The organism is Bacillus sp. ATD, assembly GCF_050585765.1.
In the GTDB taxonomy this organism is placed as follows: Bacteria; Bacillota; Bacilli; order Bacillales; family Bacillaceae; genus Bacillus; species Bacillus stercoris.
The window spans coordinates 633895-689863 of record NZ_JBOBQH010000001.1 but is presented as its reverse complement, the minus strand read 5'-3'; the positions used below and the strand labels follow the sequence as shown (position 1 = coordinate 689863).

The 55969-nt window shown below is 45.4% G+C and carries 66 protein-coding genes, 1 pseudogene and 1 riboswitch (2 of these 68 running past the window's edge); of the genes and pseudogenes, 16 read left to right on the top strand and 51 right to left on the bottom strand.

Features of this window, described 5'->3' with window-relative positions; all coding sequences use genetic code 11:
• The 10 genes from ACQXR1_RS03495 to ACQXR1_RS03450 form a co-directional block, all read right to left on the bottom strand.
• A protein-coding gene (locus ACQXR1_RS03495) for a PqqD family peptide modification chaperone (RefSeq protein ID WP_430771732.1) crosses the window boundary here: on the bottom strand, positions 1-995 show its 5' portion. Its footprint begins 130 nt before the window's first position; only the first 995 of its 1125 coding nucleotides appear in the window; its start codon is at positions 993-995; its stop codon lies beyond the left edge, outside the window.
• Positions 996-1109: 114 nt separating this feature from the next.
• A complete protein-coding gene (locus ACQXR1_RS03490; RefSeq protein ID WP_014665267.1) occupies positions 1110-1283 on the bottom strand; it encodes a thiocillin family RiPP in 174 nt (57 codons plus the stop codon).
• Between the two features lie 37 nt (positions 1284-1320).
• Positions 1321-1488 carry a thiocillin family RiPP gene (locus tag ACQXR1_RS03485; RefSeq protein ID WP_014665268.1) on the bottom strand — a complete coding sequence of 56 codons (168 nt, stop codon included), beginning with the start codon at positions 1486-1488 and terminating at the stop codon, positions 1321-1323.
• A gap of 18 nt (positions 1489-1506) precedes the next feature.
• Positions 1507-1674 (bottom strand): thiocillin family RiPP, encoded by a 168-nt coding sequence (locus ACQXR1_RS03480; RefSeq protein WP_014665269.1) that lies wholly within the window; start codon positions 1672-1674, stop codon positions 1507-1509.
• 17 nt (positions 1675-1691) lie between these two features.
• Complete coding sequence (locus ACQXR1_RS03475; protein ID WP_014665270.1) at positions 1692-1850, bottom strand: thiocillin family RiPP; 159 nt, start codon at positions 1848-1850, stop codon at positions 1692-1694.
• A 42-nt stretch (positions 1851-1892) separates the two neighbouring features.
• A complete protein-coding gene (locus ACQXR1_RS03470) occupies positions 1893-2063 on the bottom strand; it encodes a thiocillin family RiPP (protein ID WP_014665271.1) in 171 nt (56 codons plus the stop codon).
• A gap of 40 nt (positions 2064-2103) precedes the next feature.
• Entirely contained in the window at positions 2104-2829 is a 726-nt protein-coding gene (locus tag ACQXR1_RS03465) for a nitroreductase family protein (protein ID WP_430771731.1), read from the bottom strand.
• 5 nt (positions 2830-2834) lie between these two features.
• Positions 2835-4559 carry a nitroreductase family protein gene (locus ACQXR1_RS03460; RefSeq protein ID WP_430771730.1) on the bottom strand — a complete coding sequence of 575 codons (1725 nt, stop codon included), beginning with the start codon at positions 4557-4559 and terminating at the stop codon, positions 2835-2837.
• Positions 4556-5221, bottom strand: a complete 666-nt coding sequence (locus tag ACQXR1_RS03455) for a TOMM precursor leader peptide-binding protein (protein WP_069840284.1) — start codon at positions 5219-5221, stop codon at positions 4556-4558. Before ACQXR1_RS03455 ends, ACQXR1_RS03460 begins: the two co-directional genes overlap by 4 nt.
• Positions 5222-5241: 20 nt before the next feature.
• Positions 5242-6552 carry a YcaO-like family protein gene (locus ACQXR1_RS03450; RefSeq protein ID WP_430771729.1) on the bottom strand — a complete coding sequence of 437 codons (1311 nt, stop codon included), beginning with the start codon at positions 6550-6552 and terminating at the stop codon, positions 5242-5244.
• A 252-nt stretch (positions 6553-6804) separates the two neighbouring features.
• Between ACQXR1_RS03450 and ACQXR1_RS03445 the strand changes: the two genes are divergently transcribed.
• The 4 genes from ACQXR1_RS03445 to ACQXR1_RS03430 all read left to right on the top strand — a co-directional run bounded on the left by ACQXR1_RS03445 (position 6805) and on the right by ACQXR1_RS03430 (position 9246).
• Positions 6805-7107 carry a winged helix-turn-helix domain-containing protein gene (locus ACQXR1_RS03445; protein ID WP_040081914.1) on the top strand — a complete coding sequence of 101 codons (303 nt, stop codon included), beginning with the start codon at positions 6805-6807 and terminating at the stop codon, positions 7105-7107.
• Between the two features lie 17 nt (positions 7108-7124).
• Positions 7125-8066 carry an ABC transporter ATP-binding protein gene (locus ACQXR1_RS03440; RefSeq protein ID WP_069840285.1) on the top strand — a complete coding sequence of 314 codons (942 nt, stop codon included), beginning with the start codon at positions 7125-7127 and terminating at the stop codon, positions 8064-8066.
• Entirely contained in the window at positions 8063-8815 is a 753-nt protein-coding gene (locus ACQXR1_RS03435; RefSeq protein WP_014665278.1) for an ABC transporter permease, read from the top strand. Before ACQXR1_RS03440 ends, ACQXR1_RS03435 begins: the two co-directional genes overlap by 4 nt.
• A gap of 293 nt (positions 8816-9108) precedes the next feature.
• Positions 9109-9246 carry a YjcZ family sporulation protein gene (locus ACQXR1_RS03430; protein WP_069150253.1) on the top strand — a complete coding sequence of 46 codons (138 nt, stop codon included), beginning with the start codon at positions 9109-9111 and terminating at the stop codon, positions 9244-9246.
• A 186-nt stretch (positions 9247-9432) separates the two neighbouring features.
• Here the strand turns inward: ACQXR1_RS03430 and pucE are convergent, their stop codons facing one another.
• The 7 genes from pucE to allC all read right to left on the bottom strand — a co-directional run bounded on the left by pucE (position 9433) and on the right by allC (position 17352).
• Positions 9433-9954 carry a xanthine dehydrogenase subunit E gene (gene pucE / locus ACQXR1_RS03425; protein WP_430771728.1) on the bottom strand — a complete coding sequence of 174 codons (522 nt, stop codon included), beginning with the start codon at positions 9952-9954 and terminating at the stop codon, positions 9433-9435.
• Positions 9945-12182 carry a xanthine dehydrogenase subunit D gene (gene pucD, locus ACQXR1_RS03420; RefSeq protein WP_430771727.1) on the bottom strand — a complete coding sequence of 746 codons (2238 nt, stop codon included), beginning with the start codon at positions 12180-12182 and terminating at the stop codon, positions 9945-9947. The genes pucE and pucD overlap by 10 nt, the downstream gene beginning before the upstream one ends.
• Positions 12183-13016 carry a xanthine dehydrogenase subunit C gene (gene pucC / locus ACQXR1_RS03415; RefSeq protein ID WP_430771726.1) on the bottom strand — a complete coding sequence of 278 codons (834 nt, stop codon included), beginning with the start codon at positions 13014-13016 and terminating at the stop codon, positions 12183-12185. It lies immediately after the preceding gene.
• Complete coding sequence (pucB, locus tag ACQXR1_RS03410; protein ID WP_430771725.1) at positions 13013-13630, bottom strand: xanthine dehydrogenase accessory protein PucB; 618 nt, start codon at positions 13628-13630, stop codon at positions 13013-13015. Before pucB ends, pucC begins: the two co-directional genes overlap by 4 nt.
• A complete protein-coding gene (locus ACQXR1_RS03405; RefSeq protein WP_430771724.1) occupies positions 13627-14619 on the bottom strand; it encodes an XdhC family protein in 993 nt (330 codons plus the stop codon). Before ACQXR1_RS03405 ends, pucB begins: the two co-directional genes overlap by 4 nt.
• Positions 14620-14846: 227 nt before the next feature.
• Positions 14847-16097 carry a (S)-ureidoglycine--glyoxylate transaminase gene (gene pucG, locus ACQXR1_RS03400; protein ID WP_430771723.1) on the bottom strand — a complete coding sequence of 417 codons (1251 nt, stop codon included), beginning with the start codon at positions 16095-16097 and terminating at the stop codon, positions 14847-14849.
• Between the two features lie 16 nt (positions 16098-16113).
• On the bottom strand, positions 16114-17352 hold the full coding sequence (allC, locus tag ACQXR1_RS03395; RefSeq protein ID WP_430771722.1) for an allantoate deiminase: 1239 nt from the start codon (positions 17350-17352) through the stop codon (positions 16114-16116).
• A gap of 234 nt (positions 17353-17586) precedes the next feature.
• Between allC and ACQXR1_RS03390 the strand changes: the two are divergent.
• Positions 17587-17682, top strand: a pseudogene (locus tag ACQXR1_RS03390) (hypothetical protein); the annotation flags it as partial.
• 81 nt (positions 17683-17763) lie between these two features.
• Positions 17764-18630, top strand: coding sequence for an endonuclease I family protein (locus tag ACQXR1_RS03385; RefSeq protein WP_430771721.1), 867 nt, complete (start codon positions 17764-17766; stop codon positions 18628-18630).
• A 32-nt stretch (positions 18631-18662) separates the two neighbouring features.
• Here ACQXR1_RS03385 and ACQXR1_RS03380 read toward each other — a convergent pair whose 3' ends face one another.
• Positions 18663-19766, bottom strand: coding sequence for an ABC transporter ATP-binding protein (locus ACQXR1_RS03380; protein WP_430771720.1), 1104 nt, complete (start codon positions 19764-19766; stop codon positions 18663-18665).
• A gap of 180 nt (positions 19767-19946) precedes the next feature.
• On the opposite strand from ACQXR1_RS03380, the gene frlR reads away from it, so the two are divergent.
• Complete coding sequence (frlR, locus tag ACQXR1_RS03375) at positions 19947-20675, top strand: transcriptional regulator FrlR (protein ID WP_071580836.1); 729 nt, start codon at positions 19947-19949, stop codon at positions 20673-20675.
• A gap of 24 nt (positions 20676-20699) precedes the next feature.
• Here the strand turns inward: frlR and frlD are convergent, their stop codons facing one another.
• From frlD to ACQXR1_RS03340, 7 genes are all read right to left on the bottom strand, one after another.
• Positions 20700-21554 (bottom strand): fructosamine kinase FrlD, encoded by an 855-nt coding sequence (gene frlD, locus ACQXR1_RS03370; protein ID WP_430771719.1) that lies wholly within the window; start codon positions 21552-21554, stop codon positions 20700-20702.
• Positions 21555-21567: 13 nt separating this feature from the next.
• Complete coding sequence (locus ACQXR1_RS03365) at positions 21568-22470, bottom strand: carbohydrate ABC transporter permease (RefSeq protein ID WP_071580838.1); 903 nt, start codon at positions 22468-22470, stop codon at positions 21568-21570.
• 3 nt (positions 22471-22473) lie between these two features.
• On the bottom strand, positions 22474-23352 hold the full coding sequence (locus ACQXR1_RS03360) for a carbohydrate ABC transporter permease (protein ID WP_014665294.1): 879 nt from the start codon (positions 23350-23352) through the stop codon (positions 22474-22476).
• A gap of 57 nt (positions 23353-23409) precedes the next feature.
• Positions 23410-24678: an ABC transporter substrate-binding protein gene (locus ACQXR1_RS03355; RefSeq protein WP_430771718.1), complete on the bottom strand. Its 1269-nt coding sequence runs from the start codon at positions 24676-24678 to the stop codon at positions 23410-23412.
• 80 nt (positions 24679-24758) lie between these two features.
• Positions 24759-25745 (bottom strand): fructosamine deglycase FrlB, encoded by a 987-nt coding sequence (gene frlB / locus ACQXR1_RS03350; RefSeq protein ID WP_014665296.1) that lies wholly within the window; start codon positions 25743-25745, stop codon positions 24759-24761.
• A gap of 205 nt (positions 25746-25950) precedes the next feature.
• On the bottom strand, positions 25951-26325 hold the full coding sequence (locus tag ACQXR1_RS03345) for a nucleotide excision repair endonuclease (RefSeq protein ID WP_069840299.1): 375 nt from the start codon (positions 26323-26325) through the stop codon (positions 25951-25953).
• Positions 26326-26427: 102 nt separating this feature from the next.
• Positions 26428-27546, bottom strand: coding sequence for an NAD(P)/FAD-dependent oxidoreductase (locus ACQXR1_RS03340; protein WP_430771717.1), 1119 nt, complete (start codon positions 27544-27546; stop codon positions 26428-26430).
• Positions 27547-27704: 158 nt separating this feature from the next.
• Here ACQXR1_RS03340 and sspG point away from each other — a divergent pair, with 158 nt between their 5' ends.
• Both sspG and ACQXR1_RS03330 read left to right on the top strand, forming a co-directional pair.
• Positions 27705-27851, top strand: coding sequence for an acid-soluble spore protein SspG (gene sspG / locus ACQXR1_RS03335; RefSeq protein ID WP_040081894.1), 147 nt, complete (start codon positions 27705-27707; stop codon positions 27849-27851).
• Positions 27851-28126 (top strand): hypothetical protein, encoded by a 276-nt coding sequence (locus tag ACQXR1_RS03330; RefSeq protein WP_069150266.1) that lies wholly within the window; start codon positions 27851-27853, stop codon positions 28124-28126. The genes sspG and ACQXR1_RS03330 overlap by 1 nt, the downstream gene beginning before the upstream one ends.
• Before the next feature lie 89 nt (positions 28127-28215).
• Here ACQXR1_RS03330 and sufB read toward each other — a convergent pair whose 3' ends face one another.
• From sufB to ACQXR1_RS03235, 19 genes are all read right to left on the bottom strand, one after another.
• Complete coding sequence (gene sufB, locus ACQXR1_RS03325) at positions 28216-29613, bottom strand: Fe-S cluster assembly protein SufB (protein ID WP_003240854.1); 1398 nt, start codon at positions 29611-29613, stop codon at positions 28216-28218.
• Between the two features lie 20 nt (positions 29614-29633).
• On the bottom strand, positions 29634-30077 hold the full coding sequence (gene sufU / locus ACQXR1_RS03320; protein ID WP_003222809.1) for a Fe-S cluster assembly sulfur transfer protein SufU: 444 nt from the start codon (positions 30075-30077) through the stop codon (positions 29634-29636).
• Positions 30067-31287 carry a cysteine desulfurase SufS gene (gene sufS / locus ACQXR1_RS03315; protein ID WP_069840301.1) on the bottom strand — a complete coding sequence of 407 codons (1221 nt, stop codon included), beginning with the start codon at positions 31285-31287 and terminating at the stop codon, positions 30067-30069. The genes sufU and sufS overlap by 11 nt, the downstream gene beginning before the upstream one ends.
• Complete coding sequence (gene sufD, locus ACQXR1_RS03310) at positions 31287-32600, bottom strand: Fe-S cluster assembly protein SufD (protein ID WP_014665303.1); 1314 nt, start codon at positions 32598-32600, stop codon at positions 31287-31289. Before sufD ends, sufS begins: the two co-directional genes overlap by 1 nt.
• A 17-nt stretch (positions 32601-32617) precedes the next feature.
• Positions 32618-33403, bottom strand: a complete 786-nt coding sequence (sufC, locus tag ACQXR1_RS03305; protein WP_003327022.1) for a Fe-S cluster assembly ATPase SufC — start codon at positions 33401-33403, stop codon at positions 32618-32620.
• Between the two features lie 192 nt (positions 33404-33595).
• On the bottom strand, positions 33596-33733 hold the full coding sequence (locus tag ACQXR1_RS03300; RefSeq protein WP_014665305.1) for a hypothetical protein: 138 nt from the start codon (positions 33731-33733) through the stop codon (positions 33596-33598).
• A 193-nt stretch (positions 33734-33926) separates the two neighbouring features.
• Entirely contained in the window at positions 33927-34304 is a 378-nt protein-coding gene (locus tag ACQXR1_RS03295) for a carboxymuconolactone decarboxylase family protein (protein WP_014477920.1), read from the bottom strand.
• 83 nt (positions 34305-34387) lie between these two features.
• On the bottom strand, positions 34388-35212 hold the full coding sequence (gene metQ, locus ACQXR1_RS03290; RefSeq protein ID WP_014665307.1) for a methionine ABC transporter substrate-binding lipoprotein MetQ: 825 nt from the start codon (positions 35210-35212) through the stop codon (positions 34388-34390).
• Between the two features lie 13 nt (positions 35213-35225).
• Complete coding sequence (gene metP / locus ACQXR1_RS03285) at positions 35226-35894, bottom strand: methionine ABC transporter permease MetP (protein ID WP_003228593.1); 669 nt, start codon at positions 35892-35894, stop codon at positions 35226-35228.
• On the bottom strand, positions 35887-36912 hold the full coding sequence (metN, locus tag ACQXR1_RS03280) for a methionine ABC transporter ATP-binding protein MetN (RefSeq protein WP_430771716.1): 1026 nt from the start codon (positions 36910-36912) through the stop codon (positions 35887-35889). The genes metP and metN overlap by 8 nt, the downstream gene beginning before the upstream one ends.
• Before the next feature lie 105 nt (positions 36913-37017).
• Positions 37018-37124, bottom strand: a riboswitch (SAM riboswitch).
• Between the two features lie 114 nt (positions 37125-37238).
• Positions 37239-37583: an SCP2 sterol-binding domain-containing protein gene (locus ACQXR1_RS03275; protein WP_014665309.1), complete on the bottom strand. Its 345-nt coding sequence runs from the start codon at positions 37581-37583 to the stop codon at positions 37239-37241.
• Positions 37584-37689: 106 nt separating this feature from the next.
• On the bottom strand, positions 37690-38010 hold the full coding sequence (locus ACQXR1_RS03270) for a thioredoxin family protein (protein WP_040081889.1): 321 nt from the start codon (positions 38008-38010) through the stop codon (positions 37690-37692).
• Between the two features lies 1 nt (position 38011).
• On the bottom strand, positions 38012-38374 hold the full coding sequence (locus ACQXR1_RS03265; protein WP_041521423.1) for a toprim domain-containing protein: 363 nt from the start codon (positions 38372-38374) through the stop codon (positions 38012-38014).
• A gap of 72 nt (positions 38375-38446) precedes the next feature.
• The gene (locus ACQXR1_RS03260) at positions 38447-38683 is read right to left on the bottom strand and encodes a YusG family protein (protein ID WP_003228581.1); all 237 of its coding nucleotides are present in this window, start codon (positions 38681-38683) and stop codon (positions 38447-38449) included.
• A 55-nt stretch (positions 38684-38738) separates the two neighbouring features.
• On the bottom strand, positions 38739-39122 hold the full coding sequence (gcvH, locus tag ACQXR1_RS03255) for a glycine cleavage system protein GcvH (RefSeq protein ID WP_014665312.1): 384 nt from the start codon (positions 39120-39122) through the stop codon (positions 38739-38741).
• Positions 39123-39188: 66 nt separating this feature from the next.
• Complete coding sequence (locus ACQXR1_RS03250) at positions 39189-39545, bottom strand: arsenate reductase family protein (protein ID WP_003222779.1); 357 nt, start codon at positions 39543-39545, stop codon at positions 39189-39191.
• A 110-nt stretch (positions 39546-39655) separates the two neighbouring features.
• A complete protein-coding gene (fadE, locus tag ACQXR1_RS03245; RefSeq protein WP_227099380.1) occupies positions 39656-41440 on the bottom strand; it encodes an acyl-CoA dehydrogenase FadE in 1785 nt (594 codons plus the stop codon).
• A 14-nt stretch (positions 41441-41454) separates the two neighbouring features.
• The gene (locus ACQXR1_RS03240; protein WP_069150277.1) at positions 41455-42630 is read right to left on the bottom strand and encodes an acetyl-CoA C-acetyltransferase; all 1176 of its coding nucleotides are present in this window, start codon (positions 42628-42630) and stop codon (positions 41455-41457) included.
• Between the two features lie 10 nt (positions 42631-42640).
• Positions 42641-45010 (bottom strand): 3-hydroxyacyl-CoA dehydrogenase NAD-binding domain-containing protein, encoded by a 2370-nt coding sequence (locus ACQXR1_RS03235; protein ID WP_430771715.1) that lies wholly within the window; start codon positions 45008-45010, stop codon positions 42641-42643.
• Between the two features lie 174 nt (positions 45011-45184).
• Between ACQXR1_RS03235 and ACQXR1_RS03230 the strand changes: the two genes are divergently transcribed.
• Positions 45185-45331 (top strand): YuzL family protein, encoded by a 147-nt coding sequence (locus ACQXR1_RS03230; protein WP_003240817.1) that lies wholly within the window; start codon positions 45185-45187, stop codon positions 45329-45331.
• A 24-nt stretch (positions 45332-45355) separates the two neighbouring features.
• Here ACQXR1_RS03230 and ACQXR1_RS03225 read toward each other — a convergent pair whose 3' ends face one another.
• Positions 45356-46264, bottom strand: a complete 909-nt coding sequence (locus ACQXR1_RS03225; protein ID WP_040081884.1) for a proline dehydrogenase family protein — start codon at positions 46262-46264, stop codon at positions 45356-45358.
• A 94-nt stretch (positions 46265-46358) separates the two neighbouring features.
• Here ACQXR1_RS03225 and ACQXR1_RS03220 point away from each other — a divergent pair, with 94 nt between their 5' ends.
• The 4 genes from ACQXR1_RS03220 to mdtP all read left to right on the top strand — a co-directional run bounded on the left by ACQXR1_RS03220 (position 46359) and on the right by mdtP (position 49197).
• A complete protein-coding gene (locus ACQXR1_RS03220; protein ID WP_003228567.1) occupies positions 46359-46604 on the top strand; it encodes a hypothetical protein in 246 nt (81 codons plus the stop codon).
• A gap of 12 nt (positions 46605-46616) precedes the next feature.
• On the top strand, positions 46617-46949 hold the full coding sequence (locus ACQXR1_RS03215) for a spore coat protein (protein WP_003222766.1): 333 nt from the start codon (positions 46617-46619) through the stop codon (positions 46947-46949).
• Positions 46950-47107: 158 nt separating this feature from the next.
• Positions 47108-47578, top strand: a complete 471-nt coding sequence (mdtR, locus tag ACQXR1_RS03210; RefSeq protein ID WP_014665318.1) for a MarR family transcriptional regulator MdtR — start codon at positions 47108-47110, stop codon at positions 47576-47578.
• Complete coding sequence (mdtP, locus tag ACQXR1_RS03205) at positions 47575-49197, top strand: multidrug efflux MFS transporter MdtP (protein ID WP_080478275.1); 1623 nt, start codon at positions 47575-47577, stop codon at positions 49195-49197. Before mdtR ends, mdtP begins: the two co-directional genes overlap by 4 nt.
• 36 nt (positions 49198-49233) lie before the next feature.
• Here the strand turns inward: mdtP and ACQXR1_RS03200 are convergent, their stop codons facing one another.
• Together ACQXR1_RS03200 and ACQXR1_RS03195 are read right to left on the bottom strand one after the other, a co-directional pair.
• Positions 49234-49617 carry a tautomerase family protein gene (locus ACQXR1_RS03200; protein ID WP_040081881.1) on the bottom strand — a complete coding sequence of 128 codons (384 nt, stop codon included), beginning with the start codon at positions 49615-49617 and terminating at the stop codon, positions 49234-49236.
• Between the two features lie 18 nt (positions 49618-49635).
• Positions 49636-50376, bottom strand: a complete 741-nt coding sequence (locus tag ACQXR1_RS03195) for an SDR family NAD(P)-dependent oxidoreductase (protein WP_251198834.1) — start codon at positions 50374-50376, stop codon at positions 49636-49638.
• A 133-nt stretch (positions 50377-50509) separates the two neighbouring features.
• Between ACQXR1_RS03195 and ACQXR1_RS03190 the strand changes: the two genes are divergently transcribed.
• Complete coding sequence (locus ACQXR1_RS03190; RefSeq protein ID WP_205440348.1) at positions 50510-51397, top strand: LysR family transcriptional regulator; 888 nt, start codon at positions 50510-50512, stop codon at positions 51395-51397.
• A 19-nt stretch (positions 51398-51416) separates the two neighbouring features.
• Here ACQXR1_RS03190 and ACQXR1_RS03185 read toward each other — a convergent pair whose 3' ends face one another.
• The 4 genes from ACQXR1_RS03185 to ACQXR1_RS03170 form a co-directional block, all read right to left on the bottom strand.
• Entirely contained in the window at positions 51417-51704 is a 288-nt protein-coding gene (locus ACQXR1_RS03185; protein ID WP_306289507.1) for a YusU family protein, read from the bottom strand.
• A gap of 25 nt (positions 51705-51729) precedes the next feature.
• Complete coding sequence (locus tag ACQXR1_RS03180; RefSeq protein ID WP_079288351.1) at positions 51730-52557, bottom strand: ABC transporter ATP-binding protein; 828 nt, start codon at positions 52555-52557, stop codon at positions 51730-51732.
• A gap of 217 nt (positions 52558-52774) precedes the next feature.
• Positions 52775-53212 (bottom strand): YusW family protein, encoded by a 438-nt coding sequence (locus tag ACQXR1_RS03175; RefSeq protein ID WP_430771714.1) that lies wholly within the window; start codon positions 53210-53212, stop codon positions 52775-52777.
• Positions 53213-53321: 109 nt separating this feature from the next.
• Entirely contained in the window at positions 53322-55118 is a 1797-nt protein-coding gene (locus ACQXR1_RS03170; RefSeq protein ID WP_430771713.1) for a M3 family oligoendopeptidase, read from the bottom strand.
• 133 nt (positions 55119-55251) lie between these two features.
• Between ACQXR1_RS03170 and ACQXR1_RS03165 the strand changes: the two genes are divergently transcribed.
• A protein-coding gene (locus tag ACQXR1_RS03165; RefSeq protein ID WP_430771712.1) for an oxidoreductase crosses the window boundary here: on the top strand, positions 55252-55969 show its 5' portion. The gene runs 125 nt beyond the window's last position; the window shows 718 of its 843 coding nt (coding positions 1-718); the start codon lies at positions 55252-55254; the stop codon falls past the right edge of the window.

Here is a 55969-nt window from a genome sequence, read left to right as displayed (position 1 = left end):
TAAGCAGGAGGCTTTCTAAACGTGCTTACATGCAGCAAATATGTTAAGGCTCTTTTTCTCAGTGATAACTCCCCTGCAGCAGCCTCTACCGCGTGATATCCATCAGTAGGAAGCAGTAAATTTAAATTACTAAGAACAAAAAGGATTTGCAAAAATGAAATAAGGTGCGCTGTCTCGCTTATAGTGCCTTGAGGAGCCAACATTGAGACGGCTGCCCACAAACCGCAAGCTAACAAATCTGAATACGGCCCGGCTAGCGCGATATGAATTCTGCTTTTCTTGCTTTTGAGCCGGTAGGTGTCTGTCCGGTCAACGTACGCAACTGGAATAAAATAATAGAGTAGCGCGACACCCGCTTCCCGTATGGTGATACCGTAAGCTTTCGTTACTAAGGCGTGAGCCATTTCATGAATAATCAAATGAAAAGCAATGACACAAACCAAAAAAATCCAATTAATGGAAGACCATTCGATCTGCCATCCTCCTGTCACATTGAGCATAATAAAGGAAGAAACGGCACAAAAAAACAGAATATAAAAGGTTATTTTTTGAAGCATATTGGGAATAGAATGGTAAAGATGAAGCAGTGTTTCTGTTGATTTATTGAGAGACTTCGCCAATGGTAATCGAAGCATCGGTTTATCAGCTGCGCGGCGAATTGCCTGCTTCACCTGATGTTCAGGCAGCGGTTTTATATTTAAGACATTGGCTTTTCTTAAAGATGAAAAAAACATATAGACAATTTCAGGAAAGTTACCGTAATTTGCATAATTTTTTTCTAGTTGATTCACTATATCCTGGCCCGTGTTTGAACCATCCATTAAGTGAAAAATCTCCAAGCCAACTTTTGAAAGCCTGATATATTTCCCATTCTGTTTGTCAAACAACATGGGTTCTTCATTGGCGCCTATTAACAACTCGACTCCTTCACCTAAATAGAGGGGATTGACCAATAGTTCTTCATCGTACTGGTATTGAACTTGACCGTTGTTCATGGCATCATTAAACTCCTTTTATTAACATACAAATACGGTATAATAGATAAAGGAAAGTAAGACATGCGCCTGCTCGCAACAGGCACTTGCCTTACTTGTCTAAATAAGGGCTGATCACCCGTAGCTGCTTGCTGTGCCAGCAGTTGACGCTGTAGTTGCCGGACATGAAGCTGTTGTAAAAGAGGAAGCAGTGCTAGCTGTTCCTGCAACAGTCGCCAAATCCACTTGGGCCGGCAGCTCTTCAGCGTATAATTCCAATGTTTTAATAGTAGTATCCTTTTCAGACATAATGTCACCGCCTCATGTTTTTTAGGTTGATAACATCCTAATTTACCGTTGAAATGGTAGCTATTGTGGAGACAAACGTCGTCCACGATGCATAGGAAGCTCCTGTCGACATCGTCGAGACAATAGACGACATGTCCACTTGGGCCGGCAGCTCCTCTGCAAAGAGTTCCAGTTTTTCTGTTTGCTCGCAGTTAACCTTCAACATACACATCTCCTATTTGAATCATCCGTAGCAGCTGATCGTGCCGGCTGAAGCTGCTGTTGTTCCCGGACATGAAGCCGTACTGACTGATGACGTAGAACTGAAAGATGCCGCAATCGTTGCTAAATCAACTTGCTCCGGCAGTTCTTCTGCAAAAAGCTCCAATTCAAGAGTTTTATCCTTTTCCATTTTTCATTTCCCCCTTATTATCCGCCGTATGATGAGATCGTGCCGGCCGTTGAAGCCGATGAACCCGCACACCCAACTGTACCGAATGTTGCTGATGTAGTGAAACCAGATAATGATTGGATTTCTGTCATTTCTTCAGCATAGAGTTCCAGTTCACACTCTTTTTTCTCTTTCATTAGTAAACCTCCTTTTATTGGATTTAAATAATGAATGTATTATTATCCAGAAAGTGATGATGCCGTTGATGCCGTCCCAGCTGTGCTTCCAGGGCACGAAGCTGAGCCAACAGTTGTGGCTGAAGCCCAAGTCGACAATGGCCCCATTGTAAAATCCATTTGCGTTTCAAGCTCTTCTGCAAATAATTCCAGTTCAACTTTTTTCTCTTCCATCTTTATCACCTCCTTTCAAGTTATGTGCTTTGAAGAAGGTTTATTTTTCAGAAAAAGATAGCGGTTTTCCAAATGAGAACGCGCACAGTTGAGTACGATGCCGGCCGTCAATAGGCGTGTATTCCCTTAGCGGTCTAGGAAGGGCGCCAGCAAAAATCGTTCCCTGAAGTCCAAGTGTTAACGCAGAAAGCCAAGCATTTTGAGCCGCTGCGCCGCCGCGCACCATCAAATGCCTGTAGCCGTGTCCGCCGTACTGCTTTACCGCCTGATTCATTTTCCCATTAATGATGATAATGGCAGGAGCATACACAAATTCTTTTTGGAGAAACCAATCATCCGCTTTTTCTTGTTCCGGTATCTCGCCCATAGGCTTTAAAGAATGCGTTTCGGCGCAATAATCATAGAAGAATGGACACCGCAGATTTTGGACACGCCACGTGATAACAGATACCGTAATATCAATTCCCTGGCCGATCTGGCGCGTCCAATTTCTGTTATCTTCTTCTTTGACCGTCGCTAAAATCGTCCCCAAATCACTCAAATCAATTGCATGCTGATCATAAAATCGAGTGGCGGTACGCTCTTTCAATATGTGAAAAAGTTCTTTGCCTTCAAATTGTTTTTCCGGCAGCAGACATGATTCCCTTGTATTCAAGTTCTCTTGTTGCTGTCCCTCTACGGCACGATCGATTTCGCAGTCAAGATGAAAGGTTTTCGTTTCTTCGATTAATTTGTCTATCAGCTGAAATGGTTCAAAAGAAGCCATTGTCATCACCATCCGTCATCTAATCCGGCTAAAGCTATTACCGGTTCTTTTTTAGGATCGATTCCAAAACAGGATAAAAGCGCTTGCTCATTCCACTGATCAATTGTATTTACTTTTATCCCGAGACCTGCAGATACAGCTTGCATTTGTGATAGAGCGACCCCTCCATCTAAATGAATGACTTTATAAGCAAAACCATTGTATTTGCTGGCAACTCTTTCATAAGCCCCTGTCAAGAGAACAAGCGCCTTTGGAAGATTGTCTTCTTTTAGGCCTGTTATATCAGTTATTTTCTTCTTGATTTCTTCTATTGTTAATGATGGACCGACTTTTGCCAACGAGTGATCCAAGTACTGGTAAAAGTAGCAGTTAGGAGCTAGCCCGTTTACTGACAGGGCAAGAATATAAATTTGGCAAGATCCCAAGTTGCCCCCGGTTGGCGCCCACCTCTGCACTTTTCCAGTTGCCTGGCCGCTGTCTGCGTCTCTTAACCCACCGCTAGTCAAACATAAGCGAGTTAACGCTTCCAGATTCAATTCCTCTCTTCCAAACATAGGCTGTATTCTGTTTTTCAGGAAACCGCCTTTTGGCTGCGGCAAAAGCTCTTCGGTCGGCAGCTCATATAAGGCAGCACTCGGATAGCTTTTTGCTTCATTTGTTAGTAACAAGTTTTTTGGGTTGTAATGGACTTGATGACTTTTAGGGTTAATCAAATGTTTTGATGGAAAGGCAATTGCATTTTCAAACTGCAATACAGGATGAAGCTCATTCTCGGAGTCGCCGGTGCAGCAACTGCCGTCCGGTCTTGGATGGACCTTTTTGCTGGTGCACGTCCAATCATCGAATCGGAATGTGAGATACTCTGTTCCGGTTGCAGAAGGAGCAAGCCTCGTAATGAAATAAACAATTTCAACCGCAGAATAATATTCCCACATTTCAATATGTTCAAGGCTTGGTTTGCCTTGGCCATCTTCTGATTCAACTGTTATTTGATAGTCTCGATAAGTGGCTGTTTCATTTTTTTCAAAATATGGCCCCAGAACACCGACATTTTCTGCTGCTCGTGTGAGTATCCATGGAATATTCTTTTCATGGCAGATATGATCCAATGACCTTAATTGTTTGTGGTTCAAAGGATTGGTGCAGAAGACAATCACAAGGGCGGCATGATCGATGTTCACTTCATCTGAGAGCCGTGCTGTTACAACATTTTCTCCTCCCATATATACAAGTTCCTCATGAAGGATCTTGCCATGCTCTGAATCAGTCAATAGCAGAATCTCAGCAGTTTTCAATTTATGTAATCCTTCTGCCGCACTTCTGTTTACTCTTGTCGAATCAGTACTTCGCTGAAAAAATTGGTAAACATCAGGCTCAAAACAGCTTGTATCTATCCCTTCATCACCTTCCGCATCATCAAGCAAACCGCGCATGAACAATAAAGAAAGAATGTTGCTGATGTCTCTTGGAGAATATTGGTCAAACTCCGCCATAATATCTTTAATGGTATACGAACCATTAAGAAATGGTATTAGATTTGGCAAAAAGCGCGTAACAGCATTTCCTTTCAGCACCTGCAAATGTTCTGTTCCATGAAATAACATAGAATCTTGATCCGGAATCATTTGAAGACTTGCGATTAAGCGCGGCTTTTTAGGCAATCGAAAATTCGGGTCAAAGTAAGCCGCATGGCCAACTTGCTCAGCTGACATGACTGATGCAGGTTTCATTTCGTAAGCACTTCCCCTCTTCTATGACTTAACAATGATTGAAGGTCTTCAGATAACTGTGCCACGCTGCGGTTTTCTTCAGAGCGTTTTAATCCACATCTCGGGCAGCCATGCACTGATATGGTTTGTGAACTGAAGGATTCTCTTGTCAGCATGTTTAATTGCCAAACTCGCCCAGATTGTGATTGCTCATTCTCGTCAATTGATTTTATAATTGTCGAAGCGAAAACGGCTGACCAGCCGGCAAAGCTGCGTAAAAATCCCTTTGGTCCCGCGTCTGGATGGCTATGATAATATGCATCTATTTTTTTGACATACTGAGGAACCGGTGAATGCTGTAAATAACGAGATTCAAAACAATGGTAGCATGTCCCTTCACCAGGTATAACAAGCGGGCCTATTCTGATATACGGATGATCCATAGTAATGGGAATCCACGGTTCATTCCATTTAAAACAAAGCTGGTCGAGCTGTTTTGAAATAAAAGAAGATGATTTCCAAGAGGCAAAGATATGCAATCGAGCAGATGGAAAACGGTCTGACGGCAATAAGTAGAGCGGCTCGTTTAAAGGCGTAATCACAATATGATCGATTTTTTTAGAAAGCTGCTGTGCGACTTCCCTGCCAAAGTCTCCTGTTGTCATGATATGAATGGGTTTCATTTATAAAATCTCCTTCCTTATTAAGCAAACGGCTGAGGCCAAGCATTAATTTCGCTCTCCGTTTTCACCGGATAACCCATCGCTTTTGTTGCTTCATAAAGACGCTGGTGCCCTAAAAAACGGCAGCGGTAACTGAAGGACAAAGGCTGAAGGCCGGGTATAATGACACGAACCACGCGCATATCAGCATGAATGGCTTCATCGGTTGTCAGATCAACTGCAAATGCCTCAAGTCCCTTTTCCTCAAGACGATTTAAAAGAAATTTTAAATTTTCTCCCGCATTTTCTTGCTCAAGGTTTGGTAATTCTGAAAGATTGGATTGATTCGGCGAATGTACTAGAAAATCATAGGCATGCAGCCTTTCAGCTTTCCCCATATAGGTCGCGCCGTGGAACACATTGTAGAAATCATCTATATCTTGCGGCGCAGGGCGCTCTGCCATCATGGCGATGCGTGAAGAAGCGGCTTCCCTCATAACTTTGTTTATTGCTTTATGAGGATTTAAATCAGTCGCACACATAATCAAGGCAGCCAGTTTTTTATTATCGGGTGTCAGCTGCAAGGAATAAATGGTTGGAATGCCTAAGTCCGTTGTACCATCGAACAGATATTGCTTGATATTTCCATTCTCGAATGTTTTATTTAAAAATTCAGTCATTTCTTGATCTGGCTTTTTATCAAAGATGATGTGAGGAAGAGGAAGTTCTTGATACCAAGTTAAAGAGATCGCGTCCCTTTCAATGACTTCACATATCGCATTTACAAGAGCTTGTTCATAAGAGGTATGTGCAGCACAGCCGGTCGAAATCGGAAGCCAAAAGCGCTCACCTTGGCTCATAGCCGGCAAATGCAAATAGGTCATGATGGCTGGAATCCATGTCTCTTCTTGTGTGTGAAGAGACATGCCCTTTACCCACCTCAACGGAGAATCTAATAATGGTTTATTTACCGGGCAGCGGGGATGAGATCGTTCAGTTTCTGAGCAGATGGGAATTTTTTTTAAATCTAAAGCTTTCGACTCTAATTCCTCAGCTGTTGCCCAAATAAACTGTTCCTCACTATACACACAGCTGGAATATCGTTCTAATGCTTCAGCAATCGCTTTAATTCGACTATCTTTTTCGTGAAGTGATCCTCCTGCACCATCCATATCTCCCGTCAACGACTTCCCCGGATTTAAGCTTGATATATGGGACAGAGACTGAGAAATATCTCCCGTAGATGCAACTTGAATTGGGAAATCAGGTTCACCAGGATAGGTCGGGAGGGAAGATACTCTGTTTATAAATCCTCCTAAAGGCTGTACTAGTTTTTCCAACGAATGAGCCATTCACGCACCTCCATTTTTTCAAAAAAACGTAAATTCTATGCTATGAATTTATTATATTAGATATATCAATCTGGATCTATGTCGAAAACCTTAATATACGTTAAGATTAATAATACTTTTTTCCTAATTTTATAAGTTTTGTCATTTTCATCTGAACTGAATTGTCTTTGCTCCCGTATATGCTAATGAAATCATACGTCTCAGTTGTCTTATCTAAAGGAGGAGATTCAGATTAATTACACAAAAAGAGAAATGCTTCTAATTGGCGATTGGTTATTAGACTCTGAACGTGAAATGCTGGTGAATGAAAATTCCACTATTCCCCTTTCCAGAATTCAATTTCGTTTGCTTCATTGTTTAGCTGTCAATAACGGCAGACCAGTATCCAAAGCCAAACTCATAAAATATGCGTGGGGAGAGGAAGGGTTCGCTACAAAGAATGCATTGTATGTATATATTAATCGGCTGAGACGACTAATCGAGAAAGATGTAAAACGTCCCAGGCATATCTTATGCCTGAGAAAAGAAGGCTACATTCTCTATCCAAAACATTAAAGGAGTGTGACAGTTACATGAAGTCCAGCTTACCTATCACCGTGCAAAATCTAAATAAGTCTTACGAGGATCATCAAGTCATAAAGGGAATTTCTTTTGATTTGAGAAAAGGGGAAGTTTTTGGGCTTTTAGGTCCGAACGGAGCGGGGAAAACAACAATCTTAGAATCTATCATCGGATTGCGCAAACCAAGCGGCGGCGAAGTTTCAGTGATGGGTTACAACCCATTGAAACAGCCTGAAAAAATCCGTCCATTTATTGGGGTTCAGCCTCAAGAAACCACTCTATTTCCTTATTTGAAAGTAGGAGAAACTTTGAAATTATTTTCTTCCTTATATAATAAATCAAGATCTCCTAAAGAAATATTAAAGCTGGTAGGTTTAGAAGACATGATGAACAAACCCACTCGCAAACTATCAGGGGGGCAAAGGAAAAGGCTGCTGATCAGCATTGCACTTATATCTGATCCTGATATTTTGTTTTTAGATGAACCGACCGCCTCTTTAGATCCTCATTCACGCCGGCAAATCTGGGATATTATCCAATCCCTTAAGGGAAATGGGAAAAGTGTTTTCTTAACAACACACTCAATGGAAGAGGCCTATACACAATGCGACCGTACTGCTATTTTAAATAACGGGAAGTTTGCCGCCCTCGGAACGCCGGTAGATTTAATACAAACCCATTGTCCTCAGCAGCGCTTGTTCCTAAAGTACACCGATCAGAAAAAAGTGGCTCAATTGAAAAATATTCCCGAAATAAAAAAATCTTCAATAAAAACACTGCCTATTGGCTACGAGCTTGAAATCGTGGCCGAACCCATTACCAAAAATGTAATTTCTTCGATTATCAAACAGATTGACGCAGAGTGGTCCAGCATCCGCATTGAACAGGGAACCTTGGAAGATGTTTTTCTTAAGCTTACGGGAAAGAAAATACGAGAGGGTGTTTTGGTATGATGAATAAACGTGCTTTTTCTGCGCTTCTATTCATGAATATAAAAGAACTGATTCGAAATCCTTTAACCTTTTTTATGGTTCTCGCCTTTCCGTTTCTATTCCTGATTATGTTTGGTGTTCTCTCCAGCTCTACGGGAGTCGGTACAGATTTATTTGAGTTTATCATTCCTGGCATTATTGTGATGGCATTCTTTACGCTTGCTATAAACGGAACTTCCACTCCTATCATACAAATGAGGGACCAGGGAACTTTGCGATTAATTGGTTTAACTGAAGCATCAAAGCTGACCTTTGTGCTTTCTCAAATATGCGCTCGTTTTGTTTTAGCAGCTTTTCAACTTGTTGCGCTGCTTAGTATCGCTTATTTCAATGGAATGTTACAAGCACAGAATATCCCTCAAATCATGCTTGTTTCACTTATCGGGCTTCTCATGCTGTTTGCACTTGGTTATACTGTGGGAAGCATGCGTCTCTCTATTGAAGCTGTAAATGGGCTTTCAGGTGGCATGCTGGCCCCTCTGCTAATCGTGTGCGGATTAATTATGCCGATGAACCTGCTTCCCTCTTGGCTTGAAACAGTATCGAAATTTATCCCTCTCACCTACTTTGGAGAACTTCTGCGTTATTATTTAAATGGAGACAATCCATCTCTTGGCGTGTTATTCAGCTATCTTATTTTAATCGCTTCAACTGCACTTCTGGCTTTTGCAGCTGTCCGTTTGTTTCGTTGGGATAATATCCGCGGATAACATCATACAAAAACAGACCATCTCTTGTCACATTCCCGCAGCCTAATCCCGCCATACTCAGGCCAACAGGGACAAATCCCCTGCTGGTCCTTCTTTATGATTTACTTTTTTTCCAAACAGAACGCAAACATCATCCTCCTGATATGCAGCATCATTTGAGTCTGTTTTAATAGTGTTTAATCTCTCTTACACCTTTAGACAAAAAATTCATTTTTTCTTTTTTAGACTCAAATCTATGTCGAAAATGATCGTTTGGCATATCTTATTCTATCTCCACTAAAGGAGGTGACATTATGGGATTCTACAATTCTGGTGGATACTCTGGCGGAAACTCTGGTTATTCAAGCGGTCTCGGCAGCTCCTTCGCTTTAATCGTAGTGCTATTCATTTTGTTAATCATTGTTGGAGCTTCTTTCTTTAGCGGTTATTAAGTTTGACTTTGCCTATCCTCTGCGGTATCAGCACCTCCCTGTCCGGCAGACGCCATAAGAAGTTTTTATGGCGTCTTTGCTATGTGAAGCTGGAGCTATCAATTCTACGAAATGTACCGTATGTTTTCCCACACGCTGTCTGACCGCTTTTTCATAGTAAAATGTCAGGCTAAAAAAATCCGGCTTTTAAAAGCCGGACTCCCGTCTATCTCCGTTCAACTCTTCTCTAATCCTGCAAGCAGACCGCATAATCCCGCCATACCCGGTACACCGGCACAAATTCCCCGCCAGCCCCTCTTCTATGTCTTCGTCAGCCGGATGCGGGTTTTCCTCAAACAGCGCTTTAAGGGCAATCGTCATGCCCGGGGTGCAGTAGCCGCATTGGAAACCGCCTTCCTCTAAGAAAGCGGTTTGGCAGATATCCAGCTCTTCTTTTTGAAGCCCCTCGATGGTTGTGATGGAGTGGCCGTCTGCTTGATAAGCCATCGTCATACACGCATTGGCCAGCTTTCCGTCGATTAAAACGGAGCATGCTCCGCAGCGGCCGATTCCGCAGGACACCTTTGTCCCGGTCAGCTGAAATTCCTTTCTAAGCAGGTCACTAAGACGTGTCGCAGGAACGGCTGCAACCTCATACTCCTGTCCATTCACGGTCATCCGCAACTGTTCCTTTTTTACAGAAAACGGCCCGGCCTCTTTTACGTCCATTCTTTCATCCCCTTCCTGTCTATCGCGTTAAGAAGTTCTTCTCTTGAAATGGGCAGCTTATTTATCCAGCATCCGACCGCATCATGTATGGCCTTTACAATAGCTGGAGTGATGGCGATCGTTCCGATTTCGCCAACACCGCGCGGTCCATATGCATCACCCTTCATTAAGTCCTCTATTGCGGTCAGCTTCATGTCAGGAACATCTTTGACTCCGGGAATCAAATAGTGATCGAGATTTTCCGCCGCATAACGTCCGTCCGTCATTTTCGCTTCCTCCATCAGCGTATAGCCGAGCGCCATGGCAGCGCCGCCTTCAATTTGACCTCGATAACCCTGCGGACTGACAACCGGACCTGCTGCAATAGCATGCTCACAATCTATCACTTTGACATCGCCTGTTAACAGATCTACCTCCACCTCAACGGCAGCCGCTCCAAATGAGTAAAGAAAATGGCCGCCCACTACAGGATCAGGCGTTGTTGGAAATTCAAATGCCGTTTCCTCTGACAAAGGGCCTTTTTCAGCCAGCTCCTTATACGTCACCACGAGCGCCTTTGTGTTTTTGTCACGCAATCCTGCAGCGCCGGGAATAAGGTTTTCCGCTGAACAGCCGCTCCATTCTGCCGCCCGTTTTTTCAACTGAGCTAGAAACGGCTTCTTCAAACGCTGGATCGCGTGCCACACCATGCTTGTGCCGCGGGATGCTGTGGAGGAGCCTGACTTCGGTACTTTTGCGGTATCCCCAATAACAATGGAAATATCCTCCGCGGCACAACCTAACTCCTCCATGACAATCTGTTCAATCGCTGCTAGAATCCCCTGTCCGCATTCTTCAAATCCAAACGAAGCAGTGATTTTGCCTTCACTCGAAAGGGACAAACGGCCTCCTGCCGCATCCATTCGGCCATACCCCAGCCCTCCGCCGTGCATTGTGATTGCCGCTCCCGTGCCTCTTTGCAGATACCCGCATTTCCGGCTTGTTCTTCCAAGAATGGGAGATTTAGAAATGGTGTCCAACACTTGCGCCGCTCCGTCAGTTGGTGCAATCCGATGCTCAAGCGGCCCCAAGTCATGCGGATTTCTGATATTTTTTCCTCTCAGCTCCAGCGGATCAATGCCGAGCATGCTGCTGAGACGATCTAGATGGGTTTCGAGTGCAAATGTGATTTGGTTGCCGCCAAAACCGCGAAATTCTCCAGCCACCCCGTTGTTCGTAAATACAGATATTCCTTCAGTCCGGATATTCGGAATACGGTACGGCCCCGCCGCGTGCTCGACAGAAAAGTCAAGAACTGCCGGTCCGAGCGTAGCATAAGCGCCTGTGTCCGCCACAATTTTCACGTCATGCGCCAATAGATTTCCTGCATGATCCGCACCCGTTTTTATCGTAATCTTCATCGGATGGCGCTTAATGCCAGAACGTACAGATTCCTTTCGTGTTTGATGAACTTTGACCGGGCGTCTGCTTTTCAAGGCCAAAAGTGCAGCATACGGCTGGATATTCAGTTCATCCTTCCCTCCGAATGAGCCGCCCATCGGACTTGACACAACCCTGATCTTCTCTTCAGGAATGTCAAAAATACGGGCAAGCTGGAACCGGTCTTTATAGCCGTGCTGCGTGCCTGCATACATCGTAAAGCCCCCATTATCCTCCGGAACGGCTACGCCTCCCTCCGTTTCCATATACGTATGCATCTGCCGCGGAAGCTCATAGGTTTCTTCAAGGACTGTGTCAGATGCTCGAAAACCCTCTTCCACATCACCGTTTGAAAAAAACGCGCTGTGCAGGATATTCCCGTCCTCGTGCAGTCTATGCGCGCCCGGCTGAAGCGCTTTTTCAGGTGAATCAATGACCTCCAGTTCTTTATACTCAACGCAAATCAGCTCCAGCGCAGCCTCCGCGATTTCCTCCGTTTCCGCAGCAACTGCGGCGATCGCATCTCCGACATGCCGCACCCTGTCCTCGCATAAAACCGGCTGATCAGGGATGACAATGCCAAATCGGTTTAAGCCGGGAACGTCTTTATGCGTGACGACGGCCCGCACACCTTCCACTTTCTCAGCTTTCAACGTGCAAATCGACACAATCTCTGCATGAGGATAAGCACTTCTCAGCACTTTGCCATACAGCATTCCTGGAAAGCTGAGATCGGTCATATATTTCAGTTCCCCTGTGACCTTTTCCCTTCCATCCGGCCTGACTCTTGATGGTTTGTTGATGATCATTTATTCCCCTCCCTCAGCCATCAGCTCTGCCATGATGACGTTGGCAGCGGCTTTTTTTCTGTATGCCGCTGACATAAAATCATCTGCGGAAAACGGCAGCTCATGGATAAGTGTTTTGTACAGCTCATGCGGGTCCCACCCTGGTGCCTTCCATTTCGCTTCGCTGTCCAATAATCTTTCAGGTGTGATATCGGCATGGCCAGCGGCGAGACGAATGCCGCCGTCTTTCAAAAAACGTCCGGCTGCAACAGCAACCGCTCCTGTAAAAGCCTGACGCCTCCCAAGCTTGCGGTAAAATACACGCTCTCCCTCCGCCCGCGGGACGATGACACGCGTAACGATAGCCGTTTTAAAGTCTCCATCCACGAGCCAAGCGCCTAGCGGCAGCCTGATCTGTTCCTTTTGATACACGATAAGCTCAGCATCAAGCACAAGCAAAAGCGGAATCAAATCACCGATTTTACTCGCTATGTTTCCGCCAATTGTCGCCTGGCTGCGGATTCCAGGTGAGGCGACAGCGGAAGCAGCCTCACTGAAGCAGCTAATTGCGCTCTTGATCAAAGGGTTCTTTCTGCATTCACTCAGTGTGGTCAGCGCCCCGATCGACACGTGGGTGCCACTGACGCTTATCCCTCGCATCTCGTCAATCCCTTCAAGGCTGACAAGGTGCTGTTTCGGCAAAATTCCTTTGTCCCACTGAAGCTGAAGCAGCGTGCTTCCCGATGCGGCACATACATCCGGAGCAAGCTGCTGCAAAAGCGAATAGGCCTCATCAAGCGCTGACGGCCTCCACAATTGAATATTCATCCTTGCTTTGGTCACTTGGCCGTTCAAGCCATCGCCCTCCTTACCATGTCATATTCCTCTGGTGTATCAATATCGTTCAACTCACCGCTTCCCTTTGCCTCCAAAACCGCACCTGCTCCAAGCTGTCCGCTTTTCAGGAGCCTGCGAGCCCCTTCATCTCCCTTTAGCCCCTTTACATAAGGAAAACAAGCCGATGAGAAGTAAATTGGCGGGGTGAACGCCCCTAAAAATGATGACACGGCAAATGACTCAGGAGCCAGTGCCACAAGGGCATTGAGATGATCAACGGAAAGAAGAGGCTGGTCGGCTAACAAAATGACAACGCCGTCCGCCCCCATGCTTTCTGCTTTCCGCACCCCGCTGCTGACTGAATGCCCCTGACCCTTTTCCGCGTCTTGACAAACATGCAGGCTCCAGCGTTTTTGAAAAGGCGGTGCTTGATATGGCGATCCTATCCACTCAAGGGAGGCATGCTTTGCCCGCTCGACGACCAGCACATGATCAAGGCGGGACGACAGAGCTGTTTTCAAAGAAAGTGAGCCGATGGTTTCTTCTTTTAGCGGCAAAGCCAGCTTGTTTTGGCCCATTCTTTTGCTATTGCCGGCAGCGAGAAATACCCCAACCAGATAGGGGCTTCTCATACAACCGCCACCCGTTTTCTTGTTTGAATGATTTCTGCAACTACACTTACCGCAATTTCCTCGGGACCTTCCGCACCGATGTCCAGCCCGACCGGACTGTAAAAATGAGACGGAGGCTGTTTTCCGTTCAGCAGCCGTTTTGTACGATTTGCCGAACCCAACAGTCCAATGTAATGGAGATTTTGAGAAAATAAGAAGTTGATGATCATTTGATCGTGCTGATAATGATGGGTTGCCACAACTGCTGCATCATGCGAAGAAAATTGGAATTCGCTGAGCATTTGTTCAGGAAAAGCGGTGATCAGCTGATCCGCTTTTGGAAAAAGAGAGGATGTGCAATAAGCGGGCCGCCAATCCGTCACGATAACAGAAAACCCTGTATCAGCCGCCAAATTGGCCAGCGGTACAGTATCCGGTCCCGCCCCGAACAGAATGAGACGCGGTTTCGGTTCAATTCGCTGAATAAACATGGTAGTTGGCGGATCGAAATGCGGTAAATGAAGCGTTGAAACAGTACGTTGAATATTTTGCAGAGGCGCGTCCGGCCAGTTCCCAAAATGCCCATTCTCCGTCAGAAATAAATAATGGGAGGATTCAATCTTTACAATAGAAGTGACAGCTTTGCCTGAATGAAGGCATTCCCTCACTTTTTCATAGTGACGCCTTTTTTCCTGAGTGATTCGCTCCGCATGAACATGAATCATGCCGTTACACCCGGCTCCCATGCCCCAGGACAGATCATCCTCCGCCCGCATGTCGTAGAGAAGCAGCGCTGACGTGAGCTGATCGCCCAGCGCACTGATTCGTTGGCATAAATCTTCTTCCACGCACCCGCCGCTCAGCAAGCCAATCCGCTGGCCGCTTTTCTTAAAGAGCATAGAAGCGCCTGCTTTTCGATATGCGGAGCCTTCAACCTGAACAATGGTCGCCAGCACAGCCTCCTCCTGTTCTTCCAGGAGCGCGTCTAACACCGTGTGGAAATTTCCCAATGCTGCATCCTCCTCTCAAAAATTGCTGTGAGAAACAACGAGTTCCGCGTGATTTATAGGTAACTTGTATAAAGAATAGATGATGGAAGAGAAAATGACTCATGATTTGTCAGAAAATGAAACACATAGAAAGAGGATTTGTAAAAAGAGTCAAACGAAGAAAATCAAATTGGAGAAAACACGAAATGATAACTTAAAAAAGCTTGCGGATGTCCGCAAGCTTTTCTTTACACCGCTGCCTGGCGGCCAGCGTTTTCATATACATCAAGCGCCGCTTGGAGCGCTTTTCCTGCTTCGATACCTGCATTATGTCTGAGAAGCACAGCCTCTAAACCGGCAAGCACGAATAACACATTTTCTTTTCTGCAGCTGTAGCCCATCGTGCCGATTCTCCAGATCTTCCCTGCGAGCGGGCCGAATGAGCTGGCGATTTCGATACCGAATTGTTCCAGCAGCACACGACGGACAGACTCGCCATCGATGCCCCCGGGAATTTCAACACAGGTGACAACAGGCATTTTGCAGCTTTCATCTCCAAACAATCTTAGCCCCATTGCCTTTATTCCTGCTGCTAATGCGGTTTCATGGTACCGATGCCGCTCAAAACGTGCCTCAAGGCCTTCTTCAAGCACCAGCCTGACCCCCTCACGCAAGGCGTACAGCATCGTCGTCGCTTCTGTATGATGATTGAGCCGTCTTTCGCTCCAATAATCCTCAAGCTGGCTCAAATCAAAGTAGTTGCTTGTAATTGGCCGTTTTTCCGAAAGTGCTGCCCTGTCAGCTTGTGTCGCAATCCCGCGCTCCACCTTTTTGCGGGCTGCAATCACATCCGCCACCCGCTCATTATATGTAATTGGCGCCATTCCTGATGGCACAGACAAACATTTTTGCGTCCCGCCGATAGCAGCGTCAATCTTCCATTCATCGACTTTGACCTCACAGCCCCCGATCGTTGCGACTGCATCGACGATAAACAATGCATCCTCAGTGCGGCAGGCTTCACCGATCGCTTTCAGCGGGTGAATCCGTCCTGTCGATGTTTCTCCATGCACCATCGCCACAATTTTTGGCTTCACTTTTTTTATCTCCCGTATGATGTCCTCCGGGTCAAAAACCGTTCCCCATTCGCACTCAAGCGTATGAACATTCGCCCCATACCGCTCGGCGATTTCAGTCAGCAAGTAACCGAAACGGCCGTAAATGGGAATGAGCACATCATCTTCCGGCTCTATTACGCTAGCCAGCACTGCTTCAATACCCGCCCGTGAAGTGCCGTCAATCGGGTATGCCCAGCGGTTTTTCGTTTGAAACAGCTCCCGAAGCATCTCCATCGTTTCATTCATAATACCGGTAAACGCCGGATCAAATTGGCCGACAACCGGGGTGCTCATTACTCTTAATACCCGCGGATCAACCTCAACAGGCCCCGGCGTCATAATCGTTCTTAACGGGGTGCATAATTCTCTTCTGCCTGACACAGCCATTCCTCCTTTATCAGTAAGCCAGTTTGTGTAATAAATCAGTCAGTGCGCGGACGCCGATCTCAAGCTGTCTGGCTGGGGTATATTCCTTCGGCGAGTGGCTGATGCCGCCCCGGCTTGGCACAAACAGCATACAAGCAGGATAACGCCTTCCAATCATTTGCGCGTCATGCCCAGCTCCGCTCACCATTTCCTCACAGCTGATGCCGTTTTCTAATGCTGTTTCAAAAGCCGCAGCCTTCAGCCTTTCGTCCATCGGCACAGGCTCTATCTGCATATATTCATCAATCACGGGGCGAATTCCTTTTTGATGGCAAATACCATTGATCAAAGCAACCATGTCTTTATGAAACTGCTCCAGCACGTGCTGATGCTGATGGCGAATATCGATTGAAAACTGGACGCGTCCCGGTATGACATTGGCTACATTGGGCTCTGCCGTTATTTTTCCGCATGTCAGACGGAGCTCCTCCGGCTGCTCCTCCGACCGCAGCAGCAGCTCATGAATGATACGGCTGCTGGCTGCGAGCGGGTCCTTGCGCCATTTCATGGAGGTGGTTCCCGCGTGATTGCATTCCCCTTCCAGCGTGACGAGATATCGCCTCTGCCCCGCAATACTTGTCACAATGCCGAGATCCCGGCCTGACATTTCCAACGTCTGCCCCTGTTCAATATGAAGCTCAACAAAAGCGCTGATATCTGTCCGATATGCCGGCTGAAACACGCCTTTGCCAAAACCGCACTCATGCATCGCAGTTTGCAGTGAGACTCCTGATTCGTCTCTTGGCTCTGCTCCATCCTGTAATGAAAAAACACCCGTCATATTCCCTGATCCCCAATAGGTCAGTGGAAAACGGCTGCCTTCCTCCTCACATAAGGATACCGCTTCGAGTGTTTTTTTCGGCGCTCCATAGACCTCTTTGAGCTGCTTTATCGCAAGCATTGCCGCCAAAACACCATAGGCGCCGTCGTATTTCCCCCCGTTGATAACAGTATCGATATGTGAACCGGTTACAATGACTTCATCCAGAGACTGGGTGCCCGAAAGCCTTCCAAACACATTCCCGACATCGTCGAATCTTGTTTCAAGCCCGAAAGAAGACATTTCTGTTTTCACGGCAAGCTGTGCGTCCATCCACTCTTTTGTGTATAAAAGCCTCGTTACGCCGCCGTCCGCGGACGCACCGTATTGGGCGAGCCATTCAATATAATCTGTGATGCTGTTTTTTACTGAAAGCTTTTGCTTTTCCATGTACTCCCCCCTCTGGCCGTTATAGTGACTTCATTATAGAAGGAGGAACATGATAGTTCATTGGCATATTAACCAAAAAAACGTTTATTTTTTAGTCACAGTATCTAGCAATCAGGTTCACCCTACCTGTCAGAAGTCAAAAGAAAACACGGTAAAGAAGAGAGCCAGCAAGAGCGAAAGAGAGGGTCAAACTGCCTTTCATATGTACGAGCTAAGCTTGGGAGGAGAGGCGGTAAAAACAGAAATGGCGGCAGCTTGCAAAAACAGGACCTAAGGATATGGGAACAGAACATTTCCGCCTCCTCCAAAGGAACTAATTTACAATTTTAATGAAAAATATACAAAATGACACTTCTATCCTTTATGTCAATTTTAGATAATAGACATGATCTCATAAAAGGAGGGCAAGTGATGACAAAAAAAGCATGGTTTCTGCCGCTCGTCTGTGTTTTCTTGATTTCCGGATGGTTTGCGCCGGCAGCTTCAGCAAGCGGGCAAACCGCATTAAACCTTAATGACCGATTGGCGTCTTCCCCTTCAGGAACAGGGAGTCTTCTCTCATTAGCCGCCCCCGCTGCACCCTATGCTGACACAGATACCTATTATGAAGGGGCTGAAGGCAAAACAGGAGACTCGCTAAAAAGCGCCCTGCACCGCATCATCAGCGGACACACGATGCTGTCCTACAGCGAGGTGTGGAACGCGCTGAAAGAAACCGATGAAGACCCGGCTAATCGGAATAACGTCATCCTGCTCTATACGAATGAATCGCGGCCCAAAAACCTGAACGGCGGCAATGTCGGCGATTGGAACCGCGAGCACGTCTGGGCGAAATCCCATGGCGATTTTGGTACGAGCAAGGGGCCTGGTACTGATATTCATCATTTGCGCCCGGCTGATGTTCAAGTTAACAGCGCCAGAGGAAATATGGATTTTGACAATGGCGGCACTGAATATGCGAAGGCACCCGGAAATTATTATGACGGCGATTCATGGGAGCCCCGTGATGATGTGAAAGGCGATGTTGCCCGCATGCTGTTTTACATGGCTGTCCGTTACGAGGGTGATGACGGCTACCCTGACCTTGAGCTTAATGATAAGACAGGCAATGGCTCAGCTCCTTATCATGGCAAACAATCTGTCCTGCTCGAGTGGAATAAGCAGGATCCGGTTGACGACCGTGAGCGGAAAAGAAATGAAATCATTTATGAGAAATATCAACACAACCGCAACCCATTTATCGACCACCCTGAATGGGCGGATGAGATTTGGCCGTAAGAAAAAGGTGCTCCTAAAAAGGAGCACCTTTCCTAATACACAGCCTCTTCTGTTTCCGCATCGAAAAAGACGACGTGATCCATTTTCACTGTGAGCTGGATTGAATCGCCTGCTGCGATTCGCGTGTTTCCATCCAGGCGAACCGTCAGCCGCTCGCCCCCAGCCATGACATGCACAATGAGCTCTGAGCCCAGATTTTCATTCACTTCTACCTTTGCTTTAAACACTGAATCAAACACCTGTTTATTTCCTGTCATTTGTGTGATGTGCTCCGGCCGGACTCCGGCAATCATTTGCTCTCCGGCATATCCGTTTTCCTTCAGCCGGTTTGCTTTTTCTTCAGGAATATGAAGACGGATCGAGGGGTTTGTGAAAAACAGCTCGCCATGCTGCTGTTCTATAACGCCTTTTAAAAAGTTCATTCCGGGAGAGCCGATGAAGCCTGCGACAAACAGATTTGCCGGGTAATGATAAATGTCATGAGGTTTCGCCACTTGCTGGATTTCCCCTTCATTCATGACGACAATCCGATCTCCCATTGTCATTGCTTCGGTCTGGTCATGCGTGACATAAATAATCGTTGCCTCTAATCGCTGGTGCAGCTTGCTGATTTCTGTCCGCATCGTCACTCTTAGTTTTGCATCCAGATTAGAAAGCGGCTCGTCCATTAAAAAGACCTTCGGCTCCCTTACAATCGATCTCCCAAGCGCCACCCTTTGCCGCTGCCCGCCGGAGAGCGCCTTTGGTTTTCTCTTCAGCAAATGTTCAATTTCTAAAATTCTGGCTGCCGCATGAACCCGCTCGGCAATTTCCTGTTTCGCCATCTTTCTGAGCTTTAATCCAAACGCCATATTATCAAAAACCGTCATATGCGGATAAAGCGCATAGTTTTGAAATACCATTGCAATATCACGTTCTTTTGGGGGAAGATCATTGACCCGCTCCCCATCAATGAGAAGATTTCCTTCAGAAATGCTTTCTAATCCAGCCACCATCCGCAGCGTTGTTGATTTTCCGCATCCTGACGGCCCCACCAGCACCAATAGCTCCTTATCCTTTACATCTAAATCAAAGTTCTTCACGGTTAATTGTGAGTGATATGATTTTTTGACGTGTTCGAATGTTAATGAAGCCATCAGAACATTCCCCCTATCTTTTGATCGTTATTTCGTCACTGGAAACAACTTGGTCTTTCTGTTATTTTTAGAGTAATCGATTCCCATTTTTGCTATATTTCTAAAATAAAAAATGTAAATTTGTATTATAACGTCATAATACATTATAATATAAATAATAGGTTAAAAGGAGGCTACCCTTTGTTAAACAACGGAAGTTCTACACCTTTATACATTCAGCTAAAACAAATCATCACTGATGACATCAAAAAGGGCGTGTATTCCCCAACCGCCAAGCTGCCTACCGAAAGCGAACTTTGCAGCAAGTATAACGTCAGCCGCATCACCGTCAGAAAAGCCATTCTCGATTTAGTCGAAGAAGGTTATCTCATCAGGCAGCAGGGAAAGGGAACGTTCGTTAAAAGCCCTAAATTAAAACGAGAACTGATCGCTGTAAACGGCTACTCGGAATTTATGGAATCAACCGGCAAAAAACCGAAGCACCAAGTGCTGTCCCATGACATCATTCCAGCGCCAAAGCCTATCGCCGAAAAGCTTCAAATCCATCCCGAGAGCCCTGTCGTTGAATTAAAACGGATTCTTTATAACGATGATCAGCCTCTCACCTTTGAAGTGACGCATTATCCGCTTGATTTGTTTCCCGGCATTGATACCTTTATTGCTGACGGCGTCTCCATGCATGATATTTTGAAACAGCAATACAAAGTTGTACCCACGCACAATACGAAGCTATTAAACGTTGTATATGCCCAACAGGAGGAAAGCAAATACCTGGATTGTGATATCGGGGATGCGCTGTTTGAAATTGATAAAACGGCTTTTACATCAAACGACCAGCCAATCTATTGCTCATTGTTTTTGATGCACACAAACCGTGTCACCTTTACCATCAACAGTCCCTACACATAACAGGCATAAAAAACGAGACACTGCTTATAGTATTCTCGTTTTTTCACTGCTTCCCCCGTCCTCCAAGCGATAAGGATAGCCATAGCCGAAAGCTCCGTACACACCGCATGTTTTCGCAGCCGTTTCGGCGGCCTGGCGCAAAGCGTACATTATATCCTGCTTCACGCAAAAGGCAGTCAAAAAGCCTGCTATAAAAGAATCTCCCGCTCCAAGTGTATCTATTATATCAGTTTCCACAATCGGCTGATGATAGATTCGATCACCCGCAGACATGATTGCACCTTGGCCCCCTCGAGTCATACAAACCATTTTGGCTCCGTACCCATGAGCTGTTTTGGCAAGCTCGCCGCATTCCGACTCACTCAAATCGCTTCCTGAAAAAAACGCATATGTCACATAAGGACAGACCCTCCTCAAATAATCATCCTCCCGATTGGTTGAAAAATCAAATGAGACCGGGACAAGCCCGCACAGCTGCGGAAGATCGTTCTCAAGCCTGCTGTACACGCTCGTATGCAGCAGATCATGCCCGCTGATAAAAGATACATCTTTCTCCTGAAACGCGAGGCGAAGCCGAGACTGAATGCCGCCTTTATTTGATCTGACAAAAATACGGTCCCCCTGTTCATCAAGAGTGACAATCGCCATCCCGTTTTCTCCGTGCGCCTGGCGGATATAATCTGCATTGACCTGCTCCAGCTTGAGAACGTTCAACACATGTGCCGCGGCTTCGTCATTGCCAACGATTCCGATATAAGAAGACTCATGCCCGAGCCGCTTGGCAAGCACAGCAACGTTTAAGGCATTTCCTCCCGGGTAAAATGTTTCTTGATCCTGGTAGTAATCGACAACATTATCTCCAACCGCAATCAATTTCATAGTGCTTCCTCCTTTATCCTTTTACACTGCCGCTTGCAATCCCGCGGACAAAATATTTCTGCATCAATAAAAATAGAATAATAATCGGCGCGGCTGAAATCGTTAACCCGGCCAGCAGGACGCCCCAATCAGTCTGCAGCGCGTCTCTGAACTGCATCAGCCCAGCTGGAATGGTCCGCAAATTCTCATCATCTATGAAAATAATCGCAAACATAAACTCATTCCACGTATGGTAAGCCGTCAAAATGCCGGATGTCACTAAAATCGGCACACTCATTGGTAAGAAAATTCTGAAAAATACTCCGAAACTTGTACATCCATCTAAATAAGCCGCCTCCTCTAATTCTTTTGAAATAGAAAGAAAATAAGAGCGGATCAATATGATGGTGAATGGGATCCGGTAAGCCGCGTACGGCAGGATTAATGCCCAATACGTATTGTACAGGCCCAGCGACTGAATAATAGAATAAAGCGGCACAAGACTGACCTGCGGCGTCAGCATCAAACCGCCAAGACAAAGCACCAAAAAGAATCCTTTTCCTTTGAACTCAAACCGGGAAAGGCCGTACGCCGCCCATGCACTGATAAAGACAGTGATCACACACGTCAGCACCGTAACGATGACGCTGTTCATAAAATAAGAAGAAATCCCCTGGTTCCAGGCGGACACAAAGTTTTCCGGATGCCACGAAGACGGCAGCGACCAGCTGTGCTCAAAAATATCGTCAGAGTTTTTAAAGGCGCTCATCACCATCCATAGAAGCGGATAGGCAATCGCAATCAAATAAAGAAACAGAAAAACCCACACAGACGTTTCTCCGATGTACCATTTTCGCCTAGTCTTTCTTTTGACCTCAATGTGCTGGTCAGGCACAGGCTCCAATCTGAACGAATCTGTCTTCTTCTGAGGCAGCATCTGTTACTCCTCCTTTCCGGTTTTAAAGAACTTCATTTGCATGAGCGACAATGCGAGCGTAATGATTAACACGACAGTGGCAATCGCTGAGGCGTAGCCCATCATATCCTTTGTAAAGGCACTTTTATATAAAAACGTGCTCAGGACTTCTGACGCGTTTCCCGGCCCGCCGCCTGTCAATATGTACGGCTCATTAAATACCGTAAAGGCCCCAGTCAGCGTCATGACCACAGCAACAAAAGACATCTCTTTCGTCTGTGGAATAGTAATATGAAAAAACTGCTGAATTTTCCCCGCGCCGTCAAGCCGGGCCGCTTCATACAGTTCATCCGGTATTTTTTGGATCGACACGATGTACAGCATCGCAATATAACCGACAGATTGCCACTGGGACACAAAAATGACAGAAAGCATAGCTGTGCTGTCATCTCCGAGCCAGGCCCTCGTCAGCTGATCAAGACCGATGGCCTGAAGCAGCTGATTCAAAAGCCCTGTCTCCGGATTGTAAATAAAATCAAACAAAAGCGCGATCACCGTCATGGAGATGACAACCGGCAAAAAGAAAACGGTACGAAAAAACGGCGACCATTTTCTGACCAGCTTATCCTCAAGCACCGCCGCCAAAATCAAACCGCCAAATACCTGGCATACAATTGAGATCACTGCGTAAAGCACATTATTGGTAAGCGCCTGATAAAAGACAGGATCATGAAACAATTCAACATAGTTTTTCAAGCCGATAAACGTTTTTTCCGGAGAAAAAGAGCTCCACTGAAACAGGCTGAGGAAGACATTCTCAAAAATCGGGATATAAACGAAAAGTAAAAAAACGAGAGCGGGCACCAAAAACAAATAGGGGATTATTTTATTTTGATTGACCAAGGGTATCTCATCTCCTTTATAAAAAGAAAAGGTGCGAAGCTTCACCTTTTCTTTGATTTATTCAGCTGACGCCCTCGCCTGCTTTGCTGCTTTTTGAACGGCTTTCATCACCTGCTGCGGTGTCATGTCGCCGCCAAGCATCTGCTGGACGCTCGTTAGGTACGCATCTACGACTTCAACATCGACATCCATATCAAACCATGGCACCATTGATTTAGCGTCAACAATATGCTGAACGGCTTCACGCTGAGTGGCTGTTGAATTTTCTTCAGTAGCCGTACCTTGCACCGCACTGTATTTTCCAACATCTTTCACGAGCTTTTCGCCCATTTTTTTCGACGTCAGGAACTGCAAAAACTCCATCGCTTCCTTCGGATGTTTTGTTCTTGAGGAAATCATGAATCCTTCCGGCGCTCCCGTTAATGCTTCTGAAGATCCTTTTTGCCCGCTGATTTCAGGAAATGGGAACATCCCGAGGTTAACCGGTTCAACCAACTTGATTTCCGCTGTTTCCGCATATATCATCGCCGACTTTCCGCTCTTAAATTGCTGTCTCACATATTCATGGTCGACGGAGTTTACATGTTTATTAAAGTAAGGCGTCAGCTCTTGAAGCTTTTCAAGGGCTTTTACGTAGCCTTCATCAGTAAATTCACCCGTTTTGGCGTTATAGTCCTTTTCCCGTGTTTTTTCATCGACCATCCGCTGATTAAGCGTGCCGATATAGTGCGAGATTGTCCAAGTCGCCTTTGTTCCGAAGCTGATCGGTGTGTAGCCATGTTCCTTCAGCTTTTTTGACACCTTGATTAATTCATCCCACGTCTTCGGGGGATCAAGTTTCAGCTTTTGGAAAATGTCTTTATTATAGAAGAATGATTTAGCGTCCATTTGCCACGGCACGCCATATTGCTTGTTTTCATAAGTAAATGGTGTAATTTGCGATTGAACGAGCTGTGATGACCAATCGGTGTCATTTTTGTAGTAGGACGAGAGATCAAGTGCTTTATTGCCTCTGATAAATTTAAAAGCAAACTCATCGCTCCAAGAGAAGTAAATGTCAGGAGGGCTGGTGGTTCCCAGCATGACCTTAATTTTATCTTTATAGGAGTCATTTAAAACGGCTTCAATTTGAATATCGATATCTGGGTGTTCTTTTTCAAATTCCTTCACAACTTCTTCAAAATAACTTTTTTCCGGCTCCTTCGGCCATCTGTGGAAAAACTTCAATGTCACCTTTCCGTCCGCTGAACTGCTTTGGCTCGAACAGCCCGCAATGGTGAACATACTGACAGCTGCAATGATCAAGAACAACAATATTTTCTTCAAAGGGTTGGCCTCCTCTGGACATTAGACTATAATGTTATATAACATTATAGTCTAATGCATAATGGTTCCTCATTTTCAGATCAATACTCAACTTTCCACATGTATCTTCTATGAGATAAAGGATGATTTCTCGCCTCTGCCAGCTCGTCTGCATAGCTTCTCAGCACACGGTTGAGAACGAGCGGAGCAAGGTAGCCTTTAACTGAATCGTCAATTGCAGTGAAGTCGTAAGATGCAGCATCAAGCACAGTGAGCTTTTTGCCATACTTTTTCGAGAAGGTAAGCGCCCGCTCTTCAAGAGGCCTTGTTTCATCTAAACCGAGCAGGATGATAAACGGCACGGATTCATCAATAATTTCAAACGGTCCGTGAAAATATTCTCCGGCATGAATGGCGTGGGAATGGATCCATTGCATTTCCATGAGAATGCAGATGCTGTAGGAGTAAGCGACACCGTAGTTTGCACCGCTTGCCATTGTATAAATAATGCTTTCTTTTTCATGAGCTTTTGCAAACTGCTTTGCGTTGTCAGCTTCCTGCTTAAGGGCTTCTTCATACACAGCCTGTAATTGGTCTAAGCCTTCAATTGCCTGTTGGAATTTCGTATTGTTTTCTAAAACTTGCAGGGTTCCGAAAACGATTTGATACAGAACGCCATAGTTCGTATTGATCGCAAGCGCCTCATCACCCCAATCGTACTGGGCAACATATTGCGCTTCCTGCGCTAAAGGAGACTCCGGCTTATACGTCATCGCAATCGTAAGTGCGCCTTTGCCTCTCGCAAACGCAGCAGCTTTGACTGTTTCCGGGGTATTTCCCGAATGCGAGCACAAAATAACAAGAGACTTTTCGCCAAGCTGAACAGGGTTGCGCTGAATAAATTCATTAGAACTGTAAAGGTCGGAGTTGATTGATTTTGACTCTCTGTCAAACACATATTTACTCGGGTACATAATGGCCGAAGATCCTCCGCATGCGACAAAGAATACATGGTCAATGGTTTTCCCTTTCAAATCCTGCAAGAAAGCTTGAACCTCACGATTTACTTTTGCTGTGGCCTGACTCAAATCCTTCACTCCCCATTTTTATTATATAACGTTATATAACATTATATATTGTTATATTAAAGTCCACAGCCAGGATTGTCAATATTATTTTCTGAAATTTCTCAATAATTGTAGACTAGACCTATAAGTGAAAAAATGCCCAAATGAAAAGCCAGAACTTCATTTAAGCTCTGGCTTCGCTGTTCAATCCGCAGACTGACGTCTCTTATTTAAAAAATACCTTGTCCACATTGTACTTCGATTGCTGTGTATTGATGATATAGGTTTCGTAAATGTCTCTTTCCATTGGATCATCGACTACACATACTTCAATTTTATATACTTCGTCTCTGTGATGTTTGATCGGTGAGACATTGTCTTCAAAATGCTTCTTAATTCTCTGTCTTAACTTTCTGGCTTTACCGACAAACAGCAGCTCGTCATGAATGTTATAAAACATAAAGATGCCGCCTTTATCCCGTGGGATCTGGTGAAAGTCGATGAAGCCGTATATCGCCTTTATTTTCGGCTCGTTATCATTAGCTGACTGCTGTCGTTCAGTGATGGTGACATTCGGTGCGGGGATATCAATTTTTATCAAAATCAGTTCACGTCCTCTTTTTCATTAAAGATAAATGCTAACACATACAGAAAAGAAAAGCCAGAACAGCTTTATACTATTTGTTTGTCATGCTCTTACTTATTATGCAAGTGCTCCGGCTGGATCATAAGGGCTAAGGTCTAATTCTGTCTGCTTTCCGAGAACTAGCTTTGCGAGCTCTGCACCCAAGAACGGCCCCATCGTCAGGCCAGAAGCACCCAAACCGTTAGCAGCGTACAGGCCTTGAACATTCGGCACAGCCCCTATGACCGGCAGAAATCCCGGTGTAAACGGCCTGAAGCCCACTCTTGTTTCAATGGCAGCGGCATCAGCAAGGCCCGGTGCAACGCCTAACGCTTTGCTCAATACTTCGTGCTGGCCTCCGGCTGTCACCCGCAGATCATGAAGAGCAGCATCATTTTCGTGTGTAGCGCCAGCTACGATTCTGCCGTTATCAAACGAAAGAATGTACTGATCACTCGGCGGCATCACAACCGGCCAGAATCCTGTATCTGCATCTGTCATTTCAAAATGCATAATCTGCGCTTTCTGAAAAGACACTTGAAAATGAATGCCAAGAGGCTTCATGATTTCATTGGCCCATGCCCCCGTCGCCACAATCACCGCGTCTGCCGCAAACTGCTTTGTATCTGTTCGCACGCCGGTGACTGTTCCGTTTTCAAAAAGCAGGGATGCATTTCCTTTGATGATCTCTGCGCCGCGTTTCTCCGCAGCGCTTAAAAGCGACCGGCACAGCGCTCTTCCATTCACGCGGGCGGCCCCGCTGATATGAACCGATTCATAGCCATCAGCCAAAATCGGAAACAGCTTTTTCGTCTCGCTCGCGGACAAGCGGGTAATCTCACCGATCTCCGGCGCATCCTCCCGCCTCTTATACGCCCGCTCCTCCATCTTATCGAGCTTCGCCGGATCAGTATGAATGCTGATCGCACCGACACGCTTGTATCCCGTATCTGTTTCTCCGTCCTCTTCCAATTGATGGATTAAATCCGTATAGTACCGTGCTCCTCCCTTTGCAAGCTGGTACCAATCCTGATTACGGCGCTGTGAGAGCCAAGGACAGACGATCCCCGCCGCCGCATCAGTCGCTTGTCCCGGCTCTTTCCGGTCAATGACAGTAACACGAGCGCCAGATTTTGCGAGATGATAAGCCGTCGAAGCGCCGAGAATTCCTGCGCCGATGATGATGTACGATTTCATATGCAAACACCTTTTCTATTATGATATCTATTCATTTTACCAAATCAAATGCTTTCCTTCGACCTTTTGCCCTAATGTGGAAAAACCGCGAAGTTCGTCCAATCTCTTTACTCTCCTATCGAATATTCTGTCACTATCAATAGAGAAAGGATGATACCATGAGCGAAAATCGTCATGAAAATGAAGAAAACAGACGCGATGCGGCAGTCGCAAAAGTCCAAAACAGCGGTAATGCAAAAGTCGTGGTCAGCGTGAACACAGACCAGGATCAGGCACAGGCTCAGACACAAGACGGGGAAGACTAATGAACGAAAATATCATTCCTATCAACAGACATGCACAAGAGATACCCACTACTGAATCTGCTATCAAAAACAGCGGCAACTCAGAAGTCCATATCGACATTCACATTGATACAATGCCAATTGCTTTTGCTATATTATGCTCCGCATTAGCCGCAAAGCAGATGACAAAAGAGGAATTCGATATGGCTTATACTCAATTGCGAGAGATGAACAGAGAAAATAACAGCAGATCATCTGTAAAACAAATTATCAACCATGAAATAGAAGAGGAGTAAAGAACCGCGGGTCCTGCGGCCAGCGGTTTTTCTTCTTCATACAAAAAGGACGCGACTGAAAACCAGTCACGTCCTTTTTTGTGAAACAATTAACCGATTGACCCTTCCATTTCGAACTTAATCAAACGGTTCATTTCTACTGCGTATTCCATTGGAAGCTCTTTTGTGAATGGCTCGATGAAGCCCATTACGATCATTTCTGTCGCTTCTTCTTCAGAAATACCGCGGCTCATCAAGTAGAAGAGCTGCTCTTCAGATACTTTAGACACTTTCGCTTCGTGCTCCAATGAAATGTTATCATTTAAGATTTCATTGTAAGGAATTGTGTCTGACGTTGATTTGTTATCCATAATAAGCGTATCGCACTCGATGTTAGAGCGGGCGCCTTCCGCTTTGCGTCCGAAGTGGACGATTCCGCGGTACGTTACTTTTCCGCCCTGTTTTGAAATCGATTTTGATACGATTGTGGATGATGTGTTTGGCGCAAGGTGAATCATTTTCGCACCTGCATCCTGATGCTGGCCTTTACCTGCAAGAGCGATAGAAAGCGTCATACCGCGCGCGCCTTCGCCTTTTAGGATACAAGCCGGATATTTCATTGTCAGCTTAGAACCGATGTTGCCGTCGATCCATTCCATTGTTGCGTTTTCTTCACAGATCGTACGCTTCGTTACAAGGTTGTAAACGTTGTTTGCCCAGTTTTGGATCGTTGTATAACGGCAGTAGCCGCCTTTTTTCACGATGATCTCAACAACCGCACTGTGAAGTGAGTTTGTTGTGTAAACAGGCGCAGTACAGCCTTCAACGTAATGAACGCTTGCTTCTTCGTCAACAATAATCAGTGTACGTTCGAACTGGCCCATGTTTTCAGAGTTGATACGGAAGTAAGCTTGAAGCGGCGTTTCCACCTTTACGCCTTTAGGCACGTAGATGAAAGATCCGCCGGACCAAACAGCTGAGTTAAGCGCCGCAAACTTGTTATCAGTCGGCGGGATTACTTTTGCCCAGTGCTCACGGAAAATATCTTCATTCTCTTTCAGCGCACTGTCAGTGTCTTTAAAGACGATGCCTTGCGCTTCAAGATCTTCTTTCATGTTGTGGTATACAACCTCAGATTCGTACTGAGCAGAAACACCCGCAAGGTATTTTTGTTCAGCTTCAGGAATACCGAGCTTGTCGAATGTTTGCTTAATTTCGTCAGGAACTTCATCCCAAGAACGCTCTGAACGCTCAGACGGTTTTACGTAGTACGTAATTTCGTCAAAGTTCAGTGAGTTTAAATCTCCGCCCCATTGAGGCATCGGCATGTTGTAGAAATGTTCAAGTGATTTCAAGCGGAAATCAAGCATCCATTGAGGCTCTTCTTTCATGCGAGAAATTTCTTCTACGATTTCTTTTGTCAATCCACGCTCTGAACGGAAAATGGAAACGTCCTTGTCGTGAAAACCATACTTGTATTCACCAATATCAGGCATTTTTTTAGCCATCCATTTTCACTCCAATCCTTTTAATTGCCGCCTTCTTCTTTTGCGACTCCTTTTTCAAGTGCTTTCCATGACAGGGTTGCACATTTGATACGGGCAGGGAATTTTGAAACGCCTTGAAGGGCTTCAATATCCCCGAGATCTATAGAATCATCATACTCTTTCCCTTGCATCATATCCGAGAAAATCTTAGACATGGAAAGGGCAGTTTCAATATCTTTCCCTTTAATCGCTTGAGTCATCATCGAAGCGGATGCCATTGAAATGGAACAGCCTTCCCCTTCAAATTTCGCATCTTCCACGATGTCTCCGTCAAGCTTCATTGTCAGCCTGATTCGGTCGCCGCATGTCGGGTTGTTCATATCCACGACGATGCTGTCATTTAAAACCCCTTTATTGCGCGGGTTTTTGTAATGATCCATAATCACCTGTCTGTACAATGTATCTAAGTTTGCATTAAAAGACATTTGTAAAATACTCCTTTGTCTTTTGAAGAGCTTCCACAAGCTTATCAATCTCTTCCTCTGTATTATACAGGTAAAAGCTTGCTCTTGCAGTAGCAGTTACATCCAGCCATTTCATCAGCGGCTGCGCGCAATGGTGGCCGGCTCTGACTGCGATTCCCTCCGCATCAAGCACAGTCGCCACATCGTGCGGATGAACATCATCAAGGTTAAATGTAACAAGCCCGGCACGCTCTTTTGGCCCGTAAACCGTTACGCCGTCAAGCTGGCGGAAGCGTTCAAGCGCATAAGCTGCAAGCTTGTGCTCATGGCGGGAAATCTCATCAAGACCGATTTCTTCGAGAAAATCAATGGCGGCACCGAGACCGATTGCTCCTGCAATAATCGGCGTACCCGCTTCGAATTTCCACGGAAGCTCTTTCCAAGTTGATTCATAAAGCCCGACAAAGTCGATCATTTCACCGCCGAATTCGGCAGGCTCCATGTTTTCCAGCAGGGCTTTCTTTCCGTACAGCACACCAATACCGGTAGGTCCGCACATTTTATGGGAAGAAAGTGCAAAGAAGTCGCAATCGAGATCCTGCACGTCAATTTTCATGTGAGGCGTGCTTTGTGCACCGTCCACCACAATGACAGCCCCGTTATCATGGGCAATTTTCGCCATGTCTTTAATCGGGTTGATCGTGCCGAGAACGTTAGATACATGAGACACTGCAACAATTTTTGTGTTGCTTGTGACCGTTTCTCTGACGTCTTTTAAAGAAATCGTTCCGTCTTCCTGCAGCGGAATATATTTTAATGTGGCGCCAGTCGCTTTGACAGCTTGCTGCCACGGAATGATATTCGCATGATGCTCCATGTAGGTGATGACCACTTCATCACCAGGTTTCAGGTTGGCGCGCGCATAGCTTAACGCCACCATATTCAGTGATGTGGTCGTGCCTTTTGTGAAAATAATCTCAGCCATTGACTTCGCGTTAATAAACTTGCGGACTTTTTCACGCGCTCCTTCATAACCGTCTGTCGCTCTGGTTCCAAGTGTATGGACGCCCCGATGAACATTGGAATTGTATTGGTTATAATACTTATCCAGTGTTTCAATGACAGCACGCGGCTTCTGGGAAGTCGCCGCGCTGTCGAGATAAACGAGATCATGTCCGTTCACTTGCTGATGAAGGATCGGGAACTGTTCACGAATATCTGTGATATTCATTACTTCACTTTCCTTTCGATAACAGAAACCAATTGTTTCTTAACGCCTTCAATCGGAAGTTCATTTACTACCGGTGCAAGGAATCCGTAAATGACTAAGCGTTCTGCTTCTTCTTTCGGAATACCGCGGCTCATCAGGTAGTAAAGCTGAATAGGGTCCACACGGCCGACAGATGCCGCATGTCCTGCAGTTACATCGTCTTCGTCAATTAAAAGAATAGGGTTGGCGTCTCCGCGTGCTTTTTCGCTGAGCATCAGCACACGTGATTCCTGCTCCGCATTCGCTTTAGAAGCGCCATGTTCGATTTTGCCGATTCCGTTAAAGATAGAAGAAGCAGAATCTTTCATTACACCGTGCTTCAAGATATAGCCTTCAGAAGCTTTACCGAAATGGATGATTTGTGTTGTAAAGTTTTCTGTTTGCTCTCCTCTTCCGACAACAACCGTTTTCGTATCGCCGTATGTGCCGTCACCGTAAAGGTTTGTTGTGTTTTCGGAAATCGTGTCGCCGTCGTTCATCAGGCCGAGAGCCCACTCGATTTTGCTGTCGCGTCCGCGCGCAGCACCGCGGCGGTTCACATAAGTTGTCACACCGCTTGACAGATTATCCACCGCACCGTATGTCACGCTGGCATTATCACCTGTGATGACCTCACTGATAATATTGAAGACAGCGTCTTTCGGGTTTACAGTGCTGATATAGTTTTCTACATATGTGACAGAGCTGTGGTCTTCAGCCACAATCAGCACGTGGTTGAATAGAGCTGTATCATTGCTTTCGTGGACATAAACAGCCTGAACCGGCGTCTCCACCTCAACATTTTTCGGAACATAAAGGAATGCTCCTCCGTTAACAAGAGCCGCGTGAAGTGCAGTTAACTTATGCTCATCAACCTTCACGCCGTCCTTCATAAAGTATTTCTCCACCAAGTCGCTGTGCTCGCGAGCAGCAGTCAGAATATCAGTGAAGATAACGCCTTTGTCTTTCAATTCTTGAGAAAGTGAAAGGTATGCCGGCGTCTGGTCACGCTGTACGTATAATGTTTTATCTTCGTTTTCAACGTCGATCAGCGCTTTTGCTTCATCAGTCAAATCTTCTAATGAAGAAAGCGGTTCGTTATCAACTGTATGCTTCGCGAAATTCGTGAAGTTCCAGTTTGTGATTTTAGTTTTGTCAGGCTTCGGCATCGGCAGATCCTCAGCTTGTTCAAGAGCCTGTAAGCGCAGGTTTTTCAGCCAGGCAGGTTCTTGATGCTTTTCGGAAAAGCTTTTGAGATACTCCTGATCTACGGATAGTTTTGTATCTAGTGTCATATTAATCCCCCTAACGCTTACGCTTCTTGGCCAACAGTTTCGTCTTCAATGCCAAGTTCTTGTTTGATCCAGTCATAACCTTCTGCTTCAAGACGCTGTGCAAGCTCTGCACCGCCGGATTTAACAACGCGGCCTTGCATCATAACGTGAACAACATCCGGAGTGATGTAGTTTAACAGGCGCTGATAGTGAGTGATCATCAGGCAGCCGAAGTTTTCGCTGCGCATTCTGTTGATCCCTTTAGATACAACTTTCAAAGCGTCAATATCAAGACCTGAGTCGATTTCATCAAGGATGGCGATTTTCGGTTCAATCATCATTAATTGAAGAATTTCGTTGCGTTTTTTCTCCCCGCCTGAGAAGCCTTCGTTAAGATAGCGCTGAGCCATTTCAGGGTCCATTTCAAGGAACTCCATGTTTTCGTCCATTTTGCGGATGAATTTCATAAGAGAAATTTCATCGCCTTCTTCTCTGCGCGCGTTGATTGCTGAGCGAAGGAAGTCGGCATTTGTCACACCGCTGATTTCACTTGGGTACTGCATCGCAAGGAATAAGCCTGCCTGCGCACGCTCGTCCACTTCCATCTCCAGTACATCTTTGCCGTCAAGCGTGATGCTGCCTTTTGTTACTTCATATTTAGGATGCCCCATAATAGCAGCTGATAAAGTGGATTTACCAGTTCCGTTCGGGCCCATTACTGCGTGGAATTCTCCACCTTTTATTTCAAGGTTTACACCCTTTAAGATCTCTTTCCCTTCGATTTCAACGTGAAGATCTTTGATCGTTAATGTTGAAGCAGCCATATCTATACCTCCAAAATATATAATCATTATTCTCATTTTATTCTCATTCTAATTTTATAACAAATGAAAAGTAAATACAACTTTTTATCGTGCCTCGCACATTCCTCAAGTTTAACAAAGATCAGCACTTTATTAAAGCGATTGAAAAAGAAAAAGAGTGGATTCCCACCCTTTTTTAAAAGATTGATTTTCTCAATAAGCTCCTGCAGAAATACGCTTGCTTTTTTGATAATCAAGCTCTCTCTGCCGCTCTACTTTCATTCTTGTTTCCAGCCGGCGTCCGTATTCCTCGTATCCAATTCCGTGTGACAGCTGCATCGCTTTTTCCATTTCTGACGTATAATCGAGGTTCAGTCTGTCCTGGCTGCTGCAAATAATGAATCAATCCCTTCATATATTTGCTTTCTATTGTATCAGTGCTGCGTTTGATGCCGCAAAAAGGATATGGCTTGAAATAGCGGCAGATGAGACGAAAGCATCCATTCAGAACAAATGAGAATGGTTTTTCGAAATATTCCTTCTCTTAATGCGTGGTGTTTCCGAATTCCTCAATGCACTGCTGGACAACTGTCACGCCTTGACTGAAGGCTGCGCCGCCTCCAAATGCCGCTGCCACACTGACGGCTTCGAGAATGTTTTCTTCTGTCGCTCCCTGATCAAGACAGCCTTTTGTATGATAGATCATGCAATATTCGTCCTGGGCATTGATGGCGATTCCGAGGGCGATCAGCTGTTTTTCTCTTTCAGTCAGAGAATTCCCGGCAAAGCACTGTTCAGTAAACTCGTTAAATTTCCTTCCCATCAGCGGCATCTTTTGTTCAAATGTGCCTAAACCATGTTTATATTGTTTTAGCGCGTCCTGCATGCTTCCTCTGTCTTGATTCAAAGAAAATCCCTCCATCTGTTTAACATTCCTTTTTATTATGAGCAGCTTTTAGGAAAATACGCGAAAAAACCCCGGATTTCTCATCCGGGGTTTCAGACTTATTCAGATACAGGAAGCACAGCTCCGTCGTATTTTTTCTCGATGAAGTCTTTGATCTTTTTAGAGTGAAGAACTTCCATCAGCGCTTTGATTTTTGCAGAATCTTCTTCGCCTTTTCTCACTGCGACGATGTTAGCATATGGGTTGTTTTTCGTTGATTCTACTTCAATTGCATCTTTTTTAGGATTTAATTTATTTTGGATCGCATAGTTTACATTGATGAAGACCGCGTCTCCTTCTTTGTTTTCATATGCTTTTGCCGTTAATTCAGGCGCTACTTTTTTAAATTCAAGGTTTTTCGGGTTTTTCTTAATGTCTTTCAATGTTGCGTCAACGGTTTCCACTTTAGAATCAAGAGTGATTAATCCAGCGTTTTCAAGCATTGCAAGCATACGGCCTTGTTCAGCAACGTTGTTTGTCAGGATGATTGTCGCACCGTCTGGAAGGTCTTTCAGTGATTTGTATGTTTTAGAGTAAATACCAAATGGCTCTAAGTGAACAGCGCCGGCATTCACAAGTTTGTAATCTGTGTTTTCTTTCATTTCTTGCTCAAGGTAAGGAATGTGCTGGAAGTAGTTCGCGTCCACTTCTTTATCAGCTAAAGCTTTATTGTACATTTTGTAATCACTAAGCACTTTCACTTTCAGCGTATAGCCTTTTTCTTTCAGCAATGGTTCAGCTTCTTTTAAAATTTCCGCATGCGGTGTTTTCGTTGCTGCAACGACAATTTCTTTCTTGCCGGATTCAGCGCCGTTATTCGAACCGCAGGCAGCCATAACTCCTGCAAATACAAGCAGTAATGCACCTAAAAATAGCTTTTTCAATGTAAATCCTCCCTTATCGTTTGTCTATAATATTTGTTATTAAATCACCGATGATTTGAATAATAAATACGATGATTAAAATAAACACAGTAGCAACGAAGGTAACATCAGCGTTATTAGACTGATATCCTTCTACGTACGCAAGGTTTCCAAGGCCTCCTGAACCAATGGCTCCGGCAATTGCCGTTGAGCCGATCAAAGCGATGGCTGTAACCGTAATTCCAGAAATAAGAGCCGGCATTGATTCCGGAATCAGCACTTTGAAAATGATCGTAGACGTTTTCGCGCCCATTGATTTAGCAGCTTCAATCACACCTTTATCCACCTCACGCAGCGCGATTTCAACAAGACGTGCGTAAAACGGTGCCGAGCCGATGACCAGCGCCGGCAATGCAGCGTTTGGCCCTAAGATCGTGCCGACTAAAAACTTCGTAAACCCTAATAGTAAAATAATTAAAATAAGGAACGGAATCGATCTGAATATGTTAACAACGGCAGCAATCACAGAGTTGACCGCTTTATTCTGCCAGAGGCTTCCTTTGCTCGTCAGAAAGAGCAGCAAGCCGAGGATGACCCCGATGACAAAAGCAAACAGTAAAGAAATCAGCGTCATATAAAGTGTTTCATATGTCGCGTTCCATAATTCAGTTAAATCGACGTTCGGGAAGTATTTTTCAAACATTCGTGATCACCTCTGCTTTCACCTGTTTGTCATTAATGAACCGGATCACGTTTTGCACTTCTTCCTCGTCTCCGTCAATGTGGATGAACAGTGAACCGTAAGCTCCATCCTTCGTCTGCGAAATTTTCCCTTGCAGAATATTGACGCTGACATTGAAGTTTCTGATCATCTCTGTAATCAGAGGCTGTTCAGCTGACTCACCGACAAATGTGAGCTGAACCATTTTTCCTGATGCTGTATCATCAAGAAGGTGCTGAAGCGTTTCTTTCGTTTCTTCTGGCTCTGTCACCTGTTGAACAAATCGTTTTGTCATTTGTTCCTTTGGATTTTTGAAGACGTCGAGAACCTCGCCTTCTTCGACCACCTTACCGTTTTCCATGACGGCGACTCTGTTGCAGATTTTGCGGATGACATGCATTTCGTGCGTAATCAGCACAATCGTCAAACCGAGTCTTTCATTAATATCGGACAATAGATCCAGAATTGAATCTGTCGTTTGCGGATCTAATGCTGATGTCGCTTCGTCACAAAGAAGAACCTTCGGATTGTTTGCAAGCGCTCTGGCAATTCCGACACGCTGCTTCTGACCGCCGCTCAGCTGGGACGGATATGATTTTTCTTTTCCTTCTAAACCTACCAGTTTAATCAGTTCATTGGCGCGCTTGATCCGCTCGCTCTTTTTCACCCCGGCAATTTCTAAAGGAAACATGATATTATCTCTGACAGTCCGCGACCAAAGCAAATTGAAATGCTGGAAAATCATACTGATCTCATGGCGTGCTTTTCTTAAACCGCGTCCATTTACTTCATTAATCTTGGTTCCCGCCACTTCCACGGTTCCTGAGGTTGGTTTCTCAAGGCCGTTCAGCAGACGGATTAAGGAACTCTTACCAGCTCCGCTATATCCTATAATTCCAAAAATCTCACCTTTTTTAATGGAAAGCGAGACATTTTGGACAGCATTGACATCTCCATGTTTCGACTTGTAAACTTTTGAAACATCGTGAAGATTGATCAAAGCAATCACCTGCCTTAACACTATTCTAAGAAATCTTCCGGTTTTTTCTGCAAAAGAAAAGCCTTTCTGCACACTTGAGCAGAAAGGCTTATATAAAATGCCTTTCTCTCATCTTTCAAAGCTGAACGCTTCGTGTGAATTGGCACCATTTCAACAGTGTTGATGGTTGCCGGGCTTCATAGGGCACTTCCCTCCACCTCTCTTGATAAGAGAAATATATAGTCTTTTTCGTCCGGAAATTCTTAATGTAGAATAGCACGGCGAATGATTAAATGTCAATAAAATAAATGATGACAACTTTTACTATTATAATAATTTATTATTTTTCAATTCTTTGAAATCCTCTGAAAAAATCCATTTGTCAGCCAGAGAATGGCTTCTAGCTTTAACAGGGCCCTGAATGACCCCTTTACTTTGAGGCTTCCGCTCTGAATCAAGTGCTGAAGGGAAATATCTCCGTGCAATAAATCAATAATTTCCGTTTGGTTTCCGTAAAAGGTCAGGTTGGACGTTTGGGGCGGAGAAACTTTTTTCATTTCTCCCTGTTCGTTTATTGAGACGGTTAAGGCTTCTGCTTCTCCTTGAAAGGTAATGAGCAATGTTGAGGCATTCAAAAGGGGTTTTAAAAACAGATGCTGATACTCATCTTCTAAAACTTCCGCTTTCTCCATATGTACAACCTCCTATTTGTTGGTCATACATACACATTTCTCTCTCTGTCGCAAGAACCCCTTTATAAAACGAACGACAATTTCGTTGGATATGCTGAGAAATATGTCATAATTGGGATGCGGAAGATGATTTTTGTTTGATCAGCTCATATAAATAAGAAACGGAATGAAACGCATATCCTCTTTCGACCACCTTTCCGCCTTTAAACAGCAGAAAACAAGGGACACTTTCAATTTGATATGCTTTTGCAAATGTCGGAGAGTAATTGACATTGTTTTGATAGAAGGCGACATCAGGCAGCATTTCTTTCACCACTGTCAGCATTTTGCTTGCAAGCTGGCAGGTGCCGCAAAACGGAGTATATAAATATAGAAGGTACACATCATCTTCAATGTGATCAAGTTCGTGTTCTTGGAGTTCTTTCATGCTATACACCTCGGGACTTTCTTTCAAGAAAAATAGTATGGACATTCAGATTCGCACGCAGCAAGACAGAGGCGACATGGTGCCTGGGCGCAGCCGCTACTTCCTTATAGGCTCTGTCGATATGGAGATGGCAGGCTTCATTAAATTCACGCTTCAGCTGTTTTCTCAATTTCTCGCCTGATTCATCAGCATCAACTAATATATAGACGTCTTTATCATAAAGCTCGTCAGCCAATTCCTCAAGCTTCAGCTGGCTGATTGTTCCGTTTGTGCAGATAATGCGCACCGGTTCATTCAGGACGCTTTCGATTTTCTCTTTATCTGATTTCCCCTCGACAATCATAACCTTTTCCAGCTCATCCATCTTCTTCACCTGCCGCGTCAAATTTGAAACGTTCAGATTGTAAAAGAAGGCAGTGAAATTCACCGCCAACATTTAACACCAGCCGTTTTCGTAGTCACAATCTACATATTTTGCGTCGTCACCAGAGACCACATCGGCTGTCTTATAAAACTTCTCATTTTCAAAGGAATAACCGGACTTAAGCTCATATTCATTCATGCTTGTCATTTGGCCGATCATCTCATTATCATGATATAACGAGAGCCGGCCATTTTGAAAGCGGCCTGTCACGTCGTTGGTGACATCGAGCTTTTGTTTGTCGAAAGCCATATTGGACACCTCCCATAACGTTAGCGTGTCCAATTGCTTTTACGGCTATCCTGTTTTAGTCTTCTTGTGTCATCTCTTCGTATTGCTCTGCTGTCATCAGTTTTTCAATTTCAGAAGCGTCAGTCGGCTCAACGACGATCATCCATGCTTTTTCGTACGGAGATTCGTTGACGAATTCCGGACTGTCATCAAGATCTTCGTTTACTTCCACAACAGTTCCGTTAATCGGCGCATAAAGCTCAGATACCGTTTTAACGGATTCAACACTGCCGAATGGCTCGTCCGCTTTGATTTCAGCGCCTACTTCAGGAAGTTCGACAAACACGATGTCGCCTAGCTCGGACTGGGCAAAATGCGTAATTCCGATTCTGGCTTTTTCTCCTTCAACTTTTACCCATTCGTGTTCTCCTGAGTAACGCAAATCTTTTGGTATGCTCAATTGAATCCCTCCATTTTTTACAGCACTACAATAAGAAGATACCACACTTTTCAAAAAAAATTTACATTAAGCCCAGTTTTCTTCAAATTGGTCTTCTTTAAATCCGACAGTCACTTTTTCGCCGTCTGTTGTAAGCGGGCGTTTGATCAGCATTCCGTCTGAAGCCAGCAGTTCGAGCTGTTCGTCCTCTGACATGTGATACAGCTTTTCCTTGAGATTGAGCTCGCGGTATTTCATGCCGCTCGTGTTGAAAAATTTCTTGAGATCCAGCCCGCTTTTTTCATAAAGCGCTTTTAATTCTTCTTTGCTTGGCGGCTGCTCAGCAATATGTATTTCGTTTATTTCTTTCCCATGCTCTTCAAGCCACTTCTTTGCTTTGCGGCACGTTCCGCATTTAGGGTACCAGTAAAAAGTTAACGACATCTTCTTCCCCCTCAATAAAATAATCGAGGTTATTTTAACACAGTTTGTTTTAAAAACCTAAAACAGTGCTTCTTAAAAAAGAGCTCCGCGCATGCGGAGCTCATGGCCAATCAGACAATATATTTCTCAGCCTCAAAAATGCCTGCCGCCGCCTCGCGCTTTTTCTGAATCACGTTTTTAGGCGTTACGCGTGTCAGCTTTCGCAGAGCGGAAAGCATCATGCGGAGTGAGTCTCCTTCTTCCATTGCGATAAGGGATTCCTTCGCATGCGCTTCAATTTCGTTAAAGGCTTCTTGAACGAAAATTTCTGTGTACAGCACCTTTTGCGCAGCTTTTTCAGCGCCTTGTGCTGCAATGGCCTTTTCCGTTCTGAGCACGGCCGATTCCATTGCGTATACATTGCTGACGATATCCGCGACGTTCACGAGAATTTCTTGCTCACGATCGATGGCTTTTCCGTATTTTTGCGCAGCTAGGCCGGCAGCAAACAACGCAATTTTTTTCGCTTGCTTGACAATATATTTCTCCTGCTCTAAGACGCCGCTTCCAGGCTCTTCAGGCATAAGCATCATGAGTTCTTCCTGCAGCGATTGCGCTTTTTCAAATAGAGGCAGCTCGCCTTTTAGCGCTTTTTTCAGGAAAGTGCTTGGCACGATTAATCGATTGATTTCGTTTGTGCCTTCAAAAATTCGATTGATCCTTGAATCCCTATAGGCTCTTTCTACTTCGTACTCCTGCATAAAGCCGTAGCCTCCATGAATCTGAACGCCTTCATCAACAATATAATCAAGCGTTTCAGAGCCAAACACCTTATTCAGAGAGCATTCGATGGCGTATTCCGCAATTGACTTGGCGATTTGCCGGCCGTCCTTGAGATCTTCGGCCGTGAACTGGCTCATATTGTCTTCAAACAGCCCGACGGTTCTGTATACAGAGCTTTCCATCGCATACAGCCTTGAGGCCATTGTCCCGATTTTTTCCTGTGTCAATGAGAAGCCTGCAATCGGTGTTTTAAATTGGCGGCGCTGATTTGCGTATGCCGCAGACAGCTCGATGACCCGTTTAGATGCGCCGATTGTGCCAACCGCCAGTTTGTAGCGGCCAATGTTTAATATATTAAAGGCGATGACATGCCCTTTGCCGATTTCTCCGAGCAGGTTTTCCTTCGGCACTTCAGCTTGATCCAAAATGAGGGTCCTCGTCGATGATCCTTTGATCCCCATTTTCTTTTCTTCCGGTCCCGTGGAGACACCCGGGAACTCTTTTTCTACAATAAAGGCTGAAAACTTGTCGCCATCCACTTTAGCGTAAACCACAAAAACATCGGCAAAAGCAGAGTTGGTAATCCACTGTTTTTCCCCGGTTAATACATAATGCGTTCCTGCTTCGTTCAGCACGGCTGTTGTTTTTGCTCCAAGTGCATCAGACCCAGAGCCAGGCTCAGTCAGAGCATAAGCCGCGATCTTTTCGCCTGAAGCGAGGCCAGGCAAATATTTTTTCTTTTGTTCTTCTGATCCGAAAAAGACGATCGGCAAGGAACCGATGCCGACATGCGCGCCATAGGAAAGAGAAAAGCTTCCCGCACGAGAAAATTTCTCAGTGATGAGCGCCGAGCTGATCTTATCTAGGCCGAGCCCGCCGTATTCTTCCGGCACATCGGCGCCAAGCAGCCCTAGTTGGCCCGCTTTCTTCAACAGTCTGACAGAATGCTCAAATTGATGGTTTTCAATGTCATCTATATGAGGGAGAACATCTTGCTCGATATAATCCTCTGTTGTTTTCGCAATCATTTTATGCTCGTCAGTGAAATCCTCCGGTGTATACATTTGATCGTATGTGACATCCTCGATTAAGAATCCGCCGCCTTTTAGTACGTCAGCCGTTTTTTTTGCCATTTGTTTTTCCCCCTTTAGCATAATTCAAATACACCGGCCGCTCCCATCCCGCCGCCGATACACATGGTCACGACTCCAAATTGCTCGTTTCTCCGTTTCATTTCATGGATGAGTGAGAGTGTAAGCTTTGTGCCCGTACAGCCAAGCGGGTGCCCAAGCGCGATTGCGCCCCCGTTGACATTCACTTTTTCTTCATCAATTCCCAATTCTCTGATCACTTGAATGGCCTGTGAGGCAAAAGCTTCGTTCAATTCAAACAAGCCGATGTCCTGCAGCTGAAGGCCGGCAAGCTTCAAAGCGCGCGGAATTGCTTCAACCGGCCCGATTCCCATGACTTCCGGCGGCACGCCGCCTACTGCAAAGGAGCGGAATTTCACAAGCGGGGCCAGGCCAAGAGCATCGGCTTTTTCCCGATCCATCAGCATGACAGCCGCCGCTCCGTCACTCGTCTGCGAGGAGTTGCCCGCGGTTACCGTTCCGTCAACGGAAAAAGCCGGGCGCAATGTCGCTAAGATGTCTGCAGTCGTTTGCGGGCGAACGCCTTCATCCTGAGAAAACACGAATTGTTTTTCCTGCGGCTTATGGTTTTCTCCGATTTCTGTCACCGTCACTTCGACAGGTACAATCTCATCTTTAAATTTCCCTTCTGCAAGGGCTTTAGCGGCGTTTTGATGGCTGCGAACGGCAAACGCATCTTGATCCTCACGGGAGACGCCGTATTTTTTCGCGACCTGCTCGGCTGTATGTCCCATGCTCATATAATATTCCGGTGCCTGTTCTGCCAAAGCAAGGTTCGGCCGGGTGACATGCCCCATCATCGGCACCTGTGACATGGATTCTGCTCCGCCAGCAATCGCTGTATCATAGGCGCCGAGCATAATTTTTTCTGCCGCATATGCAATAGACTGAAGGCCGGATGAACAATACCGGTTGACTGTAATCGCCGGAACCGTGTATGGCAGTCCCGCGAGCGCCCCGATATTTCTCGCCATATTAAGCCCCTGTTCCGCTTCAGGTGTTGCACAGCCGATAATCAAGTCATCAATATTGCCTTCGTAGCCGCCTGCCCGTTTCAGCGTTTCTTTTACGCAAATCGCTCCCAAATCATCCGGGCGAACGGTGGCCAACGATCCTTTTTTTGCTTTCCCAACCGGTGTTCTTGCACCTGATACAATGACTGCCTCTTTCATAAGCTCCCTCCTAATTCCGTAAAGGTTTACCTTTCACAAGCATATGCTGCATTCTCGCTTGAGATTTTGCCTCTCCCGCCAAACTCAAAAACGCTTCTCTTTCGATCTCCAATAAATACTCTTCATCAACCTCTGTACCGAACGGCACTTTTCCGCCCGCAATGACATAAGCGAGTTTTTTCGCAATCTTGAAATCATGCTCAGATATATAGCCAGACAGTTTCATCTGCTCAGCGCCAAGCAAGAGTGCTGCATAACCAGTTTCTCCCGGCACCTTGACCTTTTCTTTTACAGGCGGCCGCCAGCCGGTATCGTATAAGGATGCGGCCAGCTGCTTCGCATCGTACAGCAGGTGGTCTTGATTCACGCTGATGTGGTCCGTTTCTTTTAAAATGTTCATCTCACGAGCCTCTTGGGCGGAAGCGGACACTTTCGCCATCGCAATTGTTTCAAATGTTTTCATTGCCGCATTCATCGGATCATGGCCGCGGCGAAGATGATTGATGTACAGCTCTTTGTTTCCCCCTCCGCCAGGGATGAGGCCGACACCGGATTCTACAAGTCCCATATAGGCTTCGCTTGCTGCTTGAGTGCGAGCCGCAGGCAGGCATACTTCCGTTCCTCCGCCGAGCGTCATGCCAAATGGCGCGGCGACGACCGGTTTCGCACTGTATTTGATCTTTATCATCGTCTCCTGAAAACGGCGTATCACAAAATCAACTTCCAAAAAGTTGTCATCTTGGACTTCCATTAAGATCATGGCGAGATTTGCGCCGACACAGAAATTTTTTCCTTGGTTGCCGATGACAAGGCCCTTGTAATTCCGTTCTGTTTCCTCTAATCCTTTGTGGATCATTTGAATGATATCGAGGCCGATCGCATTGCTTTTCGAATGAAATTCAAGAAGGGCCACATCATCTCCAAGGTCAATTAAGCTTGCTCCGCTGTTTTTCGCAATCACGCCTTTTGTTTCTTTAAGTGCTTGTAAATGAATTCGTTTTTTGTTTTCTTTCACGGCTCTGTATTCGCCGCGGTCATAATAAAATACCGTTCCGTTCTCTTTGATGTAGAAGGTTTCATTTCCTTTGTCCAGCATCTCTTTTATCCAGCCAGGCATATCTGCTCCAAGCTGCTCAAGCTTTTCCGCTGACTGCTTGAGGCCGATGGCGTCCCACATTTCAAAAGGCCCCAGTTCCCAGCCGAATCCCCACTTCATGGCTTGGTCAATCGCATGAATATCATCGGCAATCTCACCGAGCAGCTCGGCTGAGTAAAGCAGGGTTTGAGAAGTGATATTCCACAGCAATCGGCCGGCCCTGTCATCCGAATAAATAAGCGCTTTCATTTTGGCCTTTGTCCCTTTTGCCTGTTTTGCCGCTTCAAGTGCCGGTGTTTTCATTTTTGTCCGCTCGCCATAAGTAAGCGTCACTGGGTCAAGCTCATAAATAATTTTTCCTTCTTTTTTATAAAAGCCTTGGCCGGCCTTACTTCCGATCCACCCTTTTTCCAGCATATCGTTCATGAAGCTTGGAAGGCGAAACACTTCTTTCTCATCGCCATCGGCTTTGTCATACACATTTCGGGCAACGTGGGCGAATGTATCGAGGCCGACAACATCAAGCGTTCTGAAGGTGGCGCTTTTCGGCCTGCCGATCAGCGGACCTGTGATCGAATCAACCTCTCCAACCTGATAGCCGCCTTTCAGCATTTCTTGGACTGTCACAAGAAGCCCGAATGTTCCGATGCGGTTTGCGATAAAGTTCGGTGTGTCCTTTGCTGTAACAACGCCTTTACCGAGGACATTTTCTCCGAAAGCTGTCATAAACTTTAAAACATCTGGATCCGTTTCCTTAATCGGAATGATCTCCAGCAGCTTTAAATAGCGTGCGGGATTAAAAAAATGCGTTCCAAGAAAATGGGCTTTAAAATCATCCGACCGGCCTTCAGCCATTTCCTGCACTGATATGCCGGATGTGTTGCTTGAGACGATGCTTCCAGTCTTTCGATGTTCATCCACAAGAGCGAAAATTTTCTTTTTGACTTCAAGGTTTTCGACAACGACCTCAATAATCCAATCTGCTTCTTTCAGTTTTTCTGCATCATCCTCCAGATTGCCCGGTGTAATATAGGAGGTATTTTTCGCTGATGTGAGGGGAGCGGGCTTTTGTTTCAGCAGTTTTTTCACCGCCTGCCGGCTAAACCTGCTGCGCACCTCCGGACTGTCCTTCGTCAGCCCCTTTTTTTCCTCTTCCTTTGTCAAATCGTTCGGCACAATATCTAGCAGCAGGACAGGAATTCCGATGTTAGCCAAATGCGCCGCAATCCCGGAGCCCATTACCCCCGATCCTAAAACGGCTGCCTTCCGAATGTGTTTGTGCATGAGATATCCCCCTTGAACATTGAATGAATAGTCATTCATTTTTTGACCAAAAAAAATGAAACCCGTTTCTTCTTTCATCTTAAAAGATTTCCGGTTCGACTTCAATAGCTAATTTGTTATTTTTTTGTATGAAGCCTATAAAAGACGGGTAACTTAAGCCCGGAGGTGAAGGGAATGGTGCGAGAGAAAAAAAATCCGTCTTCTGCGGCAGTCAGCGCGGCGAGCGTAAAGGGAGATGCCGGTCCGACTCAGCATTACGGCGGCGGAAAACGGACAAGTCAAAATCAACAGTATAAAAAACATAACATGGAACAATCATAATGCAGCTGCTTCCCGCGGCTGCTTTTACTTTTTCAGAATTCCTTTTAACACAAATGCTGCATTGGCGGGCCGTTCGGCAATTCTTCTCATAAAGTAGCTGAACCAGTCTGTTCCATATGGGACATACACACGCATTCTGTAGCCTTCTTTCGCGAGTTCCTTCTGACGCTCTGGCCTGATGCCGTATAGCATTTGAAACTCAAATTGCGATGCGGGGATTTGATGTTCGTCGACGAGCTGTTTCGTAAATGCAATAATGTCATCGTCATGTGTGGCGACAGCCGTGTAGTTCCCGCTTAATAGCTGCAGCTTTATTAAGCTCTGAAAATGTAGGTCTGTTCCTTTTTTGTCAGGAAACGCTACAGCCGCAGATTCTTTATAAGCGCCTTTCACAAGTCTGAGATTCGGCTTTACGTCACGCATCTTTCTAATATCTTCTGCCGCCCTGTACAGATACGCCTGAATGACCGTGCCAAGCTTCTCAAATTCCTGTTTGCATTGCCTGTAAATAGAAAGTGTCTGTTCATAATGAGAATAGTCTTCCATATCAATGGTCACAGCAACATTATATTGCTTCGCAACGGAAAGAATGGCGCGCAAATGAGTAAGAGCAAGTTCTTCTGAAAGATCGAGCCCAATTGAGGTGAGTTTAAGTGAAAGCTCCGACTCCAATTGATGTTCGGCAATGGCTTGAATGGCTTTCTTGCATTCCTCTGCGACCTGGTTCGCTTCTTTTTCCGAAGCTGCATACTCGCCTAAATAATCAATTGTTGCACACAAACCGGATCTGTTTAGCCTTTTGACGGTCTTAACTGCCGATTCAATCGTATCCCCTGCGACAAATCTTCGTGCTCCAAGCCTCTTTCCATATGCTTTTGCGAACTTGGTAAGCGTTTTATTTTGAGATAAAAATAAAAACACATGTCTCAACATCCGACTCCCTCCCGCCATCATCTTCAAAACACCTGTATACAACTCCCAGTCTGAAGGAAACTATAAAATGAACTGAAATCAAAGGAGGATCACAATGGACAATCAGCAGCAATCTCAAATGCCGCCTTCCGTTATTTCAACAAAGGATCATTTGTATCTCAATGACATGCTGAACTGGAATTTGCTCGCGATGAAAAAAGCGCATTTCATGGCGCAGCAGTGCCAGGATCAAACGTTAAAGCAAGAACTCGATCGCGTCGGACACATGCATCATGATCACTATCAAAGAATATTAAAGCACCTGCAGCCAGGGCAGCAGCAGTCCGGCTACATCCAATAAGGAGGCGTCAGAATGAATCAACAAAATCAAAAAATCAGCAACCCTCAGACACCTGTACCGACAACATCGGAAATGAATGACAGAGATTTCGTCAACGAACTGCTGACAACCGAAAAATACATGACAACAGCTTATTGCACAGCCTTGCACGAATTCAGCCACGAGTCTCTTTATCAGGATATTCAATCCATTTTTGATGAGTCACAAAAAGCGCAAAGAAAACTGTATGACCTCATGTTCCAATATGGATGGTATTCTGTTGAAGCGGAGGATGCCCAAAAGCTGCAGCAATCCTATCAAAAATTCCAGCAGACCATTCAGCAGCAGTCTCCTTATCAGCAGTAACAATATTAGAAAAAGGATACGATGTTCTTTCGGACATCTATCCTTTTTTTTGTGTAAAATCAGTTGACTTTTCATTTACGCTTATTTATATTTAATAAGCATTAACTATTTTGTCATCAAAATATATATACAGTGTATGTAACAGAGGGGAATTGAATATGAAGAGTGCGGATCAGTTAATGTCCGATATCCAATTATCGCTTCAGGCGCTCTTTCAAAAGATACAGCCTGAGATGCTGGAAAGCATGGAGAAACAAGGTGTCACCCCAGCGCAGCTGTTTGTGCTGGCCAGCCTAAAGAAACACGGCAGCCTCAAAATTTCTGAAATTGCCGAGCGTATGGAGGTGAAGCCAAGCGCGGTGACGTTAATGGCAGATCGCCTTGAACAAAAAAATCTTATCGCCAGAACACACAATACAAAAGACAGGCGAGTGATTGATCTCAGTCTTACTGATGAAGGAGACAGAAAGTTCGAGGAGATTTTGGCAGGCAGAAAGGCCATTATGGCGCGCTATCTTTCCTTTTTGACGGAGGAGGAGATGCTTCAGGCGGCGCATATTACAGCAAAGCTCGCACAGGCAGCAGCGGAAACGGATGAAAAGCAAAACATGAAAAGAGGAAACGGATGAAAATGAGTAAAGAAGGCAAACAATCCAAACGGACGCTATTAATAACAGGCTTAATTATTGCCATGTTTTTTTCAGCCCTTGACGGTACCATTGTCGGAACGGCCATGCCGAAAATTGTCGGTGATCTGGGCGGTTTGAGCATGATGACCTGGCTGACAACTGCATATTTGTTAACATCAACAACCATTGTTCCAATTGCCGGCAAGCTGGCTGATTTATTGGGACGCCGCATTGTCTATGTATCAGGTTTGATTATTTTTATGGCCGCTTCTGCTTTATGCGGAATGGCCAACAACATGACAGAATTGATTATCTTCCGTGGACTGCAGGGAATTGGCGGAGGCATCATGATGCCGATGGCGATGATTGTTATCGGTGACTTGTTCACAGGAAAACAGCGTGCTAAATTCCAAGGGGTCTTTGGCGCGATTTACGGGCTTGCTTCAGTAATTGGGCCGCAAATCGGCGGCTGGATTGTAGACTCGTTAAACTGGAAATGGGTTTTCTATATTAACCTGCCAGTCGGAATTATTGCGGTTATTTTCATTGCAAGAGGATTACAGGGACGCCAGCAGACTGGTCCGATCAACTTCGACATCGCTGGTATTTTCACGATGATTGTCGGTGTTGTCAGCCTCTTGCTCGCCTTAAGCTTTGGCGGGAAAGATTACGCATGGGATTCATGGCAGATTCTTGGTTTGTTCGCTCTCGCACTGATCGGCATTGTCAGCTTTATTATCGTAGAATCAAAAGCAAAAGAGCCAATCCTGCCAATGTATTTATTTAAAAACAGAACATTTACCTTTCTAAACTTGATCGGCTTCTTTATGAGTATCGGTATGTTTGGCGCCATTACGTTTGTTCCTTTCTTTATGCAAGGAATTGTCGGTGTAAGTGCGTCTGAATCGGGTACAATTATGACACCGATGATGATCTCTATGATTATCACAAGTATTATCGGCGGCCAGCTTGTGTACAAAATCGGAATTAAACCGCAAATCATTACAGGCATGCTGGTTATGGCCGGCGGATTCCTGCTGTTAACGACATTGGATCTTGACACGAGCAAGCTTGTCGCTACATCATATATGGCGATTATTGGCCTTGGAATGGGTCTTGTTATGCCGATTCTGACATTGGCTTTACAGGAAAGCTTTTCGAAAGAGGAGCTTGGCGTTGTCACCTCATCCAGCCAATTCTTCCGTTCTATCGGCGGAACATTCGGCATTACCATGCTGGGAGCCGTAATGAATGCGAGATCAGGGAATTTATTAACAGATAAATTGGTGCCGTATTTAGACTCTCTTCCGGCACAGGCAAGCTCGTTTGCCGCCCAGCTAAAGGGTATGATTGATACAAATCCGCAAGGGCTGCTGCAATCACTGTTCAGTCCGGACGCAGTCAAACAAATCCCTGCGGCTTTCTCATCCCATATTGTGCCGATTTTAAAAACATCGTTGATGGATTCACTCCACAGCGTGTTTTATACAGGCCTAATTTTTATCGCAGTCGGAGCCGTATTTACATTGTTCTTAAAACCTATCAAACTATCAAATAAGAAAACGGGAGAACAAGTGAAAGAGAAAGCGGCAAAAGCCGTTGAATCACCTTCCCATTAATAGAGCACCCCGCGGGTATCAAACCGCGGGGTTTTTTTATTCAATCATCTGGGCCCTTCCATTTCCGAAAGACCAATCCTCATCCTGATTTCCGGCCAGCATGATAAACACATCTTCTTTTCTTACGCCAAGCTCGGAATGAATCCGGCTTGCGATTGAGCGGTAAAGCGCTTTTTTCTGTTCAGTTGTTCTTGAGTGTTTCAGTGTAAAATGAATGTATATCAGTTCATCAGTACGCTCAACTTGGAGATAAAATGGATCATAGAAAAATTCGCCTTTTTCATATTGCCTGATGACTTGAAAATAGTCATCTTCCGGCACATTGATTTCTTCAATCATCGATTGGTGGATGGCCCTGCTTAGTTTTTGAAGCCACGCTTCGCTTCTTCCCGTCCGTAAATGAATCTGTACAAATGGCATCTCCCTGCTTCCCTCTCTTTACAGCGTCTGTCCGCTGTCAATTGTGATGATTTGGCCTGTGAGTGATTCCTGTTCAACTAGTGAACAAATCAATTTGGCAACATCATCCGGTTCAGCAATATACTGCAGCGGCAAAGAGCCGATCATGCTTTTCATTTTTTCTTCCCGACCAGCCCACCATCTCGTTGCCACAGCTCCTGGTGCTACACCGCTCACTCTGATGTCAGGCGCTAAGGCGTGGGCCAATGATTTCGTTAAACCGTGCACCGCCGATTTTGATACTGCGTAAGGCATAGATGAGCCCGCACCGGTTAACCCTGCGATGCTGCCGACGTTTACGATCGCTCCGGCCTTGCTTTTCTTCATGAACGGAACCACTGCCCGCGCGCAGAAAAACATTCCTTTCACATTGACGGCATACAGCTCATCCCATATGTCTTCTGTCGCAGCCTCAAGATCATCCATTGGAATATGCCGTGTAATGCTGGCATTGTTGACTAAAATATCAACCGTGCCGTGTGTGTTCACGATTGCTTGAATCATATCCTGCACTTCGCTGTTTCTGGATACATCTGCTTGGATGGCGAAGGCTTGCCCGCCAGCTTTTTGAATCATTTCCACTGTTCCCTCCGCTTCTGATTGCGAACGTGAATAATTCACCGCAACAATCGCCCCGCGCTTTGCCAATTCCATACTGGCTGCTTTTCCGATTCCTGTGCCGCCCCCCGTTACGAGAGCTATTTTGTTCATGACATTCATTGCCGCCACTCCTTGCTGTTGACTAAAATATATTTCTGATTCCATTGTAATCCAGCTTTGATGTTACGTATAATGATTGTTAAAGATACTTGATATCATTCAGATTGATATCAAATAAACGGAGGAGTTCAAAATGGAGAGCGGAGATTTACGTGTGTTTCAAATGGTAGCCCGTGAAGGGACCATTACGAAAGCGGCCCTGCAGCTTGGCTATGTGCAATCGAATGTCACGGCCAGAATTCAACAATTGGAAGCTGAACTGGGTACGACGCTGTTTTTGCGCCATAATCGGGGCATGACACTTTCTGCAAGCGGAAAGCTGCTGCTGGACTACGCAAATAAAATTATCGGCCTTCTTGATGAAGCGTCTAAAGCGCTCTCATCCTCCGCAGAACCAAGCGGGCCGCTTATGATCGGCTCCACTCAGACAACTGCCGCGGTAAGGCTTCCAAAGCTTCTGGCATCTTATTATGAAGAACATCCAAACGTCCAGCTGTCTTTAACAACAGGACATACGCAATTTCTCCTTGATAAGGTTCTTCGTTATGAATTGGACGGCGCGTTTATCGGATGCGAATGCAATCATCCTGAGCTCGAATCCTATCCGGCATTCGAGGAAGAACCAGTAGTTGTTTCGGCTGCCTCTGTGTCCGATGTTGAAGAAGCCATCACAAAGCCGATTCTCGTATACAGCACAGGCTGCTCGTATCGAGAAACACTTGAAAAATGGCTGCGCTCCGTCGGTGTCACACAGCCGGTCATTATGGAATTTGGTACGCTTGAAGCAATTATCGGCGGGGTTACAGCAGGTCTTGGCATCTCGTTGCTGCCGAGAACGGTTGTGCAGAAGCATGAGGCAGAAGGATCGATTCAATTGTACCCGCTGCCTGAAACACTCAGACAGATGAAAACAGAATTTATTGTTCGAAAAGATTCGTTTATCAGCAGCGCGCTGCGGACCTTTATGGATTCCTTTGCACCAGGCAAAACGGATGAATCACAAAAAAGCAGCCTGCTATGATGAGCAGACTGCTTTTTGGCTATTGTTTGTTTCTATGCGCTTCATTTAATTCTTTAATATGCTGAATGACATTTTTAATGCCCTGCTTTGCCTCGGGATATGTCGCATTCCAATGCTTAGCGAGCGGAGGCATGCTCTTGGCTATATGCGTGTACAAAATCCATTGCTTCACTTCTTCTTTTAGCTCGTCGTTTGTTTCACCAAGCAGAAGTTCCGTATACTTTTCCAGCAATCCATCCAGCTGTTCCTGAAGTTTTTGTTCCATTTTCCATCTTCCTTTCGAAAAAACAGCAAGGAGCTTTCTCAATTGAAAGCTCCTTCGCTGGCGTTATTTATCCATGTGATGTGAAAGCCGCTTCCTGAACAATGCATCTGCCCCTGCCATGAGGAATGCAAAGAGGCGTTCCGAACAGCGGGTCCTGTGTAACCTGACAGTTCATAGAAAACACATTTTGCACAAGGTCACAAGTGATAACCTCTTCCGGACGGCCTTCTGCATAAATCTGTTTATCTTTTATGGCCACAAGATGATGCGCATAGCGGCATGCCAGGTTTAAGTCATGGAGAACCATAACAATCGTCCGCTCTTCCTTTTCATTCAGCTCAAACAGCAAATCAAGAATTTCAATTTGATGTGTCATGTCTAAATACGTCGTCGGCTCGTCTAGAAGGATGATATCCGTTTCCTGGGCAAGCGTCATCGCGATCCAAGCCCGCTGGCGCTGTCCGCCAGACAAAGAATCAACGGCACGGTCAGCCATGTCCTCAAGCTTTGTTGCTTTAAGCGCTCTCTCAACTGCTTCCTCATCCTCTTTTGACCACTGCTTCAACCAGTTTTGGTAAGGATATCTTCCTTGCTTCACCAGCTGGTGCACCGTCAGCCCCTCTGGAGCCGAAGGACCTTGGGGCAGAATTGCGAGCTCTTTTGCGACTTCCTTCGTCGGAAGCTTGGCAATGGCTCTTCCTTCCAGCAGCACAGAACCGCCTCTCGGCTTCATCAGGCGCGCTAATGAACGTAAAAGTGTCGATTTTCCGCAGCCATTGCTGCCAATAAATACGGTAATTTCACCTTTGGGAATTGTTAAATTCAACTCATCAATAATAACGGCATCCCCGTATCCTAAGCTCAGCGTTTCTGTAGAAATTGCACTCATACCCATAACCGCTCCTTTTTGCTGGCTTTTTAGCAGCACTATGTATTGCACGTTTTCTATATACATGCTTTTCAGTCAATTGTCATCAATGCAAGTGATTCCGATATTCAGCCATTTGATATGGTCATATATCCCTCATTGTAGCAGAAAACACTGACTTTGAAAATCATTTTCAATTAGTTTTTTGGACATAATTGGCGTTTATGGTTTATTTATCACATGATTATTTCTTGATTTCTCTGATGGAGCCGTCCTTCAGCTTTAGTTTTAAATCGATATGATCATAATGACTGTCCAGATTAAATGCTGCCAGCACACTGTGTATCACTTCTGTTTCAGCCATTTGGTCTGTCACGGAAAGCTCGCTCAAAATCATTTTCATCTCATCCAATGCTTCTTCTCCCTCCTGATTGACACCGGAGAGCTTATCTTGTATTTCCGCTTTTTCCTGAGTCCCGTTCTTTGTATAAATTCCTTCATAACGATTATGCTCACCATCCCCGTAGCTTACACGAAGCGAAAAATTGCTGTAGGGAACGGACTTCATCTGGGTGACGGCTGTATTTTCTCCTTCTGCCTGCTGCTGGTCTTCATGAAGACGGCAGCCCGCAATCAGAACCACTGCGAGACATACAGCCCCGGCTGCTCTGATCAAATGCATATGTTTCCCCCCTGTAGGATTCCATTTGTTTTAGGTATATCCAGAGAATGAAATCCTCATTCAGAGAAGAATTGAAAAAGCCGTGGCATTTAACGCCACGGCTTTTTCTTTAAGATTCGGTCATTTGCAAAAAGGTTTCGGCGTCACGCACAGCCAGCTTGATGGCATTCTCCCAGAAATCGCGCTTCGTGATGTCAGCACCCAAATGCTTCATCGCCAAATCCTCCACGGTCATAGAAGCCGTATCACGCAATAGCGCCATATACTTCTCTTCGAATGTGTCTTTTTCTTCAAGCGCCAACGCGTAAATACCAAGAGAAAACAGGTAGCCGAATGTATAAGGGAAATTGTAAAACGGCACCCTCGTGATGTGAAAGTGAAGCTTTGATGCCCAAAAAAGCGGATGATACTCTCCTAACGCATTACAGTAAGCCTCTCTTTGTGCCTCTTCCATCAGTTCATTCAAGCGGCCGGCTGGTACCACTCCCCGCTTTCGTTCCTCGTAGAATCTCGTTTCGAATAAAAATCTCGCGTGAATGTTCATGAAGAACGCAACGCTTCTTTGCACTTTATCCTCCAGAAGAACAAGCTTTTCTTCCCTCGTCTCGGCCTGCTGGACAGTCGCGTCCGCGACTATCATCTCTGCAAACGTTGAAGCCGTTTCCGCAACGTTCATAGCGTAGGAACGGTTTAACGGCCTGACGTCGAGCATTGCTTCCTGATGGAACGCGTGCCCGAGTTCATGCGCAAGAGTAGAGACATTTGAGGCGCTGCCCGAAAATGTCATGAAAATCCGGGATTCCCCGCTGTCAGGAAAACTGGTGCAAAAGCCGCCGACTCTTTTTCCACTCCTGTCTTCAGCCTCAATCCAGCCGTCCCGAAACGCTTTTTCAGTGAATGAGGACAGCTTTTTGCCAAACGTTGAAAACTGGCTGGTAATAATATTCGCGGCTTCATCATATGAATAGGCCTTTCCGTCAGAACCGATCGGCGCCTCAACATCGTACCAGCTAAGCTTTTCAAGACCGAGCATGGATGCTTTCCGGTTCAAAAACTGAACGAACGGCTGCTTGTTTTCAGTGATGACCTGCCACATCGTATCAAGTGTTTCTTTTTTCATCCTGTTGATCTGCAGCGGTTCCTTCAGGACATTCTCCCAGCCGCGCGCCTTATAGGTTTCAAGCCGGAATCCCGCCAAATGATTCAGCGTGCTGCTGAAAAGATCCTGCTTGCTTTCCCATGCTTGATGGAAACGTTCATAAACTGCTTTTCTGACAGCTCGGTCTTGATGGTCCATCATATTCTCCGCCTGACCGACAGACAATTGCTTGTTTTCACCGTTTTCCTCATACGGGATCGTCATTTTCCCGACTACCATATTGTATAAGTCACTCCAAGCGTGATATCCATCCACCGCAAGGTTTCCGATCAGTTTTTCTTTACCTGGGCTAAGCTTTTCGGCAACCCTCTGTCTTCTTTCATTTAATATGTAAGATATATCGCGTAATCCCGGTTTTGTTAGCAATTCATTCCACACGTCTTGATCTACGTCCACAAGTTTATGATCTAATGTAACGAGCGACGATTGAAAATCCGCGTAAAGCCGATTCATAAGCGACTGATGCTCTATAGCCTTTTGATCATTGATATTCTGGGCCTGAAGGCAAGCAACGAAAGCGCCGGCCTGCTGAAGCTTGACGGATGTCTGTTCGAATAAATCTAGCAACGCGGCCAGCTCATCAGCCTCTTCAGACGATGCAGGCACCTGAAACGCATCAGTCATGTCTTGAAATGCACGCAGACTTTGTGACAGCTTCTCAATATACCCTTTGAATTCTTCTGATTGGCTTCCGCCCTTAAAAAATGAATCAAGATCCCATCTTTGGTCTACCCCTTGCAGCGCCATAATACAAAACCCCTTTCCTTCTTTCGTTCTATTATAGAACAATTCTGAATTATTGTATAAAAATTTCTTTTATAGGCGTCATTTCCTGTTCAGGATAGTACAATAGCTGTAGCAGTTTAATAGGAGGGTTAGGATGAATAAAAAAATAGCAATCGTAACAGGAGCATCAAGCGGCTTTGGTTTGCTTGCAGCTGTAAGGCTCGCCCAATCGTTTTTCGTGATTGCCACATCAAGACAGCCTGAAAAAGCGGAACAGCTTCGGGAATTGGCTGCAGCACACAATGTGTCTGATTCCATTCTCATTACGGCTCTTGATGTCACCGATGAACAATCTATAATCTCATTCGGAAAAGCCATTAGTGCTTACGCCCCGATCGACCTACTCGTCAACAATGCTGGAACGGCTTATGGAGGATTTATCGAGGATGTGCCGATGGAACATTTCAGACAACAATTTGAAACGAACGTCTTCGGAGTGATCCATGTGACAAAAACCGTGCTGCCTTACATAAGAAAACATGGCGGCGCAAAGATTATAAACGTGAGCAGCATCAGCGGACTGACCGGGTTCCCTGCGCTCTCGCCCTATGTAGCTTCCAAGCATGCATTGGAAGGTTTTTCTGAAAGCCTGCGTATCGAGCTGCTTCCGTTCGGTATCGAAACCGCTTTGATCGAGCCAGGCTCATACAAGACATCGATCTGGTCAACCTCATTATCAAATTTTATGTCGGAGCCTGCTGACGATTCAGCCTATCACCAATACTATAAAAAGATCCTTTCGTACGTTGAAAAAAATGGAGAAGAAAGCGGAGATCCCCAAGAGGTTGCCGACCTCATTTATCAATTGGCAA

Coding starts and splice junctions, on each gene's coding strand:
- ACQXR1_RS03175 (WP_430771714.1), bottom strand. CDS start 53,212: ATGCATTTGATCAGAGCAGCCGGGGCTGTATGTCTCGCAGTGGTTCTG.
- ACQXR1_RS03260 (WP_003228581.1), bottom strand. CDS start 38,683: ATGGCTTTCGACAAACAAAAGCTCGATGTCACCAACGACGTGACAGGC.
- ACQXR1_RS03220 (WP_003228567.1), top strand. CDS start 46,359: ATGGACAATCAGCAGCAATCTCAAATGCCGCCTTCCGTTATTTCAACA.
- mdtP (WP_080478275.1), top strand. CDS start 47,575: ATGAAAATGAGTAAAGAAGGCAAACAATCCAAACGGACGCTATTAATA.
- ACQXR1_RS03170 (WP_430771713.1), bottom strand. CDS start 55,118: ATGGCGCTGCAAGGGGTAGACCAAAGATGGGATCTTGATTCATTTTTT.
- ACQXR1_RS03270 (WP_040081889.1), bottom strand. CDS start 38,010: ATGAAAGAACTCCAAGAACACGAACTTGATCACATTGAAGATGATGTG.
- ACQXR1_RS03190 (WP_205440348.1), top strand. CDS start 50,510: ATGGAGAGCGGAGATTTACGTGTGTTTCAAATGGTAGCCCGTGAAGGG.
- metP (WP_003228593.1), bottom strand. CDS start 35,894: ATGTTTGAAAAATACTTCCCGAACGTCGATTTAACTGAATTATGGAAC.
- pucD (WP_430771727.1), bottom strand. CDS start 12,182: ATGATCATCAACAAACCATCAAGAGTCAGGCCGGATGGAAGGGAAAAG.
- mdtR (WP_014665318.1), top strand. CDS start 47,108: ATGAAGAGTGCGGATCAGTTAATGTCCGATATCCAATTATCGCTTCAG.
- ACQXR1_RS03440 (WP_069840285.1), top strand. CDS start 7,125: ATGAAGTCCAGCTTACCTATCACCGTGCAAAATCTAAATAAGTCTTAC.
- ACQXR1_RS03365 (WP_071580838.1), bottom strand. CDS start 22,470: ATGCTGCCTCAGAAGAAGACAGATTCGTTCAGATTGGAGCCTGTGCCT.
- allC (WP_430771722.1), bottom strand. CDS start 17,352: ATGGAAAAGCAAAAGCTTTCAGTAAAAAACAGCATCACAGATTATATT.
- ACQXR1_RS03460 (WP_430771730.1), bottom strand. CDS start 4,559: ATGAAACCTGCATCAGTCATGTCAGCTGAGCAAGTTGGCCATGCGGCT.
- frlD (WP_430771719.1), bottom strand. CDS start 21,554: ATGAAATTGATTGCGGTTGGAGATAATGTTGTCGATTACTACCAGGAT.
- ACQXR1_RS03295 (WP_014477920.1), bottom strand. CDS start 34,304: ATGGAGGGATTTTCTTTGAATCAAGACAGAGGAAGCATGCAGGACGCG.
- ACQXR1_RS03475 (WP_014665270.1), bottom strand. CDS start 1,850: ATGAAAGAGAAAAAAGAGTGTGAACTGGAACTCTATGCTGAAGAAATG.
- ACQXR1_RS03435 (WP_014665278.1), top strand. CDS start 8,063: ATGATGAATAAACGTGCTTTTTCTGCGCTTCTATTCATGAATATAAAA.
- ACQXR1_RS03180 (WP_079288351.1), bottom strand. CDS start 52,557: ATGGGTATGAGTGCAATTTCTACAGAAACGCTGAGCTTAGGATACGGG.
- ACQXR1_RS03235 (WP_430771715.1), bottom strand. CDS start 45,010: ATGCACAAACACATTCGGAAGGCAGCCGTTTTAGGATCGGGGGTAATG.
- ACQXR1_RS03230 (WP_003240817.1), top strand. CDS start 45,185: ATGGTGCGAGAGAAAAAAAATCCGTCTTCTGCGGCAGTCAGCGCGGCG.
- ACQXR1_RS03480 (WP_014665269.1), bottom strand. CDS start 1,674: ATGGAAAAGGATAAAACTCTTGAATTGGAGCTTTTTGCAGAAGAACTG.
- sufC (WP_003327022.1), bottom strand. CDS start 33,403: ATGGCTGCTTCAACATTAACGATCAAAGATCTTCACGTTGAAATCGAA.
- ACQXR1_RS03240 (WP_069150277.1), bottom strand. CDS start 42,630: ATGAAAGAGGCAGTCATTGTATCAGGTGCAAGAACACCGGTTGGGAAA.
- sufD (WP_014665303.1), bottom strand. CDS start 32,600: ATGACACTAGATACAAAACTATCCGTAGATCAGGAGTATCTCAAAAGC.
- ACQXR1_RS03215 (WP_003222766.1), top strand. CDS start 46,617: ATGAATCAACAAAATCAAAAAATCAGCAACCCTCAGACACCTGTACCG.
- sufS (WP_069840301.1), bottom strand. CDS start 31,287: ATGAATATCACAGATATTCGTGAACAGTTCCCGATCCTTCATCAGCAA.
- ACQXR1_RS03490 (WP_014665267.1), bottom strand. CDS start 1,283: ATGTCTGAAAAGGATACTACTATTAAAACATTGGAATTATACGCTGAA.
- ACQXR1_RS03450 (WP_430771729.1), bottom strand. CDS start 6,552: ATGGCTCATTCGTTGGAAAAACTAGTACAGCCTTTAGGAGGATTTATA.
- pucB (WP_430771725.1), bottom strand. CDS start 13,630: ATGAGAAGCCCCTATCTGGTTGGGGTATTTCTCGCTGCCGGCAATAGC.
- ACQXR1_RS03385 (WP_430771721.1), top strand. CDS start 17,764: ATGACAAAAAAAGCATGGTTTCTGCCGCTCGTCTGTGTTTTCTTGATT.
- ACQXR1_RS03250 (WP_003222779.1), bottom strand. CDS start 39,545: ATGTCGTTAACTTTTTACTGGTACCCTAAATGCGGAACGTGCCGCAAA.
- ACQXR1_RS03485 (WP_014665268.1), bottom strand. CDS start 1,488: ATGTTGAAGGTTAACTGCGAGCAAACAGAAAAACTGGAACTCTTTGCA.
- ACQXR1_RS03265 (WP_041521423.1), bottom strand. CDS start 38,374: ATGGATGAGCTGGAAAAGGTTATGATTGTCGAGGGGAAATCAGATAAA.
- ACQXR1_RS03380 (WP_430771720.1), bottom strand. CDS start 19,766: ATGGCTTCATTAACATTCGAACACGTCAAAAAATCATATCACTCACAA.
- ACQXR1_RS03300 (WP_014665305.1), bottom strand. CDS start 33,733: ATGGAAAAAGCGATGCAGCTGTCACACGGAATTGGATACGAGGAATAC.
- sufU (WP_003222809.1), bottom strand. CDS start 30,077: ATGTCTTTTAATGCAAACTTAGATACATTGTACAGACAGGTGATTATG.
- ACQXR1_RS03455 (WP_069840284.1), bottom strand. CDS start 5,221: ATGAAACCCATTCATATCATGACAACAGGAGACTTTGGCAGGGAAGTC.
- sufB (WP_003240854.1), bottom strand. CDS start 29,613: ATGGCTAAAAAAATGCCTGATATTGGTGAATACAAGTATGGTTTTCAC.
- ACQXR1_RS03445 (WP_040081914.1), top strand. CDS start 6,805: ATGCTTCTAATTGGCGATTGGTTATTAGACTCTGAACGTGAAATGCTG.
- ACQXR1_RS03330 (WP_069150266.1), top strand. CDS start 27,851: ATGAACGAAAATATCATTCCTATCAACAGACATGCACAAGAGATACCC.
- fadE (WP_227099380.1), bottom strand. CDS start 41,440: ATGGCAAAAAAAACGGCTGACGTACTAAAAGGCGGCGGATTCTTAATC.
- ACQXR1_RS03430 (WP_069150253.1), top strand. CDS start 9,109: ATGGGATTCTACAATTCTGGTGGATACTCTGGCGGAAACTCTGGTTAT.
- ACQXR1_RS03200 (WP_040081881.1), bottom strand. CDS start 49,617: ATGCCATTTGTACAGATTCATTTACGGACGGGAAGAAGCGAAGCGTGG.
- ACQXR1_RS03195 (WP_251198834.1), bottom strand. CDS start 50,376: ATGAATGTCATGAACAAAATAGCTCTCGTAACGGGGGGCGGCACAGGA.
- sspG (WP_040081894.1), top strand. CDS start 27,705: ATGAGCGAAAATCGTCATGAAAATGAAGAAAACAGACGCGATGCGGCA.
- ACQXR1_RS03225 (WP_040081884.1), bottom strand. CDS start 46,264: ATGTTGAGACATGTGTTTTTATTTTTATCTCAAAATAAAACGCTTACC.
- ACQXR1_RS03275 (WP_014665309.1), bottom strand. CDS start 37,583: ATGGAGAAAGCGGAAGTTTTAGAAGATGAGTATCAGCATCTGTTTTTA.
- pucE (WP_430771728.1), bottom strand. CDS start 9,954: ATGGACGTAAAAGAGGCCGGGCCGTTTTCTGTAAAAAAGGAACAGTTG.
- ACQXR1_RS03465 (WP_430771731.1), bottom strand. CDS start 2,829: ATGGCTTCTTTTGAACCATTTCAGCTGATAGACAAATTAATCGAAGAA.
- ACQXR1_RS03340 (WP_430771717.1), bottom strand. CDS start 27,546: ATGAAATCGTACATCATCATCGGCGCAGGAATTCTCGGCGCTTCGACG.
- ACQXR1_RS03470 (WP_014665271.1), bottom strand. CDS start 2,063: ATGGAAGAGAAAAAAGTTGAACTGGAATTATTTGCAGAAGAGCTTGAA.